Annotated in this window: 53 protein-coding genes and 1 riboswitch (1 of these 54 running past the window's edge); of the genes, 29 read left to right on the top strand and 24 right to left on the bottom strand. The window is 72.3% G+C overall.

What is annotated here, in order from left to right; translation table 11 throughout:
• The first annotated feature begins 42 nt into the window (after nt 1–42).
• From ACWC91_RS02860 to ACWC91_RS02840, 5 genes are all read left to right on the top strand, one after another.
• A complete protein-coding gene (locus ACWC91_RS02860; RefSeq protein ID WP_450643991.1) occupies nt 43–1,569 on the top strand; it encodes an aldehyde dehydrogenase family protein in 1,527 nt (508 codons plus the stop codon).
• 106 nt (nt 1,570–1,675) lie between these two features.
• On the top strand, nt 1,676–3,205 hold the full coding sequence (locus ACWC91_RS02855; protein ID WP_225078998.1) for a GMC family oxidoreductase: 1,530 nt from the start codon (nt 1,676–1,678) through the stop codon (nt 3,203–3,205).
• Complete coding sequence (locus tag ACWC91_RS02850) at nt 3,205–4,341, top strand: quaternary amine ABC transporter ATP-binding protein (protein ID WP_450643992.1); 1,137 nt, start codon at nt 3,205–3,207, stop codon at nt 4,339–4,341. The genes ACWC91_RS02855 and ACWC91_RS02850 overlap by 1 nt, the downstream gene beginning before the upstream one ends.
• Nucleotides 4,341–6,284: an ABC transporter permease gene (locus ACWC91_RS02845; RefSeq protein ID WP_281156139.1), complete on the top strand. Its 1,944-nt coding sequence runs from the start codon at nt 4,341–4,343 to the stop codon at nt 6,282–6,284. The genes ACWC91_RS02850 and ACWC91_RS02845 overlap by 1 nt, the downstream gene beginning before the upstream one ends.
• Nucleotide 6,285: 1 nt before the next feature.
• Nucleotides 6,286–7,239, top strand: coding sequence for an ABC transporter substrate-binding protein (locus ACWC91_RS02840; protein WP_281156140.1), 954 nt, complete (start codon nt 6,286–6,288; stop codon nt 7,237–7,239).
• Between the two features lie 63 nt (nt 7,240–7,302).
• Here the strand turns inward: ACWC91_RS02840 and ACWC91_RS02835 are convergent, their stop codons facing one another.
• On the bottom strand, nt 7,303–7,833 hold the full coding sequence (locus ACWC91_RS02835; protein WP_450643993.1) for a carboxymuconolactone decarboxylase family protein: 531 nt from the start codon (nt 7,831–7,833) through the stop codon (nt 7,303–7,305).
• 47 nt (nt 7,834–7,880) lie between these two features.
• Here ACWC91_RS02835 and pdxR point away from each other — a divergent pair, with 47 nt between their 5' ends.
• Nucleotides 7,881–9,299 carry a MocR-like pyridoxine biosynthesis transcription factor PdxR gene (gene pdxR, locus ACWC91_RS02830; protein WP_450643994.1) on the top strand — a complete coding sequence of 473 codons (1,419 nt, stop codon included), beginning with the start codon at nt 7,881–7,883 and terminating at the stop codon, nt 9,297–9,299.
• Nucleotides 9,300–9,329: 30 nt separating this feature from the next.
• On the opposite strand, the gene ACWC91_RS02825 is transcribed toward pdxR, so the two are convergent.
• Both ACWC91_RS02825 and rocD read right to left on the bottom strand, forming a co-directional pair.
• Nucleotides 9,330–10,184 carry a hypothetical protein gene (locus ACWC91_RS02825; protein ID WP_225079022.1) on the bottom strand — a complete coding sequence of 285 codons (855 nt, stop codon included), beginning with the start codon at nt 10,182–10,184 and terminating at the stop codon, nt 9,330–9,332.
• A gap of 100 nt (nt 10,185–10,284) precedes the next feature.
• Complete coding sequence (rocD, locus tag ACWC91_RS02820; protein ID WP_450643995.1) at nt 10,285–11,490, bottom strand: ornithine--oxo-acid transaminase; 1,206 nt, start codon at nt 11,488–11,490, stop codon at nt 10,285–10,287.
• A gap of 113 nt (nt 11,491–11,603) precedes the next feature.
• A riboswitch (ZMP/ZTP riboswitch) is annotated at nt 11,604–11,692 on the top strand.
• Nucleotides 11,693–11,722: 30 nt separating this feature from the next.
• Here rocD and ACWC91_RS02815 point away from each other — a divergent pair.
• Nucleotides 11,723–13,177 (top strand): glycine hydroxymethyltransferase, encoded by a 1,455-nt coding sequence (locus ACWC91_RS02815; protein ID WP_281156143.1) that lies wholly within the window; start codon nt 11,723–11,725, stop codon nt 13,175–13,177.
• Nucleotides 13,178–13,282: 105 nt separating this feature from the next.
• On the opposite strand, the gene ACWC91_RS02810 is transcribed toward ACWC91_RS02815, so the two are convergent.
• The 4 genes from ACWC91_RS02810 to ACWC91_RS02795 all read right to left on the bottom strand — a co-directional run bounded on the left by ACWC91_RS02810 (nt 13,283) and on the right by ACWC91_RS02795 (nt 16,351).
• Nucleotides 13,283–13,993, bottom strand: a complete 711-nt coding sequence (locus ACWC91_RS02810) for a hypothetical protein (RefSeq protein ID WP_450725766.1) — start codon at nt 13,991–13,993, stop codon at nt 13,283–13,285.
• A gap of 52 nt (nt 13,994–14,045) precedes the next feature.
• Nucleotides 14,046–14,798, bottom strand: coding sequence for a hypothetical protein (locus tag ACWC91_RS02805; protein ID WP_450643112.1), 753 nt, complete (start codon nt 14,796–14,798; stop codon nt 14,046–14,048).
• A 109-nt stretch (nt 14,799–14,907) separates the two neighbouring features.
• Entirely contained in the window at nt 14,908–15,807 is a 900-nt protein-coding gene (locus ACWC91_RS02800) for a hypothetical protein (RefSeq protein ID WP_450643111.1), read from the bottom strand.
• The gene (locus ACWC91_RS02795; protein ID WP_225078988.1) at nt 15,791–16,351 is read right to left on the bottom strand and encodes an RNA polymerase sigma factor; all 561 of its coding nucleotides are present in this window, start codon (nt 16,349–16,351) and stop codon (nt 15,791–15,793) included. Before ACWC91_RS02795 ends, ACWC91_RS02800 begins: the two co-directional genes overlap by 17 nt.
• Nucleotides 16,352–16,482: 131 nt before the next feature.
• On the opposite strand from ACWC91_RS02795, the gene trpS reads away from it, so the two are divergent.
• Together trpS and ACWC91_RS02785 are read left to right on the top strand one after the other, a co-directional pair.
• Nucleotides 16,483–17,496 (top strand): tryptophan--tRNA ligase, encoded by a 1,014-nt coding sequence (trpS, locus tag ACWC91_RS02790; protein ID WP_450643109.1) that lies wholly within the window; start codon nt 16,483–16,485, stop codon nt 17,494–17,496.
• A gap of 163 nt (nt 17,497–17,659) precedes the next feature.
• The gene (locus ACWC91_RS02785) at nt 17,660–18,241 is read left to right on the top strand and encodes a 2'-5' RNA ligase family protein (protein WP_225078986.1); all 582 of its coding nucleotides are present in this window, start codon (nt 17,660–17,662) and stop codon (nt 18,239–18,241) included.
• A 99-nt stretch (nt 18,242–18,340) separates the two neighbouring features.
• Here ACWC91_RS02785 and ACWC91_RS02780 read toward each other — a convergent pair whose 3' ends face one another.
• Nucleotides 18,341–19,105, bottom strand: a complete 765-nt coding sequence (locus tag ACWC91_RS02780) for an SDR family NAD(P)-dependent oxidoreductase (protein WP_225078985.1) — start codon at nt 19,103–19,105, stop codon at nt 18,341–18,343.
• A gap of 85 nt (nt 19,106–19,190) precedes the next feature.
• Between ACWC91_RS02780 and ACWC91_RS02775 the strand changes: the two genes are divergently transcribed.
• Nucleotides 19,191–20,153, top strand: coding sequence for a YihY/virulence factor BrkB family protein (locus ACWC91_RS02775; protein WP_376504194.1), 963 nt, complete (start codon nt 19,191–19,193; stop codon nt 20,151–20,153).
• On the opposite strand, the gene ACWC91_RS02770 is transcribed toward ACWC91_RS02775, so the two are convergent.
• Entirely contained in the window at nt 20,101–21,378 is a 1,278-nt protein-coding gene (locus tag ACWC91_RS02770; protein ID WP_450643107.1) for a D-alanyl-D-alanine carboxypeptidase family protein, read from the bottom strand. The genes ACWC91_RS02775 and ACWC91_RS02770 overlap by 53 nt on opposite strands.
• 91 nt (nt 21,379–21,469) lie before the next feature.
• Here ACWC91_RS02770 and ACWC91_RS02765 point away from each other — a divergent pair, with 91 nt between their 5' ends.
• From ACWC91_RS02765 to ACWC91_RS02755, 3 genes are all read left to right on the top strand, one after another.
• A complete protein-coding gene (locus tag ACWC91_RS02765) occupies nt 21,470–21,709 on the top strand; it encodes an SCO4848 family membrane protein (protein WP_225078982.1) in 240 nt (79 codons plus the stop codon).
• A 75-nt stretch (nt 21,710–21,784) separates the two neighbouring features.
• Nucleotides 21,785–23,266: a metallophosphoesterase gene (locus ACWC91_RS02760; RefSeq protein WP_450643106.1), complete on the top strand. Its 1,482-nt coding sequence runs from the start codon at nt 21,785–21,787 to the stop codon at nt 23,264–23,266.
• A 178-nt stretch (nt 23,267–23,444) separates the two neighbouring features.
• Nucleotides 23,445–25,001 (top strand): ABC transporter substrate-binding protein, encoded by a 1,557-nt coding sequence (locus ACWC91_RS02755; RefSeq protein ID WP_281156151.1) that lies wholly within the window; start codon nt 23,445–23,447, stop codon nt 24,999–25,001.
• A gap of 3 nt (nt 25,002–25,004) precedes the next feature.
• On the opposite strand, the gene ACWC91_RS02750 is transcribed toward ACWC91_RS02755, so the two are convergent.
• Entirely contained in the window at nt 25,005–26,459 is a 1,455-nt protein-coding gene (locus tag ACWC91_RS02750) for a sensor histidine kinase (RefSeq protein WP_450643105.1), read from the bottom strand.
• Nucleotides 26,456–27,160, bottom strand: coding sequence for a response regulator transcription factor (locus tag ACWC91_RS02745; protein WP_225078978.1), 705 nt, complete (start codon nt 27,158–27,160; stop codon nt 26,456–26,458). The genes ACWC91_RS02750 and ACWC91_RS02745 overlap by 4 nt, the downstream gene beginning before the upstream one ends.
• A 157-nt stretch (nt 27,161–27,317) precedes the next feature.
• On the opposite strand from ACWC91_RS02745, the gene ACWC91_RS02740 reads away from it, so the two are divergent.
• Entirely contained in the window at nt 27,318–29,753 is a 2,436-nt protein-coding gene (locus tag ACWC91_RS02740; protein WP_450643115.1) for an MMPL family transporter, read from the top strand.
• Here ACWC91_RS02740 and ACWC91_RS02735 read toward each other — a convergent pair.
• The 5 genes from ACWC91_RS02735 to ACWC91_RS02715 all read right to left on the bottom strand — a co-directional run bounded on the left by ACWC91_RS02735 (nt 29,725) and on the right by ACWC91_RS02715 (nt 32,614).
• Nucleotides 29,725–30,333: a Uma2 family endonuclease gene (locus ACWC91_RS02735; protein WP_450643104.1), complete on the bottom strand. Its 609-nt coding sequence runs from the start codon at nt 30,331–30,333 to the stop codon at nt 29,725–29,727. The two genes, ACWC91_RS02740 and ACWC91_RS02735, sit on opposite strands and share 29 nt — an antisense overlap.
• Nucleotides 30,334–30,423: 90 nt before the next feature.
• The gene (locus tag ACWC91_RS02730) at nt 30,424–31,176 is read right to left on the bottom strand and encodes a TetR family transcriptional regulator (protein ID WP_450643103.1); all 753 of its coding nucleotides are present in this window, start codon (nt 31,174–31,176) and stop codon (nt 30,424–30,426) included.
• A gap of 9 nt (nt 31,177–31,185) precedes the next feature.
• The gene (locus ACWC91_RS02725) at nt 31,186–31,680 is read right to left on the bottom strand and encodes a thiol-disulfide oxidoreductase DCC family protein (RefSeq protein ID WP_225078975.1); all 495 of its coding nucleotides are present in this window, start codon (nt 31,678–31,680) and stop codon (nt 31,186–31,188) included.
• 5 nt (nt 31,681–31,685) lie between these two features.
• Complete coding sequence (locus tag ACWC91_RS02720; RefSeq protein ID WP_225078974.1) at nt 31,686–32,093, bottom strand: hypothetical protein; 408 nt, start codon at nt 32,091–32,093, stop codon at nt 31,686–31,688.
• Nucleotides 32,094–32,206: 113 nt separating this feature from the next.
• Entirely contained in the window at nt 32,207–32,614 is a 408-nt protein-coding gene (locus ACWC91_RS02715; RefSeq protein WP_450643101.1) for a VOC family protein, read from the bottom strand.
• A gap of 178 nt (nt 32,615–32,792) precedes the next feature.
• On the opposite strand from ACWC91_RS02715, the gene ACWC91_RS02710 reads away from it, so the two are divergent.
• From ACWC91_RS02710 to ACWC91_RS02700, 3 genes are all read left to right on the top strand, one after another.
• On the top strand, nt 32,793–33,221 hold the full coding sequence (locus ACWC91_RS02710) for a TM2 domain-containing protein (protein ID WP_225078972.1): 429 nt from the start codon (nt 32,793–32,795) through the stop codon (nt 33,219–33,221).
• The gene (locus ACWC91_RS02705; RefSeq protein ID WP_281156153.1) at nt 33,214–33,627 is read left to right on the top strand and encodes a DUF2752 domain-containing protein; all 414 of its coding nucleotides are present in this window, start codon (nt 33,214–33,216) and stop codon (nt 33,625–33,627) included. The genes ACWC91_RS02710 and ACWC91_RS02705 overlap by 8 nt, the downstream gene beginning before the upstream one ends.
• Before the next feature lie 323 nt (nt 33,628–33,950).
• A complete protein-coding gene (locus ACWC91_RS02700; RefSeq protein ID WP_225078970.1) occupies nt 33,951–34,214 on the top strand; it encodes a TM2 domain-containing protein in 264 nt (87 codons plus the stop codon).
• 95 nt (nt 34,215–34,309) lie between these two features.
• Here ACWC91_RS02700 and ACWC91_RS02695 read toward each other — a convergent pair whose 3' ends face one another.
• The 5 genes from ACWC91_RS02695 to ACWC91_RS02675 form a co-directional block, all read right to left on the bottom strand.
• Entirely contained in the window at nt 34,310–35,071 is a 762-nt protein-coding gene (locus ACWC91_RS02695) for a succinate dehydrogenase iron-sulfur subunit (RefSeq protein WP_141359142.1), read from the bottom strand.
• Entirely contained in the window at nt 35,071–36,825 is a 1,755-nt protein-coding gene (gene sdhA, locus ACWC91_RS02690) for a succinate dehydrogenase flavoprotein subunit (RefSeq protein WP_225078969.1), read from the bottom strand. Before sdhA ends, ACWC91_RS02695 begins: the two co-directional genes overlap by 1 nt.
• Nucleotides 36,826–36,850: 25 nt before the next feature.
• Nucleotides 36,851–37,333 carry a succinate dehydrogenase hydrophobic membrane anchor subunit gene (locus tag ACWC91_RS02685; RefSeq protein ID WP_225078968.1) on the bottom strand — a complete coding sequence of 161 codons (483 nt, stop codon included), beginning with the start codon at nt 37,331–37,333 and terminating at the stop codon, nt 36,851–36,853.
• 5 nt (nt 37,334–37,338) lie between these two features.
• Nucleotides 37,339–37,719, bottom strand: a complete 381-nt coding sequence (sdhC, locus tag ACWC91_RS02680) for a succinate dehydrogenase, cytochrome b556 subunit (protein WP_100569866.1) — start codon at nt 37,717–37,719, stop codon at nt 37,339–37,341.
• 148 nt (nt 37,720–37,867) lie between these two features.
• Nucleotides 37,868–38,467 (bottom strand): 2-oxo-4-hydroxy-4-carboxy-5-ureidoimidazoline decarboxylase, encoded by a 600-nt coding sequence (locus ACWC91_RS02675; protein WP_450643099.1) that lies wholly within the window; start codon nt 38,465–38,467, stop codon nt 37,868–37,870.
• A 97-nt stretch (nt 38,468–38,564) separates the two neighbouring features.
• On the opposite strand from ACWC91_RS02675, the gene ACWC91_RS02670 reads away from it, so the two are divergent.
• The 7 genes from ACWC91_RS02670 (at nt 38,565) to ACWC91_RS02640 (ending at nt 45,384) form a co-directional block, all read left to right on the top strand.
• Entirely contained in the window at nt 38,565–40,184 is a 1,620-nt protein-coding gene (locus ACWC91_RS02670) for a beta-N-acetylhexosaminidase (protein ID WP_450643098.1), read from the top strand.
• Nucleotides 40,185–40,295: 111 nt separating this feature from the next.
• Nucleotides 40,296–41,090 carry a DUF4328 domain-containing protein gene (locus ACWC91_RS02665; RefSeq protein WP_450643097.1) on the top strand — a complete coding sequence of 265 codons (795 nt, stop codon included), beginning with the start codon at nt 40,296–40,298 and terminating at the stop codon, nt 41,088–41,090.
• A gap of 166 nt (nt 41,091–41,256) precedes the next feature.
• A complete protein-coding gene (locus ACWC91_RS02660) occupies nt 41,257–41,874 on the top strand; it encodes a hypothetical protein (RefSeq protein WP_225078965.1) in 618 nt (205 codons plus the stop codon).
• Nucleotides 41,875–42,039: 165 nt separating this feature from the next.
• Nucleotides 42,040–42,435, top strand: coding sequence for a hypothetical protein (locus ACWC91_RS02655; protein ID WP_225078964.1), 396 nt, complete (start codon nt 42,040–42,042; stop codon nt 42,433–42,435).
• Nucleotides 42,436–42,564: 129 nt separating this feature from the next.
• Nucleotides 42,565–43,164 carry an RNA polymerase sigma factor gene (locus ACWC91_RS02650; RefSeq protein WP_225078963.1) on the top strand — a complete coding sequence of 200 codons (600 nt, stop codon included), beginning with the start codon at nt 42,565–42,567 and terminating at the stop codon, nt 43,162–43,164.
• Between the two features lie 328 nt (nt 43,165–43,492).
• On the top strand, nt 43,493–44,155 hold the full coding sequence (locus tag ACWC91_RS02645; RefSeq protein WP_225078962.1) for an RNA polymerase sigma factor: 663 nt from the start codon (nt 43,493–43,495) through the stop codon (nt 44,153–44,155).
• The gene (locus ACWC91_RS02640) at nt 44,155–45,384 is read left to right on the top strand and encodes an extensin (RefSeq protein WP_450725764.1); all 1,230 of its coding nucleotides are present in this window, start codon (nt 44,155–44,157) and stop codon (nt 45,382–45,384) included. The genes ACWC91_RS02645 and ACWC91_RS02640 overlap by 1 nt, the downstream gene beginning before the upstream one ends.
• Before the next feature lie 250 nt (nt 45,385–45,634).
• Here ACWC91_RS02640 and ACWC91_RS02635 read toward each other — a convergent pair whose 3' ends face one another.
• Complete coding sequence (locus ACWC91_RS02635; RefSeq protein ID WP_225078960.1) at nt 45,635–46,477, bottom strand: L,D-transpeptidase family protein; 843 nt, start codon at nt 46,475–46,477, stop codon at nt 45,635–45,637.
• A gap of 239 nt (nt 46,478–46,716) precedes the next feature.
• On the opposite strand from ACWC91_RS02635, the gene ACWC91_RS02630 reads away from it, so the two are divergent.
• Nucleotides 46,717–48,297, top strand: a complete 1,581-nt coding sequence (locus tag ACWC91_RS02630; RefSeq protein ID WP_225078959.1) for an acyl-CoA mutase large subunit family protein — start codon at nt 46,717–46,719, stop codon at nt 48,295–48,297.
• Between the two features lie 99 nt (nt 48,298–48,396).
• Nucleotides 48,397–49,050, top strand: coding sequence for a leucine efflux protein LeuE (gene leuE / locus ACWC91_RS02625; RefSeq protein ID WP_225078958.1), 654 nt, complete (start codon nt 48,397–48,399; stop codon nt 49,048–49,050).
• An 11-nt stretch (nt 49,051–49,061) separates the two neighbouring features.
• Here the strand turns inward: leuE and ACWC91_RS02620 are convergent, their stop codons facing one another.
• Nucleotides 49,062–50,243, bottom strand: coding sequence for an acyltransferase family protein (locus ACWC91_RS02620; RefSeq protein ID WP_450725762.1), 1,182 nt, complete (start codon nt 50,241–50,243; stop codon nt 49,062–49,064).
• A gap of 240 nt (nt 50,244–50,483) precedes the next feature.
• Between ACWC91_RS02620 and ACWC91_RS02615 the strand changes: the two genes are divergently transcribed.
• From ACWC91_RS02615 to ACWC91_RS02605, 3 genes are all read left to right on the top strand, one after another.
• Complete coding sequence (locus tag ACWC91_RS02615) at nt 50,484–51,983, top strand: glycosyltransferase family 29 protein (protein WP_450644551.1); 1,500 nt, start codon at nt 50,484–50,486, stop codon at nt 51,981–51,983.
• Nucleotides 51,980–54,343 (top strand): glycosyltransferase, encoded by a 2,364-nt coding sequence (locus ACWC91_RS02610; protein ID WP_225078955.1) that lies wholly within the window; start codon nt 51,980–51,982, stop codon nt 54,341–54,343. The genes ACWC91_RS02615 and ACWC91_RS02610 overlap by 4 nt, the downstream gene beginning before the upstream one ends.
• Before the next feature lie 93 nt (nt 54,344–54,436).
• The gene (locus tag ACWC91_RS02605; RefSeq protein ID WP_450725760.1) at nt 54,437–56,089 is read left to right on the top strand and encodes a hypothetical protein; all 1,653 of its coding nucleotides are present in this window, start codon (nt 54,437–54,439) and stop codon (nt 56,087–56,089) included.
• Between the two features lie 66 nt (nt 56,090–56,155).
• On the opposite strand, the gene ACWC91_RS02600 is transcribed toward ACWC91_RS02605, so the two are convergent.
• Nucleotides 56,156–56,196 carry the end of an NAD(P)/FAD-dependent oxidoreductase gene (locus ACWC91_RS02600; protein WP_225078953.1) on the bottom strand. 1,228 nt of this gene lie beyond the right edge of the window, so the window shows 41 of its 1,269 coding nt (coding positions 1,229–1,269); its start codon lies beyond the right edge, outside the window; its stop codon occupies nt 56,156–56,158.

The following is a 56,196-nucleotide window of genomic DNA, read 5'->3' as shown; positions in this document are numbered from 1 at the left end:
TGACACAGGGCAACTGAGCAGGAGCGGAAGGCAGTACCGATCATGGCGGACAGTACGGGACGCGGTGCGCGCGGCACCATCCACGCGGGCGGGGAGTGGCGCGAGGCGATCGGCGGCGCGACACGCGAGATCCTCGACCCCGCGGACGCGGCTCCGTTCGCCGTGGTCGCGGAGGGTGACGAGAAGGACGCGGACGTGGCCGTCGAGGCCGCCCGCCGCGCCTTCGACGGCGGCGAGGGCGCGTGGCCGCGCACACCGGTCGCCGAGCGCGCCGCCCTGCTGCGCCGGGTGGCCGACCTCCTGGTGCGCGACCGGGAGGAACTCGGCCTGCTGGAGAGCCGGGACACCGGCAAGACCGTGGAGGAGGGCCGCGTCGACGTCGACTGCGTCGCCGACGCCTTCCGCTACTTCGCCGGACTCGTCGCCGCGGAAGCCCCCGGCCGGGTCGTGGACGCGGGCACGCCCGACGTGCACAGCGTCGTCGTGCACGAGCCGGTCGGCGTCTGCGCACTGATCACGCCCTGGAACTACCCCCTGCTCCAGGCCAGTTGGAAGATCGCCCCGGCGCTCGCCGCCGGAAACACCTTCGTCGTCAAGCCGAGCGAGATCACCCCGCTGACCACCGTCGCACTGATCGACCTGCTCGTCGAGGCGGGCCTGCCCGCGGGCGTGGCCAACATCGTCACCGGCCCCGGCCACACCGTGGGCGCCCGGCTCGCCGAACACCCCGACGTGGGCCTGGTCTCCTTCACCGGCGGCCTGGTCAGCGGGGCGAAGGTGGCCCGGGCCGCGGCCGGCACGGTCAAGAAGGTCGCCCTCGAACTCGGCGGCAAGAACCCCAACATCGTCTTCGCCGACGCCTGCGCGACCGACGAGGGCTTCGACACCGCCGCCGACCAGGCCCTGAACGCGGCCTTCCTGCACAGCGGCCAGGTCTGCTCCGCGGGCGCCCGGCTCATCGTCGAGGAACCGGTCCGGGAACGCTTCGTCACCGAACTCGCCCGCCGCGCCCGGAAGATCCGCCTGGGCCGCGGCACCGCGCCCGGCGTCGAGTGCGGTCCGCTCGTCTCCGAGCAGCAGCGCGCCAGGATCGAGGCGTACGTCGCCTCCGCGCTCGCCGAGGGCGCGGTACCGCGCTGCGGCGGCAAACGGCCCGAGCCCGCGGAGACCCGGCCCGCCACCGGCTACTTCTACGAGCCGACCGTCCTCGACCACTGCACCCGCCAGATGAAGGTCGTCCGGGAGGAGGTCTTCGGCCCCGTCCTCACCGTCGAGACCTTCCGCACCGAGCACGAGGCGGTCGCGCTCGCCAACGACACCGAGTACGGGCTCGCGGGCGCCGTGTGGACCGCCGACGCGGGCCGTGCCCGGCGCGTGGCCGGCCGGCTGCGCCACGGCACCGTCTGGATCAACGACTTCCACCCCTACCTCCCGCAGGCGGAGTGGGGCGGCTTCGGCAAGAGCGGCGTCGGCCGCGAACTCGGCCCCGCCGGGCTCGCCGAGTACCGCGAGACCAAGCACGTCTACCAGAACCTCGCCCCCAGGCCGGTGCGCTGGTTCGCGGGCTGAGCCCCGCCGGCCGCGGGCGCGCACCCCGCCGCCGCGGCCGCATCCGGCACCACCGCAGACCCCGAAGTCCCCGGACCTCCCGACCCCCCACTGGAGTACGAGCCCGATGCCCGAGAGCACCCACGAGTTCGACTACGTCGTCATAGGCGGCGGCACGGCCGGTTCCGTCATCGCCTCCCGCCTCACCGAGAACCCGGACGTCACCGTCGCCGTCATCGAGGGCGGCCCCAGCGACGTGGGCCGCGAGGACGTGCTGACCCTGCGCCGCTGGATGGGCCTGCTCGGCGGCGAACTGGACTACGACTACCCGACCACCGAGCAGCCGCGCGGCAACTCCCACATCCGGCACAGCCGCGCCCGCGTCCTCGGCGGCTGCTCCTCGCACAACACGCTCATCGCGTTCAAGCCGCTGCCGTCCGACTGGGACGAGTGGGAGGCGGCCGGCGCCAAGGGCTGGGGCGCGGTCCCGATGGAGGCGTACTACGCCCGGCTCAAGAACAACATCGTGGCCGTCGACGAGAAGGACCGCAACGCCATCGCCCGCGACTTCGTCGACGCCGCGCAGGCCGCGCTCGCGGTGCCGCGCGTCGAGGGCTTCAACAAGAAGCCGTTCCACGAGGGCGCCGGCTTCTTCGACCTCGCCTACCACCCGGAGGACAACAAGCGCTCCAGCGCCTCCGTGGCCTATCTGCACCCGGTGATGGACGAGCGCGCCAACCTGACGATCCTGCTGGAGACCTGGGCGCACCGGCTCCAGCTCAACGGCGCCCGCGCCGAGGGCGTCCACGTGCGCACCAAGGACGGCGCCGAACTCCTCGTACGGGCCCGCCGCGAGGTCGTTCTCTGCGCGGGCGCCGTCGACTCGCCCCGGCTGCTGCTGCACTCCGGCATCGGCCCGAAGGCGGACCTGGAGAAACTCGGCATCCCCGTCGTCCACGACCTGCCGGGCGTCGGCGAGAACCTGCTCGACCACCCCGAGTCGGTGATCGTGTGGGAGACGAACGGCCCCATCCCGGAGAACTCCGCGATGGACTCCGACGCCGGCCTGTTCGTGCGCCGCGACCCCGCAAGCGCGGGCCCGGACCTGATGTTCCACTTCTACCAGATCCCGTTCACGGACAACCCGGAGCGCCTGGGCTACGAACGTCCGCCGTACGGCGTGTCGATGACCCCGAACATCCCCAAGCCGAGGAGCAGGGGCCGGCTGTACCTCACCAGCGCCGACCCGTCCGTCAAGCCGGCCCTGGACTTCCGCTACTTCACCGACGAGGACGACTACGACGCCCGCACCCTCGTCGACGGCATCCGCATCGCCCGCCGGATCGCGCAGACCGAACCGCTGGCCGGCTGGCTGAAGCGGGAGGTGTGCCCCGGTCCGGAGATCCTCGGCGACGCGGAGCTGAGCGAGTACGCCCGCAAGGTCGCGCACACCGTCTACCACCCGGCGGGCACCTGCCGGATGGGCGCCGCCGACGACGAACTCGCGGTCGTCGACCCCGAGTTGCGTATCCGCGGGCTGGACGGCATCCGGATCGCGGACGCCTCCGTCTTCCCGGCCATGCCCGCCGTGAACCCCATGATCGGTGTGCTCATGGTCGGGGAGAAGGCCGTCGACCTGCTCGGAGGTGAGCGCTGATGGCTCTCGAGGTCCCCACGCGCAAACCGCCCACCGACGACTCCGGGCCCACCCCCGTCTTCTCGGTGGACGGCCTGTGGAAGGTCTTCGGCCCGCGCGCCGACCGGGTCCCCGCCGACCGGGAGCTCGGCGCGCTCGGCCCCGCCGAACTGCGCGAGCGCACCGGCTGCACGGCCGCGGTCCGCGACGTCTCCTTCGACGTGCGCAAGGGCGAGGTCTTCGTCGTCATGGGCCTGTCCGGCTCCGGCAAGTCCACGCTGGTGCGCTGCCTGACCCGGCTGATCGAGCCCACCGCGGGCACCATCGCCATCGACGGCGAGGACGTGCGCGCCATGGACCGGGCCCGGCTGCGCGCCCTGCGCAGGCACCGCGCCGCGATGGTCTTCCAGCACTTCGGCCTGCTGCCGCACCGCACGGTCCTCGACAACGTGGCCTACGGCCTCCAGATCCAGGGCGTCGCCCGGTCCGAGCGGCGCGAGCGGGCCGCCGAGATGGTCGCCAAGGTCGGTCTGCAGGGCATGGAGGAGCGCCGCCCGGCCCAGCTGTCCGGCGGTCAGCGCCAGCGGGTCGGCCTGGCCCGCGCCCTCGCCGTGGACCCCGAAGTGCTGCTGTTCGACGAGCCGTTCAGCGCGCTCGACCCGCTCATCCGGCGGGACATGCAGGAGGAGGTCGTCCGCCTGCACCGCGAGGAGGGCCGGACGATGGTCTTCATCACCCACGACCTCCAGGAGGCACTCCGGCTCGGGGACCGCATCGCCCTGATGCGCGGCGGCCGCATCGTCCAGCTGGGCACCCCCGAGGAGATCGTGGGCTCCCCGGCCGACGACTACGTCCGCGAGTTCGTCCGTGACGTCCCGCGCGAGCAGGTCCTGACGGTCCGCGGGGCCATGCGTCCGGCCTCCGCCGAGGAGGCCGGCAGCGGCCCGGCGATTCCCCCGGAGGCCACGGTCGCGCAGGCCATCGAGGCGGTGGCCCGAGCGGGAGCACCGGCACGCGTGGTCGCCGGAGGCCGCTGCGTCGGCGTCGTCGACTCGGACGCGCTGCTGTCCGTGGTGGCCGGAACCGACGCCACGGCACCGCGCGGGCGCGGGGTGGCGGTCCTGCGCGACGCCGACGCCACCCCGGAGGCCGTCTGATGGCGGCGATCGGCGCCCCGGCCCTCCGTGCCGGCCTGCCCGGCGTACTCAAACGCCCCGCCGGCCACAAGCTCCTGGTCCTCGCGGCCCTGGCCGCCGTCCTCGTCCCGCTGGCCCACGCCCGCTGGGCGAGCGGAACGTGGCCGCACGCACTGACGGTCGACCTGTCCGGGCCGCTCGGCAGCGCCAGCGACTGGATCATCGACAACCGCGACAGCCACCCGCTGTTCCTCTACTTCCTCGGCCACGTCAGCAACGCGGTCGTGATCTCCGTGCGCGCCGTCTACCTGACGCTCCTCGCCGCCGGCTGGGCGGGTGTCACGGCCGCCACCGCCCTCGTGGCATGGCGCGTGGCCGGTGTCCGGCTCGCCCTCGGCACGGCCGCCGCCTTCGTCGCCTGCGGACTGCTCGGCATGTGGGTGCCGACCATGCAGACGCTCGCCCTGATGGTGGTCGCCGTCCTCGCCTCCGTCCTCGTCGGCGCCCTGCTCGGTCTGGCCGCGGGCCTGTCCGACCGCATGGACCGGGTCCTGCGCCCGGTCCTGGACACCATGCAGGTGCTCCCGGCGTTCGCGTACCTGCTCCCCGTCGTCCTGGTCTTCGGCATCGGCGTACCCGCCGCGGTCCTCGCCACGGTCGTCTACGCCGCCCCGCCCATGGCCCGGCTGACCGCGCTCGGCCTGCGCGGCGCGGACCCGGAGGTGCTGGAGGCGGTCGACTCCCTCGGCGCCACCGCACGCCAGCGCCTGCTGACCGCCCGGATCCCGCTGGCCCGCAAGGAACTCCTCCTCGGCGTCAACCAGACGATCATGATGGCGCTGTCCATGGCGGTCATCGCCTCCGTGATCGGCGCCGGCGGCCTCGGCGACCGCGTCTACCAGGCGCTCGCCTCGGTCGACGTGGGCGCGGCCCTCGCGGCCGGCATCCCCATCGTGCTGCTGGCCGTCGTACTGGACCGGGTGACCGCAGCCGCCGGAGAGCGCCTCGGACAGGAGCGGCACGGCGTCCGCCCCTGGGCCTGCGCCGCCGTCGCCGCCGTGGCCGCCGCCCTGACCGCGCGCCTGGCGGGCCGCCCGGACTGGCCCGCGGACTGGACGGTCGGCATCGCCGAGCCCGTCAACCGCGCCGTCGGCTGGATGACCGCCCACCTGTACTCCGGCGTCCCGTACATCGGCGGCACCGCCGACTGGGCGGGCCGCTTCACCACCTGGATCCTGGACCCGCTCCGCTCCGGCCTCCAGTGGCTGCCGTGGTGGTCGGTGCTGCTGATCGTCGCCGCCCTCGCGTGGCTGATCGGCACCTGGCGCACCGCGCTGACCGCCGTCCTCGCCATGGCCGCCATCGGTGTGCTCGGCGTGTGGAAGCCGTCCCTGGACACCCTGTCCCAGGTGCTGGCGGCCGTCGCCGTCACCCTCGTGCTCGGCTTCGCGACCGGCGTCGCCGCCGCCCGCAGCGACCGCTTCGAGAAGCTGCTGCGCCCGGTCCTCGACGTCTTCCAGACGATGCCGCAGTTCGTGTACCTGATCCCGGTGGTCGCGCTGTTCGGCGTGGGCCGCGCCCCGGCCGTCGCCGCGGCCGTCGTCTACGCCCTGCCCGCGGTCGTCCGGATCACCGCGCAAGGTCTGCGCCAGGTCGACCCGGCGGCCCTGGAATCCGCCCGCTCCCTCGGCGCGACCAGCGGCCAGCAGCTCCGCCAGGTGCAACTGCCGCTCGCCCGCCCGGCGCTGCTGCTCGCCGTCAACCAGGGCGTGGTGCTCGTCCTCGCCGTCGTCATCATCGGCGGCCTGGTCGGCGGCGGCGCGCTCGGCTACGACGTGGTCTTCGGCCTCGCCCAGGGCGACCTGGCGACCGGCCTGGTCGCCGGCGCGGCGATCGTCTGCCTCGGCCTGATGCTCGACCGGGTGACGCAGCCGACCGGCCGCCGCACCAGGAAGGGAGCGTGACATGGGACGCCGTACGACTCTCACCGCCGCCGTCGCGGTGCTGGCGCTGACCAGCGGCTGCGGCGCCGCCGACATGACCCGGCAGACCTCGCCGTTCGCGGGCGCGCGGGGCTCGAAGACCGTGACCCTGTCCGTGCAGTCCTGGGTCGGCGCGCAGGCCAACGTGGCCGTCGCCCAGTACCTCCTCGAACACGAGCTGGGCTACCGCGTCGACACCGTCCAGGTCGACGAGGTCCCCGCCTGGGACGCGCTCAGCCAGGGCCGCGTCGACGCGATCCTGGAGGACTGGGGCCACCCCGACCAGGAGAAGCGCTACGTCGACGACAAGAAGACCATCGCGCGGGGCGGCGACCTCGGAGTGACCGGGCACATCGGCTGGTTCGTCCCGACGTACCTCGCCAAGAGGTACCCGGACATCACGGACTGGAGGAACCTCGACAAGTACGCCCCGCTCTTCCGCACCGCGGAGAGCGGCGGCAAGGGCCAGCTGATGGACGGCTCCCCGTCCTACGTCACCAACGACAAGGCGCTGGTGAAGAACCTGAACCTGAACTACCAGGTGGTCTTCGCCGGTTCCGAGGCGGCGCAGATCACCCAGATCAAGCAGTTCGCCAAGGAGAAGAAGGCCTTCCTCACGTACTGGTACGCGCCGCAGTGGCTGTTCGAGAAGGTCCCCATGACGGAGGTGCGCCTGCCGCCGTACGAGGAGGGCTGCGACGCGGACGCGGCCAAGGTCGCCTGCGCCTACCCGCACACGGCGCTGCGCAAGTACCTCAACGCCGACTTCGCCCGGTCCGGCGGCGCGGCGGCCGCCTTCCTGAAGAAGTTCAAGTGGACCACCGAGGACCAGAACGAGGTCTCCCTGATGATCGCCGACCAGAAGCTCACCCCCGCCGAGGCGGCGGCGAAGTGGGTGGACGGCCACCGGTCCACGTGGAAGGCGTGGCTGCCCTGAACGAGGACGGGGCCCGCCGGGCCTCCCGGTCCAGGGGCCCGGCCGGCCCCTGGACCGGGGTCGTCACTTGTACTGCCCCGGCGTGTAGTGGCCCGGGACCGCGCGGGCCGTCACACCGAACCGGTTCCAGGCGTTGATCACCGTGATCGAGGCGATCAAGTGGGCCAGCTCGGCCTCCTCGAAGTGCGCGGCGGCCCTCTCGTACACCTCGTCCGGCACGAAGCCGTCGGTGAGGACCGTGACGGCCTCGGTCAGCTCGATCGCCGCGAGTTCCTTCTCCGTGTAGAAGTGCCGCGACTCCTCCCAGGCGCCGAGCTGCACGATCCGCTCCACGCTCTCGCCGGCCGCGAGCGCGTCCTTGGTGTGCATGTCCAGGCAGAACGCGCAGTGGTTCAGCTGCGAGGCGCGGATCTTGACCAGCTCGCGCAGCCGCGGGTCCAGGCCCTGTCCCGCGGCCGCGTCCAGCCGGACCATCGCCCTGTAGACCTCGGGGGCGTGCTTGGCCCACTGCATACGGGGCTCGTGCTCGGGCGCGTACGCGGGGGCGCCTTCGATGGTGTCCGTGTGTTCGCCGGTGTTCGTCGTCCTAGCCATATGCCCGACCCTATGAGCGAAGCAGCCCAGGAGTATGGTCCATTTCCATGGCGGAATCATGGGCCACTCTCGGCATCGACCTGCATCTGGAACCGGCCGGTCCCGGCGTGCGCCGCGGCCTCACCGACGCCCTGCGCGAGGCGGTCCGCACCGGCCGTCTGGTCCCCGGAACCAGGCTGCCCTCCTCCCGGACCCTCGCCGCCGACCTGGGCATCGCCCGCAACACGGTCGCCGATGCCTACGGCGACCTGGTCGCCGAGGGCTGGCTCACCGCCCGCCAGGGCTCGGGCACGCGTGTGGCCATGGGGGCACCCGCCTCGCCGTTCGGGCCGTCGCCGAGCGCGGACGTCCGGCAGACCGGCGCGGTCCGTCACCCGCGCGAACGCCCCTGCCCCGTCCACGACCTCGTCCCCGGCACCCCGGACCTCGCCTCCTTCCCCCGCACCCAGTGGCTCAAGGCCGCCCGCCGCGCCCTGGCCGCCGCCCCCCACCACGCCCTCGGCTACGGCGACCCGCGCGGCCGGCCCGAACTGCGCACCGCGCTGGCCGGTCATCTCGCCCGGGTCCGGGGCGTCCGCACCGACCCCGACCACCTGCTGGTGTGCGCGGGCTTCTCACACGGGCTGCGGATCCTCGGCACGGTGCTGCGGGCCCGCGGCGTCACCACGGTCGCCGTCGAGTCGTACGGCCTCGACGTGCACTGGGACCTCCTGGCCCGCACGGGCCTGCGCACCCGCCCCCTGCCCTTCGACGAACTCGGCACGGTCACCGGCGAACTGAGCGGCCCCGGAGCGGTCCTGCTCACCCCCGCCCACCAGTTCCCGATGGGCGTGCCCCTGCACCCCGACCGGCGCGCGGCCGTGACGGACTGGGCCCGGCGCACCGGCGGCCTGATCCTGGAGGACGACTACGACGGCGAGTTCCGCTACGACCGCCAGCCCGTCGGCGCGCTCCAGGGACTGGACCCCGACCGCGTGGTCTACCTGGGCACGGCGAGCAAGTCCCTGGCCCCCGGCCTGCGCCTGGCCTGGATGGCGCTGCCCCCGTCCCTCATGGCGGAGGCCACGGCCGCCAAGGGGCCCTCCGACACCTGCGGGGTGCTGGACCAGCTGACGCTCGCGGAGTTCATCACCTCCGGCGCCTACGACCGCCATGTGCGCTCGGCCCGCCTGCGCTACCGCCGCCGCCGCGACACCCTGGTCGAGGCCCTCGCCACCCGCGCGCCCGACGTCCGCCCCACCGGCATCGCCGCCGGACTGCACGCCGTGCTGCGCCTGCCGCCCGGCACCGAAGCCGCGGTGGTCCAGGCGGCCGCCTGGCAGGGCCTCGCCCTCCACGGACTGTCCCGCTTCCGCCACGAGCAGGCCGCCGTGGCACCGCTGGACGCCCTGGTCGTCGGCTACGGCACCCCACCGGACCACGCGTGGGCGGCGGCCCTGGACGCCCTGTGCCGGGTGCTGCCCTGACGACCCGTCGGGCGGCCCGTCGGGCGGTGGTCACCCCTCTTCGGCAGGCACCTTCGCGACCGGTCCTTCCTCGGCCGGCGCCTCCCCGAACCGCGCCAGCGCCAGGGCGCCCGCCACCGCCACCGCGAAGCCGAGCACCGCGAGCCAGGCCAGGCCCTCGCGGGTGCGGTCGCCCAGCCACACCACCCCGATCGCCGCCGGGCCGATCGTCTCGCCGATGACCATGCCCGCGGTGGCCGTGGTCACCGAACCGCGCTGGAGGGCCGAGGTCAGCAGCAGGAAGGCGGCTCCGCCGCCGAGCAGCAGGGCGTAGGCCGCAGGGTTGGTGAACAGCGCCGACGGGGCGAGCGAGTCGATCAGCCGCACCGCCACCTCGACCACGCCGAACCCGAAGCCCGCGCCCAGGCCCAGCAGCAGGGCACGGACGCGTTCGGGCAGGCGGCCGGCGAGCGCTCCGAGCAGCAGCACGGCCAGCGCCGCCCCGAGCATCGCCCACCTCAGCGCCGCCGAGCCGTCCTCGCGGCCCTCCGTGCCCGAGGCCAGCCCCAGCATGGCCAGACCGGCGCAGACGACGCCCACCGCCGACCACTCCACCCCGCTCAGCCGCACCCGCAGCAGCCGGGACGCGGTCACCGCCGTCACCGCGAGGCTGGCGGCGAGGGCCGCGCCGACCACGTAGATCGGCAGTGAGCGCAGGGCCGCGATCTGGAGCAGGAACCCGAGGCCGTCCAGGCCCAGGCCCGCCAGGTACCGCCACTGCCGCACCGCGCGCAGCAGCAGCGCCGCCTCCCCGCCCCCGCCGGTGTCCGCCGCGGCGCGCGCGGCGATGGCCTGGAGAACCGTCGCCGTGCCGAAACACACCGCCGCGCCGAGCGCGCACACCATTCCGAAGAGCACGAAGCGACTTTAGGGGAGCGGTCGATCCGCGCGCCGCCCGATCCGGCCGCACGCACCACCGGCTCCGGCCGGACTCCGCGTCACCCCGCTACGCGCCGAGCACCGCCCGCAGCTGGGCCAGCCCCCAGTCCAGGTCCTCCTTGCCGATCACCAGCGGCGGGGCGATCCGGATCGTCGAGGTGTGGCTGTCCTTCACCAGGACGCCCCGGTCCATCAGCTTCCGGGCGATCTCCCGGCCGGTCCCCAGCGACCGGTCGACGTCCACGCCCGCCCACAGCCCGCGTCCGCGCACCGCCCGCACCCGGCCCGTGCCGGCCAGCCGCTCCAGCTCGCGGTGCAGATGCTCGCCCAGCTCCGCGGCCCGTGCCTGGAACTCGCCCGAGCGCAGCATCGCGATCACCTCCAGCGCCACCGCGCACGCCAGCGGGTTCCCGCCGAACGTCGACCCGTGCTCGCCCGGCCCGAACACGCCGAGCACCTCCCGCGAGGACACCACCGCCGACACCGGCACGATCCCGCCGCCCAGCGCCTTCCCGAGCACGTACACATCCGGCACCACCCCCTCGTGCTCGCACGCGAAGGTACGGCCGGTGCGCCCGAGCCCCGACTGGATCTCGTCGGCGACGAACAGCACGTTGCGCTCCCGTGCCAGCTCCCGCACCGCCGGCAGATAACCGGCCGGCGGCACCAGCACCCCCGCCTCGCCCTGGATCGGCTCGAGCAGCACGGCGACCGTGTTCTCCGTCATCGCCGACCGCATCGCCGTGAGGTCCCCGTACGGCACGATCTCGAAGCCCGGCGTGTACGGCCCGAAGTCCGCCCTGGCCTCCGGGTCGGTGGAGAAGCTGATGATCGTCGTCGTCCGGCCGTGGAAGTTGTTGCCCGCGACCACGATCTTCGCCATCTCCGCGGGCACGCCCTTGACCCGGTAGCCCCACTTCCGGGCCGTCTTCACGGCCGTCTCCACCGCCTCGGTGCCCGTGTTCATCGGGAGCACCGACTCCATTCCGCACAGCTGCGCCAGCTCTTCGCAGAACGCCGCGAACCGGTCGTGGTGGAAGGCCCGCGAGGTCAGTGTCACCCGCTCCAGCTGCGCCTCGGCCGCCTCGATCAGCCGCCGGTTGCGGTGCCCGAAGTTCAGCGCCGAGTAGCCGGCCAGCAGATCGAGGTACCGGCGGCCCTCCACGTCCGTCATCCACGCGCCCTCCGCCGTGGCGATCACCACGGGCAGCGGGTGGTAGATGTGCGCACTGTGGGCGTCGGCGGTGGCGATGAGGTCTTCCGTGGCGGTCACGGCGGCTCCCGAGGACGAGGGTCGCCTCCCGGGGAGGGGAGGTTGTCCTCCTTCCTATCCTCGCTCGCATGGCGGACGCGGGAACTGCGCCGTGGGGTGCGCCCGGTAGGCTGACGACGGGCCGTGACTGGCGCGCTGGGATGGGACCGACCATCGGGGAGCGGCCCGAGCGGAAAGTGTGCCGTGCGCCTGGGCCGTAACGTGAACGCCGACGCCACGTCCGGAGGTCCCGATGCCTGAGAACACCGCGCCCCTGTCCAACGAGTCCACCGCCTTCCGCGCCGCCCTCGACGTGATCCGCGCCGTCGAGCCGCGCGTGGCCGACGCCATCGGCCAGGAGGTCGCCGACCAGCGCGAGATGCTCAAGCTGATCGCCTCCGAGAACTACGCCTCCCCGGCCACCCTGCTGGCCATGGGTAACTGGTTCAGCGACAAGTACGCCGAGGGCACCATCGGCCGCCGCTTCTACGCCGGCTGCCGCAACGTCGACACCGTCGAGTCGCTGGCCGCCGAGCACGCCAAGGAACTCTTCGGCGCCCGCCACGCCTACGTCCAGCCGCACTCCGGCATCGACGCCAACCTCGTCGCCTTCTGGGCCGTCCTCGCCCAGCGCGTGGAGGCCCCCGCCCTGGAGAAGGCCGGGGTCCGCCAGGTCAACGACCTCTCCGAGGCGGACTGGGCCGAACTGCGCCAGGCCTTCGGCAACCAGCGCATGCTCGGCATGTCCCTGGACGCCGGCGGACACCTCACCCACGGCTTCCGCCCGAACATCTCCGGGAAGATGTTCGACCAGCGCTCCTACGGCACCGACCCGGCCACGGGCCTCCTCGACTACGAGGCCCTGCGCGCCTCCGCCCGCGAGTTCGAGCCGCTGATCATCGTCGCGGGCTACTCCGCCTACCCGCGCCTGGTGAACTTCCGCATCATGCGCGAGATCGCCGACGAGGTGGGCGCCACGCTCATGGTCGACATGGCCCACTTCGCGGGCCTGGTCGCCGGCAAGGTCCTCACCGGCGACTTCGACCCGGTCCCGCACGCGCAGATCGTCACCACCACCACCCACAAGTCCCTGCGCGGCCCGCGCGGCGGCATGGTCCTGTGCGACGACTCCCTCAAGGACCAGGTCGACCGGGGCTGCCCGATGGTCCTCGGCGGCCCCCTTCCGCACGTCATGGCCGCCAAGGCGGTCGCCCTGGCCGAGGCCCGGCAGCCCTCCTTCCAGGATTACGCCCAGCGCATCGTCGACAACTCCCGTGCCCTGGCCGAGGGCCTGACGCGCCGGGGGGTCACCCTTGTCACCGGCGGCACCGACAACCACCTCAACCTGATCGACGTCGCCTCCTCCTACGGCCTCACCGGCCGCCAGGCCGAGGCCGCCCTGCTCGAGTCCGGCATCGTCACCAACCGCAACGCGATCCCGGCCGACCCCAACGGCGCCTGGTACACCTCCGGCATCCGCATCGGAACCCCCGCGCTGACCACCCGTGGTCTGGGCACCGCCGAGATGGACGAGGTCGCCGGCCTGATCGACCGCGTCCTGACGGCCACCGAGCCCGGCACCACCGGCAAGGGCACCCCGTCCAAGGCCCAGCACGTCCTCGACCCGAAGATCGCGGACGAGATCTCCCACCGGGCCACGGACCTCGTCGCGGGCTTCCCCCTCTACCCGGAGATCGACCTCGGCTGATCCGTCCCCGCACGGGACTCACAAGTCACAGGGCTCACAGAACACGGGGACTCACAGGGCACAGGGCCCAGGACGCACAGGGCACAGGGCTCACAAGTCACAGGCTCACAGTTCGATCAGCTCCTGTCGTGGTTCCTCCCGCGGCGGCCCGGCACCGCGCCGGGCCGCCGCGCGGCATATCAGCAGCGTGCCGCCGGCCCCGGCGGCCAGCCCGCCGGCCGCCCACCACAATTGATCACCCCGGCCGCCCGGACTGCCGCCCGGAGCATTGCCGGACGGCGCACCGTCCGTGTCACCCAGCAACCCCGTGCGGGCCAGCCGCTCGTACAGGTCCCGCGACGTCCGGTGCCAGCGGATGTCGTCGTCCTCCACGTCCGGGGCCAGGTCCGAGCGCACCCACGGTGTGCCGTCCTCCGCCACGATCAACTGGTCCTGCCGCTCCACGGCCACATCCCCTCCCGGTGGCCTGCTCGTCACCGGCCACCCCCCGACTCCGGTCAGCCCCCACACCACGGTCACCCGCACCCCTGGATGCCGCCCCTGTGCCCAGGCGTCCGGCACCGGCTCCGTCCCCGTGTACGCCGGGCGCAGCAACTCCCGGAGCAGGGCGAAGTCGCGATCGCCCACGCGCAACGCCCTGGTCCGCCCCGAGCCGCCCGCGACGACCAGGGCCACATCGGGCGCCCGCGGCGCACCGCCCCCGTCCGCGGCCGCCGCGACCGGCGACACCCCGCACAGCAGCACCCCCACTCCGACCACCGCCACCGCCAGCACCGGGATCAGCCATGGCGCCGAGCGCCCGCCGCGCAGTGCCATCCGACCGCCCCCTCCGTCCTCCCACGCACGTCTCTCGTCCTCGGCACGCGCCCTACACGTCCCGCAACTCCTGCCGGGGCCCCTGGTCCCGCTCCCGCCGCAGGCGGTCGAGCGGAAGCCTCGAAGCGAAGGGCCGCAGCACCAGCGCGAGCACCGCCCCGCCCGCCGCACCCGGTATCGCCCACCACCAGTCGGCGCCGTCGCCACGCGCGGCCGGCACACTCACCCGCACCGTCTGCGTCCCCTCGTCCGCGTCGGGTCCGGTGGCGTCCGGCGTAGTGGTCTCCGGCGCGGCCGTCTCCGCCTGCCACGGCGCCGGGAAGATACCGGTGTACCCCTGGCTCGAGGCCGGGGCCTTGCCCATCACGCCCAGCTTCGCGAGCAGGGCACGCAGCCGGGCCGGCTGCTCGGCACGGTGCCAGTAGCCGTTCATGGACTCGGGCACGTTCGCCGCCGTGTGGATCCAGACGGCGCTTTCGCCGGTCACCGGGAAGACCCGGTCGAGTCGCCACGGTGATATGTCGTGCGCCAGCCAGGTCACGTTGATCTGCCGGGCATGGACCAGGTCGGCCTCGGGCGGCTTGTCGCGGCTGCCCGAGCCCGCCGGGCCCAGGAGCCTCTCCAACTGCCCGTACTCCTTCGCGGAGTAGTACAGCGCGCCGGCCTCCCCGCTCTGCGGAGAGGTCACCAGCACACTGGTCGGACCGCCCGCCGCCGCGGAGGACGCGCCCCACACCATCACGGCGAGCACCGTCGTCAACGCGCCCATGAGCGCGGTCAGTTCACGAACCCTCCACCTGCCCATCCGAACCCCCACCGGCCGAATCCGGCGCGGCCCGCCCCGGGCCGCGCATCACTTCTGGTACACCGCCCGGCCGGCCCGGGTTCCCACCCCGCGTCACCAACCTGTCCGGTCAGGTTCGCCTAGCCGAAGGCCGCCCGGAAGTCCCGGACTCCAGCACGTCCGACCGGGCGATCCGCGTCGCGCGCGCCTTCGACGCCACTCCCTCCAGCCGGAGCGTCACGGCGTCGTCGCCCCTCCCGCGCATCCACAGCAGGGTCGGACCGGCGGTTCGCTCGCTCCGGGTGAAGCGGTGGCCGTCGGCGTCCATCAGCCAGAAGCCGAGCAGATGCGGCTTCGGGAACCACAGGGCGGTGTCCTGAACGCCATCGGCCGACGTCGTGTCCAGCGGGATCCACTCCGGTGGTTCCCGCAGGCTCTTGACGAAGCTGACGTCCAGCCGCTCCGGGAACTCGTCGAGCCGTATCGTCCGACCCTGTTCGTGCCAGCACAGGGTCACCAGGAACCGCCCCCGCGGCTCGTCGGTCACCGTCACCGCGTCCGGCACGCCGAGCGCGTCCGGCACCAGGGGCTCGAAACCGGCCTGCCGCCGGGCCTGCTCCAGGGACAGCGAGCGGCCGCAGCCGGGAACCTCGGCGCCGGGTGAGGGCATCGCCGACGGGTCGTACCGCACCTCGACGCCGGCGAAGCCGAACCAGTCGAGGACCGCCGCCCGCACCGGGGGAGTGAGCGCGAGGACCGTCAGCAGGCCGCACAGGGCCGCCGTCAGCGAACGCCATCGCGTCCGCGTCCAGCGCCGCACCGCCCGCAGCCGCTCACCGGCGCCCGCCGGCTCGGCCACCGGGACCGGCACCTGATCGGCCAGTATCTGCTGAAGGACCCGCTCCACCATCGACTCGGATCCCGCCGCCGGACCCGCCGCCCCGGGCGCGTCCAGCGACCGCCCGAGCGCGCGCAGCTCCTCCGGCAGCCCGGGGGTCCCCGCCCCCTCCTGTTCACGCACGCTCCTCACCTCCTTCCCGGGACCGGACGTCCGGCAGCAGCCGGCCCAGCTTGCGCAGGGCGCGGTTGAGACGGGACTTCACCGTGCCGCGGGGCCAGCCCAGGGCCTGGGCGGTCTCCGACTCGTCCATCTCCAGCAGATAGCGGTAGGTGACGACCAGACGGTGCTCCTCGCTCAGCTGTTCCAGCGCGGCCAGCAGGGCGGCGCGGCGCTCCGTGCGCAGCGTCGCCATTGCGGGATCCGCCGACTCCGGTATCAGCGGCTCGGCCCCCACGAACGCCGCCTCCCGGCCGGCGAGCGTGCGCCGCCGGGCCGCGGCGCGCACTGTGTTCCTCGTCTCATTGGCGACGATCGACAGCAGCCACGGCTTGAAGGACGAGCCGTCCCTGAACCGGCCCAGGGCGCAGTACGCCTTGACGAAGGCCTGCTGCACCACGTCCTCCGCGTCCGCCCCCGCCCCGAGCGCGGTGGCCGCCCTGAGCGCGATGCCCGTATGGGCCCGCACCAGCTCCGCGTACGCCTCCGGCTCTCCGGCGCGTACGCGTGCGATCACCGCGGCCTCATCGACGATGCGGCCCCCCTCCCGCGTTCTCACACCCTTGTTACACCGCGCGGGACGATTCGGTTCCCACCTGTTTCCAGCCGGTTCCGGATCGGGCCCCCGTACCTGAGAGAATGGTGAGCATGGCGACTGACCGACCCCGCGTGCTCTCCGGAATCCAGCCCACCGCCGGATCGTTCCACCTCGGCAATTACCTCGGCGCCGTCCGTCAGTGGGTGGCCCTTCAGGAGACCCACGACGCCTTCTACATGGTCGTCGACCTGCACGCGATCACGGTCCCGCAGGAACCGGCCGAGCTGCGTGCCAACACCCGGCTCGCCGCCGCCCAGCTCCTGGCCGCGGGGCTGGACCCGGCCCGCTGCACGCTGTTCGTCCAGAGCCACGTCCCCGAGCACGCCCAGCTCGCCTGGGTCATGAACTGCCTCACCGGCTTCGGCGAGGCCGGCCGCATGACCCAGTTCAAGGACAAGTCCCTCAAGCAGGGCGCCGACCGGACCTCTGTCGGCCTGTTCACGTACCCGATCCTCCAGGTCGCCGACATCCTGCTCTACCAGGCCAACGAGGTGCCGGTGGGCGAGGACCAGCGCCAGCACATCGAACTCACCCGCGACCTCGCCGAGCGTTTCAACGGCCGCTTCGGCCGGACCTTCACCGTCCCGGGCGCGTACATCCTCAAGGAGACGGCGAAGATCTACGACCTCCAGGACCCGACGATCAAGATGAGCAAGTCGGCGTCCACGCCGAAGGGCCTCATCAATCTGCTGGACGATCCGAAGGCCACCGCCAAGAAGGTCAAGAGCGCGGTCACGGACACCGACACCGTCGTCCGCTACGACCCGGAGACCAAGGCGGGCGTCAGCAACCTCCTGACGATCTATTCGACGCTGACCGGGGCGGGTATCGGCGAACTGGAGGAGAAGTACGCCGGCAAGGGCTACGGTGCGCTCAAGACGGACCTCGCCGAGGTCATGGTCGAGTTCGTGACGCCGTTCCGGGAGCGGACCCAGCAGTACCTGGACGACCCGGAGACCCTGGACTCGATCCTGGCCAAGGGCGCGGAGAAGGCGCGCGCGGTCGCCGCGGAGACCCTCTCCCAGGCGTACGAGCGGGTGGGTTTCCTGCCCGCCAAGCACTGAGGCGCACCACCGCACACGCGCGCCGTCCGGGCAGAGCGCTGCACATCACTGTGGCTGCGCCTGCCCACAACGGTGCCGTGGTCGTACAGTCATAGCCGGACGGCGGTGACGAAACGGCTGAGAACGAAACAGAAGACCCATCCGGCACGACGAAGGAGACGACGTGGGGACCGTAACGATCGGCGTGTCGATCGCGGTCCCGGAGCCCCACGGCAGCCTGCTCCAGCAGCGGCGCGCGGGCTTCGGCGACGCCGCGGCTCACGGCATCCCCACGCACGTCACCCTGCTGCCGCCGACGGAGGTCGAGTCCGCGGAGCTGCCGGTCGTCGAGGCCCATCTGACGGAGGTGGCCGCGGCCGGGCGCCCCTTCACCATGCGGCTGTCCGGCACGGACACCTTCCGGCCGCTGTCCCCGGTGGTCTACGTACGGGTCGTCGAGGGCGCCGAGGCGTGCGCGTGGCTGCAGAAGCAGGTCCGCGACGCCTCCGGGCCCGTGGCGCGCGAACTCCAGTTCCCCTACCACCCGCATGTGACGGTGGCGCACGGCATCGACGACGCGGCGATGGACCTCGCCTTCGAGGAGCTCGCCGAGTACGAGGCCGAGTGGCCGTGCACCGGGTTCGCCCTGCACGAACAGGGCGCCGACGGGGTGTGGCGCAAACTGCGGGAGTTCGGCTTCGGCGGCAGTGCGGTGGTGCCCCCGCAGGCGGCTCCCGCGGACCGCGGCACGCTGCCCGCCAGGTAGGCACGCCGCCCCCCGGTGGGCGTGCCGCCTCCGTAGGCACGCCGCCCGCCCGGCAGGGACGGGCCCGCTCCGTGGCGAACAGAGCCGCCGAAGCCGCGGTTACAGCGGCAGCCGCCGGAAGACCGCGCGCGGCAGATGCCGCACTACGGACGTCACCACCCGGAGCACACCGGGCACCCACACCGTCTCCGAGCGTCTGCGCAGGCCGAGTTCGACGGCGGTGGCGACCTGCTCCGGGGTGACGGTGAAGGGTTCGGCCTCGCGGCCGGCGGTCGCCCTCGAACGTACGAACCCGGGGCGTACGACCATGACGTGCACCCCGGTGCCGTACAGCGCGTCGCCCAGGCCCTGGGTGAAGGTGTCCAGACCGGCCTTGCTGGAGCCGTAGATGAAGTCCGCGCGGCGGGCGCGTTCACCGGCGGCCGAGGAGAGCACCACCAGCGAGCCGTGCGCCTGGTTCTGCAGGGCCATCCCGGCCACCAGCCCCGCGGACACCGCCCCCGTGTAGTTGGTCTGCGCGACCCGGACCGCGTTCAGCGGCGCCCGTTCGTCGTACGCCTGGTCGCCGAGGACGCCGAAGGCCAGCAGCACCAGGTCGATACGGGCTTCGGCGAAGACCTTGCCGAGGACGGTCTCGTGGGACGCGCAGTCGAGCGCGTCGAAGGGGGCGGTGCGCACCTCCACTCCCAGGCCGCGCAGATGCGCGGCCGCCTCCTCCAGGGCCGGTGACGGGCGGCCCGCCAGCCACACGGTGCGGGTGCGGCGCGCGATCAGACGGCGCACGGTGGCCAGGGCGATCTCGGAGGTGCCGCCGAGGACGAGCAGGGACCGGGGGAGACGAGAGAGACCGGAGGCATCCTTCACGGCTGACGACTGTATCGTCCGGTTATGCGTGTTTTGACGCAGAAACGCGGTGTTCACGTGGCCGCCGAGCGGGCACAGTCCGATCATGGACTGGCTGAAGAAGCTCCCCGTCGTCGGGCCATGGGTGGCCCGCCTGATGACCACGCACGCGTGGCGGTCGTACGAGCGTCTGGACCGGGTCAAGTGGTCGCGACTGGCCGCCGCCATGACGTTCATCAGCTTCATCGCGCTGTTCCCGCTGCTGACGGTGGCCGCCGCCATCGGCGCCGCCACGCTCAGTCCGCAGCGGCAGCACACGCTCCAGGACAAGATCGTCCAGCAGTTCCCGGGCCTGGGCAGGCAGCTGGACATCAGCGCCCTGGTGCAGAACGCCGGGACGGTCGGGCTCATCGCCGGTGCCGTCCTGCTGCTGACCGGCATCAACTGGGTCGGCCAGATGCGGGACTGCCTGCGCGCGGTCTGGGAACTGCCCGACCCGGAGGAGAACCCGCTGATGAGCAGGGTGAAGGACGCGGGTGTCCTGATCGGCCTCGGTGGCGCGATGCTGGTCACGCTCGCCGTGTCCACCGTCGCCTCGGCCGCCGTCGGCTATCTCTCCCGGCAGATCGGGCTCGCCGAACAGGGCTGGGGCAGCGTCCTGTTGCGGATCATCGCGTTCGCGGTCGCCGTACTGGCCGACTTCCTGGTGCTGCTGTACGTCCTCACCCTGCTGCCCGGCGTCGAGCCGCCACGCCACCGGCTGCTGGTCGCCGCGCTGCTCGGCGCGGTCGGCTTCGAACTGCTGAAGCTGCTGCTGAGCGGCTACATCCAGGGGGTGGCGGCGAAGAGCATGTACGGCGCCTTCGGGGTCCCCGTCGCCCTGCTGCTGTGGATCAACTTCACGTCCAAGCTGGTCCTGTACTGCGCCGCCTGGACGGCGACGCAGAGCGGTACGGGCGAGGGGAACGGCGCGTCCGGCGAGGACGGGGGCGGCGACGACGGCCGGGCCGTCGATCTCAGGGGCGGGTCCGGCGGCGCATCAGGTCCGGCAGCGGCCAGCGGCGGTTGACCAGGAAGACGCCGGCCGCGAGCAGCGCCAGCGCGCCACCGGCGACCCCGAGGGCGATCCCCACCCCGCTGGAGCCGTTCCCGTCGGACGCGCTCGCCTCGGCCGCGGGGGACGAGCCGCCGTCGGTCCGGCCCGCGGAGGGCCCGGTGGCCGGCCGGCTCTTCGCCTGGGCGGCGCTCCTGGGCGGCACCAGCTCACCCACCGGGCGCGCCTTGTCCAGGGAGGCGAAGCCCCAGTCGAAGAGCTTGGCGCTCTCCTTGTAGACCTCGTTGTGGTCCTTCTTCTCCGGGTTCATCACGGTCACGAGCAGCACCCTGCCGTCGCGCTCGGCGACTCCGGTGAAGGTGGCTCCCGCGTGGGTGGTGTTGCCGTTCTTCACGCCCGCGATGCCCTGGTAGACCGAGACGTCGTAGTCGCCGCTCAGCAGCCGGTTGGTGTTCTGGATCTCGAAGGAGCCGCGGGAGGTCTTGCCCTTCTTGTTCTTCTTCGTCTCGCCCGGGAACGACGCCCGCACGGTCGAGCAGTACTCGCGGAAGTCCTTCTTCTGCATCCCCGAGCGGGCGAACAGCGTGAGGTCGTACGCCGACGAGACCTGGTCCTTGGCGTCGTAGCCGTCCGGGCTCACCACGTGCGTGTCGAGCGCCTGGAGTTCCTGCGCGTGCGCGTTCATGTCCTCCACGGTCGGCCCTACCCCGCCGTTCATCGCGGAGAGCACGTGCACGGCGTCGTTGCCGGAGCGCAGGAAGACGCCCAGCCACAGGTCGTGGACCGTGTAGGTCTCCTTCTCCTTGATGCCGACCAGGCTGGACCCGGCGCCCACGTCGGCCAGATCGGCCGGGGCGACCTTGTGCGTCTGCGTCCGGGGGAACTTCGGCAGCACGGTGTCGGCGAACAGCATCTTCAGCGTGCTGGCCGGAGGCAGCCGCCAGTGCGCGTTGTGCGCGGCGAGCACCGCGCCGGACTCGGCGTCGGCCACGATCCAGGAGCGCGCGGAGAGGTCCTTGGGCAGCACGGGCGCGCCGTCGCCCAGGTCGACCTGTGTGCCGGGCAGTCCCAGGCGGGCGCCGCCCACGGTGGACATCCGGGCCGGGGGCGCGGCCGACGGGACCGGCGCTGCGAGAGCGGGGGGCGCGGCCAGCGGAACGGACAACACGGACAGCGCGGACAGCAGGGTGGCGGAAGTGACCACCGGCGATCGCCTGATGATCTTATTGGGTGCGGGCACGGTCGGAAACGTACAGGGCGCGGGCAGTGACGTCCCTCCCGGCCTCCCACCCCGGACGCGGAGCCGGGCCCCGGACAGCGATACTGAACGTATGAAGCTCAGCCGCCCCGTCTCCTGGTTCCTGCTCGCCTTCGGGGTGTGGAGCTGGGTCATCTGGGTCACTTTCGTCAAGAATCTCGTCAAGGACGGCAGCGGTCTCGCGTTCGACCACGGGCAGCCGACGGCGTACTTCTGGGTGCACCTGGCGCTCGCCGTCGTCTCCTTCGTATTGGGGACGGTCATCGGGGTCATCGGGTTGCGCGGACTGCGCGCACTGCGCCGGACGTCGTAGCGTTCCGGACAGCTCCACGGGGCCTTTGGCAGGGGCAGGGGCCGGCACAGGCAACAGGCGGAAGGAACAGGCGGCATGGTGGTCGTCCTCGTGCTCGTGGCGCTGCTCGTGGTCACCGGGGTGGTGGCGGCCAACTGGTACCTGTGGCGCCGCCTGTTCCGTGACACCACCCGCGGTCCCGGTCGGGCGCGCCGCGCGGGCGCGGTCCTGATCGCGGGCGGCTGGCTCCTGGCCGTCGGGGCCCTCGTCGCCGAACGCGCCGGGGCCCCCTTCTGGCTCCAGCGCACCCTGGCCTGGCCCGGCTTCCTCTGGCTCGCCCTGGTGCTGTACCTGTTGCTGGCCACCCTGGCGACCGAGCCCCTCCGACCGGTCCTGCGCCGTTTCCTGCCCGCTCGGCCCAGGGAACCCGCCCCCGATCCGGGTGGCCCGCTCTCCGCCGCGCAGGCGCCCGCGCGCGAGACGCGGACCGCTGAGGCGCGGTCCGCCGACGAGTCACCCTCCGTCGTGGAGCCGTCGTTCGCCGCGGAGCCGTCGTCCGCGGCCGAGCCGGTGCTCAGCCGTGTGCCGCTCCCCGCCGTCGAGACGCAGTCCGGTTCCGGTCGTCTGGCGGTGGACGAGGCGAAGACGGCGGCCGCCGGTCCTGCCGAACCCGAGCCCGGGCTCAAGGCCGCACCGGCCCCCGGCCGTCCGGTCCCGTCCGCGGAGGCCGCGCCGCCGTCCCCGCGCGACCTCCCCAGCCGGCGGCTGTTCGTGTCCCGGGTGGTCGCCGGAGGCGCCGCCGCGGTCGCCCTGGGGACTGTGGGACACGGGACCTACGGGGTGCTGCGCGGGCCGCGGGTGAAGCGGGTCACCGTGCCGCTGGCGAAACTGCCGCGGGCGGCGCACGGGTTCCGGATCGCCGTCGTCAGTGACGTCCACCTCGGTCCCGTCCTCGGACGCGGCTTCGCGCAGAAGGTCGTCGACACGGTCAACGCGACCCAGCCGGACCTCATCGCCGTCGTCGGGGACCTGGTGGACGGCAGCGTGAAGGACCTCGGGCCCGCGGCGGCACCGCTGGCCGGGCTCCGGGCGCGGCACGGGGCGTACTTCGTCACGGGCAACCACGAGTACTTCTCCGGTGCCGAGCAGTGGGTGGAGGAGGTGCGGCGTCTCGGCCTGCACCCCCTGGAGAACGCGCGCACCGAGATGCCCGCCTTCGACCTGGCCGGCGTCAACGACGTACGGGGCGAGAGCGAGGGGCAGGGCCCCGACTTCGAGCGGGCGCTCGGCGACCGCGACACGGCACGCGCGTGCGTGCTGCTCGCCCACCAGCCGGTACAGATCCACGAGGCCGTCCGGCACGGTGTGGACCTCCAGCTCTCCGGCCACACCCACGGTGGCCAGCTCTGGCCCGGCAGCCTCCTCGCGGCCGCCGCCAACCCGACCGTCGCGGGCCTGGAGCGCTACGGGGACACCCAGTTGTACGTCAGCCGCGGCGCGGGCGCGTGGGGCCCGCCGACACGGGTCGGCGCCCCCTCCGACATCACCGTCGTCCAGCTCGCCTCGAAGCAGGCCTAGAGTCCTTCCGGAGTCCCGGAACCACCCTCGAAACACTCGAACAACAAGTCTTCGTAACTTCTTCGCATTCTCCCCAGACCCGGTTTCCCTCTGGCGAAAAGTGTGTGATTAGGTAACGGCGCCACTCAGGTGTGTGGCATATGCAGAAGGGCCCAAAAGGGGCCTGGGGAGGGTACGGATGCGATCGGTTCGCATGCGGATCCTCACGACGCTGCTCGTGCTGGCGGTCGTGGGGGTGGGCGGCTGGCAGTTGCTGCCGTCGAAGGACGACAATGGCAAGACGATCGTCGTGGGCACGACGGACGCCGTCACGTCGCTGGATCCGGCGGGAGCGTACGACGCGGGCTCCTGGGCACTGTTCAGCAACGTGTTCCAGTCCCTGCTGACCTTCGAGCCGGGCGGTGTCCAGCCCGTGCCGGACGCGGCCAAGAGCTGCGGCTTCGTCGGCAGCGGACTGCGCACCTACCGCTGCGAACTGCGCGAGGGCATCAAGTTCCCCAGCGGACGCGCGATGGACGCCGAGGACGTGAAGTTCTCGTTCGACCGCATCAAGAAGGTCAACTCCGACGTCGGCCCCGCCTCGCTGCTGTCGACCCTCGGTTCGGTGGAGGCCGGCGGCATGACCGTCACCTTCCACCTGTCGGCCGCGGACGCCACCTTCCCGCTGAAGGTGGCCACGGGCGCCGGCTCCATCGTCGACCACACCCGCTACCCCGCCAACGGGCTGCGCACCGGCACCGCGGTCGACGGCACCGGGCCGTACGGGCTCAAGGGATACGCCAAGGACAAGAGCGCGCAGCTGACGCCGAACGGCTCCTACAAGGGCGCCATCAGCAGCACCGGGCGACCGGTCGAACTGCGCTACTTCGACAGCCCGGCCGAGCTCGAGAAGGCCTGGGGCGGCAAGCAGGTCGACGTCGCCACGCGCAACCTGCCCCCGAAGCTCCTCGCCGGACTCAACCCGAGCGACCCCAGGATGCGCGTGTCCGTGTCCGACAGCGCCGAGACCCGCAACCTGTACCTCAACACCCGTGCCTCCTCGCCGCTGCACGACACCCGCGTCCGGCAGGCCATCGCCTGGCTGATCAACCGGGAGCAGCTGGCCAGCACCGTGTACGACGGGACCGTGGACGCGCTGTACTCGCTGATCCCGGCCGGCATCACGGGCCACAACACGGCGTTCTTCGACGCCTACCCGGCGCAGAGCACCGAGAAGGCCCGCGAGTTGCTGACCGAGGCCGGCGTGTCGATCCCGGTGCGGTTCACCTACGGCTACGGCAAGGGGCGCGGCGCCGCAGGCGAGGAGGCCGAAGAGCTCAAGCGGCAGCTGGAGGCCAGCGGCCTGTTCAAGGTCGACGCCAAGGGCTACGAGTGGTCCGACTTCCAGAAGCGCTGGGCGGGCGGCAAGCTCGACGCGTACGCGGTCGGCTGGGTCGCCGACTACCCGGACCCCGACACCTTCGGCTCCGCCCTCGTCGGCACCGACAGCACCATGAACACCGGCTACAGCAGCAAGACCGTCGACGGCCTCATCCGGGACACCCGGCAGTTGGCCGACCGGGGCCGGATCGCCACGGACTTCCGCAGCCTCCAGACGAACGTCGCCACCGATGTGCCGCTGATCCCGCTGTGGCAGCGCAAGGAGTACGTGGTCAGCAGCGAGGACGTCGGCGGCGGCCAGTACCTGTCGGACGGCACGGGCATCTTCCGGCTCTGGAAGCTCGGCTGGATCTGATCGCTACGACCGGGCCTGCGCGGGCAGCGTGACCGTCACCGCGAACCCCTCACCGGGGCGCGTGCGGACGGCCACCTGCCCGCCGTGCGCTTCCGCCACCCCCTGGACGATGGCCATGCCGAGGCCGCTGCCCGCGCCGCCGCCCGCGCGGAAGAAGCGGTCGAAGACACGCGCCGCGTCCTCCTCGGTCAGCCCCGGCCCCTTGTCCCGCACACACAGCCGTACGGCACCGTCGGCGCGCTCCGCGGTGAGCCGCACCGGAACGCCGGCGGGTGTGTGGACGCGCACGTTGGCCACCAGGTTGCCGAGCACCTGCCGCAGCCCCGACTCGTCTGCGTGCACGAGGAGGACGCCCTCGGCGCCGACCGTCACGGGCCGCTCCGGCTGCTGTGCGCGCAGGTCCTCGGCGGCGTCCCGCACCAGCCGGACGACGTCGACGTTCCGCAGCCGCAGCCGCGGCCGCTGGTCCAGGCGGGCCAGGGTGAGCAGTTCGTCGACGAGCCGACCCATGCGGTCCACCTCGGCGTTCATCCGGTCCCAGGCGCGTGCGCGCTCGTCCGGTTCGGTCAGCATCCCCTTCTCGTACAGCTGGAGGTAGCCGCGTATCGCCGACAGCGGGGTGCGCAGCTCGTGCGAGGCGTCGGCGACGAAGCGGCGCAGCTGGGCCGCGCTGCGCTCGCGCGTGCGGTACGCCGACTCCACCTGGTGCAGCATGGAGTTCAGCGCGACGCGCAGCTGCTCCACCTCCTGGGTGGGATGGTGACTGGAGGGCACACGCCGCGTCAGGTCGCCCTCGGCGATGGCCGAGGAGGTCTCCACCATGTCCTCCAGCGGCCGCATCCGGCGGCGCACGCTGAACATCGTCAGGCAGGCGAGCAGCGCCAGCAGCAGGGTGCCGACGCCCAGGTCCAGTCTGAGGGCCTTGGCGATGCCCTGGTGCAGCGCGTCGGTGGAGGTGGCGAACACCAGGTAGTTGCCGTCCGTCAGACGGGCGGAGGTCGCCCGGTAGGTGGCGCCGTGCAGCGTCACCTCGTGAGGTGCCGGGTCGGCGGCGAGCGCGTGCGGGTCGCCGATCGCGGCGGCCAGGGCCCGCTGGGCATCGGTCGGCGCGAAGCCGGCGATGGGCACGGCCTCGCCGCCGCTGCCGACCGCGGTGAAGACGGATTCCGGCCGGGGCGTGTTGACGGTGGGCTGTACGAAGTGGTCCCGGATGAGGGTCAGCGCGGCCAGCGAGTCGATCTGCCGCATGGTGAGCCGGGAGTCCGCCACGGAATCACGGGTCTTGATCAGCTGGGTGTCGATCTGGCCGAGCAGGTAGTGCCGCATGCCCATCAGACTCGCGGCGGTCGCCACCACGACGCCCACGGCGAGCAGTCCGACGTTCGCCAGGGTCAGCTTGCCGCGCAGGGAGTGGATCCCGTGCCGGCGGCGCCGCGGACGCGGCCCGCGCGGCCTCATGCCAGCCCGTATCCCACGCCCCGCCGGGTCGTGATCAGCGGCGGTCCGAGCGTGTCCAGCTTGCGGCGCAGATAGCTGATGTAGGTCTCGACGACGGTCGACTCGGGCGGTGTGTGCTCGTACTGCCAGACGTGCCTGAGGAGTTGCTCCTTGGGCACGACCCGGCCGCCGTTGCGCACCAGGAAGCGCAGCAGCGCGTACTCGGTGGGGGTGAGCTCGACCGCACGGCCCGCGCGGTGCGCCGAGTACGTCGTCTCGTCCAGCTCCAGGTCGCCGTAGCGCAGCGGCGGGCGCTGCGGGAGGACGTCGGCGGGGCGGGTGCGGCGCAGCACGGCCCGTACACGGGCGACGACCTCGTCGATGTTGAACGGCTTGGTGATGTAGTCGTCGCCGAAGCCGAGCGCCCCGACGATCTCCGCGGGCGCGTCCCGCGCGGTGACGAAGACCAGCGCCAGGTCCGGGCAGCGGGTGCGCAGCTCACGGCCCAGCGCCCGGCCGTCCCCGTCCGGCAGCATCACGTCGAGCAGGGCCACGTCGGGCCGGGTGCGCTCGGCGAGCGCGCACGCCTCGCGGACCGTGCCCGCGGTCATCACCTGGAAGCGGTGGTAGCGCAGGGCGATGGCGAGGACGTCCGCGATGGACTCCTCGTCCTCGACGACGAGGACCGTCGCCCCTTCGTGCGCTGCCTCGTTGACGGTCATGTCCCCAGTATCCGCGGTGGGACCGGCGGCGGGGCCGCGGATGCTTTGGAGTTCCTTGAGAGTCGCGGCGGCACGCGCCCGTCCGCGCCCGCCGCTGCGGATGCTGGTGTCCCAGGACCCGGGGGACCCGGATGAAGGAGCGTAGAGCGTGACGACATTGGCGCGGTGGTGCTACCGGCACCGGCTGCTGGTCCTGTTGCTGTGGGTGGTGGCTCTGCTCGGGGCGGGCGTGGGGGCGTCCGCCGGGGGCACGGCCTACGCGAACGTCTTCTCCCTGCCGGACACGGACTCCAAGGCCGCGTACGACCTGATGGAGAAGGCGTTCCCGAAGGCCGCGGGCGACACCGACACGGTGGTGTGGAAGGTCGACGAGGGTTCGGTCCGGGACGCGTCGGTGCGCGCCCGGATCGAGCCCGCCCTGGCGGAGATCGGCCGGATGCCGGGGGTGGGCGCGGTCAGCAGCCCGTACACGGGTGCCCGGGGCGCGGCGCAGATCAGCCGGGACGGGACGATCGCGTACGCGCAGCTCACCTTCACCGAGCGGGCGAACGCGGTGCCCAAGCAGCTCGTGCAGGATGTCGTCGACACCGCGCGGGCGGCCGAACGCAGCGGCCTGCGAGTGGAGTTGGGCGGCCAGGCGATCACCCGGATCCAGCAGCCGCCCACGGGTCTGTCCGAGCTGGTCGGCCTCGCGGCGGCGGCGGTCGTGCTGTTCCTCGCCTTCGGCTCGCTCTTCGCGATGCTCCTGCCGATCGCCGTGGCGGTCTTCGGCGTCGGCATTGGCCTGTTCTCCACCCAGATGATCAGCCATGTCACGGACGTGCCCGACATCGCCCCGCTGCTCGCCTCCCTGATCGGTCTCGGCGTGGGCATCGACTACGCGCTGTTCATCGTCACCCGGCACCGGCGCGGGCTGCTGCGCGGCCTGGAACCGGAGGAGTCGGCGGTCGTCGCCCTCAACACCTCGGGCCGGGCGGTGCTGTTCGCGGGCGGCACGGTGTGCATCGCGCTCGCCGGGATGCTGGTGACGGGCCTGCGCTTCCTGGACGGCGTGGTCATCGGTACCTCGCTCACCGTGGTGCTGAGCGTGCTCGCGGCCGTCACCCTGCTGCCGGCGCTGCTCGGATTCCTCGGGCCGCGCGTGCTCAGCCGGCGCCAGCGGCGGCGGCTCGCGGCCGGGGGGCCCTCCCGGGACGAGCGGGCGAGCACGCTCGCGGCGCGCTGGTCGGGCACGGTGCAGAGGCGTCCCGCCTGGATCGCGGGCCTCGCGCTGGTCGTCATGGTCCTGCTCGCGCTGCCGGTGCTGTCACTGCGGCTGGGCGCCACCGACCAGGGCAACGACGACGCCTCGACGACGACCCGCAGGGCGTACGACCTGCTGGCCGAGGGCTTCGGACCCGGCTTCAACGGGCCGCTCCAGGTGGTCTCCACCGACGGTGACACCACTGCGCTGGTCAAGGGCATCGCCGAGACCCGCGGGGTGGCCCGGGTGGCCGCGCTGCCGCCCGCGCACGGCGTCACCGTCATCCAGGTCGTCCCGACCACCTCGCCGCAGTCGGAGCGGACGGACCGGCTCATCGACACCCTGCGCGACGAGGTGATCCCCGGGGCGGGGGCGCGGGCGCACGTCGGCGGTGTCACGGCGGTCTCGAAGGACTTCGCCTCCGTCACGGGCGACCGTCTGCCGTACTTCGTCGCGACCATCGTCGGCCTCGGTTTCCTGCTGCTGCTGGTCGCCTTCCGCTCGCTGCTGGTGCCGCTGACGGCGGCGGTGATGAACCTGGTCGCCGCCGCCGCGTCCTTCGGCGTCCTCGTGGCGATCTACCAGTGGGGCTGGGGCCTGGACCTGCTGGGCCTCGGCAAGGAGGGACCGATCCAGGCGTTCCTGCCGGTCATCATGCTGTCCCTGCTCTTCGGCCTGTCGATGGACTACCAGGTCTTCCTGGTGAGCCGGATGCACGAGGAGTGGGTGCACACCCGGGACAACGCCCGTGCGGTCCGCGTGGGCCTCGCCGAGACCAGCCGGGTCATCAACTCCGCGGCCCTGATCATGGTCTGCGTCTTCCTCGCCTTCGTCCTCAGCGGAAACCAGGGCGCGGCGATGGCGGGCGTCGGCCTGGCGGCGGCGGTCGCGCTGGACGCGTTCGTGCTGCGGACGGCACTGGTGCCGGCGGCGATGCATCTGTTCGGCAGGGCCAACTGGTGGCTGCCGGCGTGGCTGGAGCGCCGTCTGCCGCATCTGGCGGTGGAGGCGAAGGAGGAGCCCGAGGAGGTACCGGTCCCGCGGCAGCCGGGTCCCGCTTCGGTGATCCACGGCTTCATCCGCACCGAGGAGGGCTCGCCCGTCCACGGCGCGGCCGTGACCCTGCTGTCCAAGGGCGGCCGGCAACTGGACCGGGTGGCGTCCCTGGCCGACGGCTCGTACATCCTCGCGGTGCCGGGGCCGGGCACCTATCTGCTCGCCGCCACGGCCTCCCCCCGCGGGTCCCGCGCCCACCATGTCGTCGTGACCGACGGCCCCCTGGTCCACGATGTGGAACTGAGGGAGGACGAGGTGGACGCGGTCAACCAGTCCGCACTTGGCCGGCCTTGAGGATCTCATCGACGCTCAGGGTGACCTCGGCGCCGATGGCAGCGGGCAGGGGGACGACTTCGCCGGGGGAGTACGGGCGGTGGTTCTCGTAGTCGTCGCCGGCGGGGTCGGTCAGAACGTGGACGCGCTGGTGTTTGCGGTCGACGATCACATAGACCGGGATCTTGGCGCCCGCATAGGCCTTGACCTTGTTCCGCAGGTCGGTCTTCCAGTTGCTGGAGGTGACTTCGAGGACCAGACGGAAGCAGACGGGGGCGTAGCAGTTGTTCTCGACGAGGTGGTCGTCGATATCGGCATCGACGACCACCAGGTCGGGGATCGCGTAGTCCTCGGCTCCCGTGGGAAGCCAGAGCCCGATGCCTTCGAGGACCTCGGTCTCCCCGTCGGCCAGACCGGAGGTGGTGAAGAGCGTCCTCAACCTCGACAGAGCACGGGCATGAGCGGCGTTGGGCGGCGGGGACACGAGGATCTGGCCTCCGATGATCTCGACGCGATACCCCGGATTGCGGTCCATGAGCCGGTTGGCTTCCGCGATCAACGGACGGTCGCCATGGGACTGCTCGACGGCTGCAGCGGACATCACGTGCCTCCCGTGGGCTGGTGTCGAGAGCATCATCGTAGGCAGGCCGCCCACCGGGTGTCCCGTTCGCGCCCGGTCACCCGGAAGTGATCACTCGGCCGCAGTGCCCTTACCCCTGCCCGCCGGGTCCGGCAGCATTCGGGTCATCCCCGGGAGGAAGTCCGTGAACAGGTCGTGCACCTCGTGCACCAGGGGGCGCAGGACCCGGAAGCGGGCCAGGGACACCCCGCGGGCGGTGAGCCGGGCGCCCCGCTCGGCCAGCCGGTAGCTGCGTTCGCGGCCCTCCGTGCGGTCGAAGATCCAGTACAGGACGAGCCCCATCTGGGAGAGCCACATCAGCTCGGGCAGCACCTCCCGCAGGTCCGCCGGGACCTTGGTTTTGGCGCCGTACAGCACCTCCTTGTGGACGCCGATGGCCTCCACGCGCGCGTGTTCCGACTCGGGGGAGAAGGGGCTGAGCGGACTGTCGGGGTCGGCGGCGTTCTTGAAGAACTGCACCGCGAACTCGTGGTACGGCGTGGCGGTGTCCAGCCACGCCCTCAGCACGCCCGCCAGCCGTGCCTCCAGGTCGGTCTCCCGGGCCAGGACCTCCCGGACCGCCTCCCGGTGCTCGGCGGCGATCCGGTCGTAAAAGCCCTGGATCAGGTGTTCCTTGCCCTCGAAGTAGTAGTACGCGTTGCCGACGGAGACCCCGGCCTCCTTGGCGATGGCCCGCATGGTCGTCTTGTCGTAGCCGCGCTCCTGGAACAGCCGCATGGCCGTCTCCAGGATGAGCGCGCGGGTCTGCTCGGACTTGCTGGCGGGCACGCCCTCACCGGGGCCGTCGTCATTCTTCGCGGGCACGGACAGAGCCTAGCCAGTGGCGCAGGCGCCGCTGTCACAGCCGGGCGGGTCGTAGGTCCAGCCGTGCTGCGGGTCGTAGGACCACCCGTCCCCGCGCCGGTACGCGCCCCCGCCCCACCGCCCGCCGCGCCACTTGGCGGCGGCCAGCACCGCGCCCCTGGCGAGCCGCGCGCCCGCCGGGGTGCTGAGCCGGTGGGAGAGCGGCCGGTGCTCGCGCAGCGCCCACAGGACGACGATCCAGGCGGCGGAGCCCCGGTAGACCTGTCCCGAGTCGCCGACGACCGTGACCTCGTCCAGGGTGGCGCGGTGGTCGAGGCCCGGGAAACGCCGCCCGGCCTGCTCGGAGCCGGCCGGGAGGAGTTCCAGGGGCACCAGCTGCGGCTGCCTGGCGAGCCAGTCGCGCACGAACGAACACAGCGCGCACTCGGCGTCGTACAGGACGGTCAACCCGCGGACCGGGACGCGCGCGGAGGCGTCCCGGTCCCGGCCGGCGGTGGCCGGCATCGCGCTCACGCCCCGGCCGCGGGGGCGGCCCAGTCCTGCGGCGGGACCGGCGGGACCTGCTCGCGCTCCAGCACCCCGCGGCGGCGGATCCGGTTCAGCACGTACACGTTGGCCAGATGCATCACGCCGAGCACCAGCAGCACCACGCCGAGCTTCGTCGACAGGGCCTCGAAGATGCCGCGTGTGTCGTCGATGCTCTGGTCGCCGCTCAGGTACAGCGTGACGAAGCCGAGGTTGACGAGGTAGAAGCCGACCACCAGCAGGTGGTTCACGGCGTCGGCGAGCTTCTCGTTGCCGTGCAGTACGTCGGCGAGGAAGATCCGCCCGTTCCTGCTGAGCGTGCGGGCCACCCAGACGGTCAGGGCGATGCTGACGAGCAGATAGATGACGTAGGCGATGACCGTGCGGTCCATGCCCCCCCACCCCTTCTTTTGAACGCGTTCAAAACGCTGACAGGGGTGACTCTAGACCTGTTTTTGAACGTGTTCAATACGGGGGTGGGGGAGTCCGGTGGTGAAGGGACGCCTCAGGGCCTGCGCCCCAGCTTCGGCCGTTTGCCGTAGTCCGTGAAGCCCAGGACGTTGCCCCACGGGTCGGCGATCTCGACGGTCCAGCCGGTCGCCACGGCGAAGGGCTCGTCGAGCAGGTCGATCCCGGCCTTCGTCAGCTCGCGCGCCGCCGCCCGCGCGTCCGGCACCTCCAGCCACACCCGCGGCGAGGGCCACGGCGGCGGACGGTGCCCGAACTCCTCCTCGCGCAGCAGGATCCCCGGTGTCTCGCCCCCGGCCTTCAGCAGTGCGATGCCGGCCTCGTCCAGACGGAACGCCACCGCGAACCCGGCCAGCCCGTAGAACCCCACGGCCTCGCCCAGATTCCCCACCGGCAGCAGGACGTTGTCGAACCCGAGCAGCTCGTACGACTCGTCATCTGACATGCCTGCCATCAGATGAGGTGGGGGACCCGCCGGGTCCGGGAGGCCGAGCGTGCTGCGGTCGCCGGGTCACTCGTTCGGGCCGGACGGCCGGGCGCCGAGCGGGACCCCGATGTTTCGCTTCGGCCGCTCTTCCTGCAATATGACCGTCAGTTCGTCGGCAGTCGAAGAGTGGAGCCACGTGTCCGAGCAGCCGCAGCAGCCCAACCAGGCCCCGGGGTACGGGTATCCCAACCAGCAGCCCGGCGGCTACCCGCCGCCCCCGGGTGGTTACCCGCCGCCCGGCGCGTACCCGCCGCCGCCCGGTGGCTACCCGCCTCCCGGTGGTGGCTACCCGCCGCCCCCGGGGATGCAGTACGACCCCAACGCCCCCTACGGCTACGACCCCTACGGCCGCCCCTACTCCGACAAGTCGAAGATCGTCGCCGGTGTCCTCCAGCTCAGCCTGGGCACCCTCGGCATCGGCCGCTTCTACATGGGCCACGTCGGGATCGGCATCGCCCAGCTCTTCACCTGCGGAGGGTTCGGCATCTGGTCCCTGATCGACGGCATCATGCTGCTGACCGGCAACGACAACACCGACGCGCAGGGCCGGATCCTGCGTGGCTGACGCGGTGTCCGGCGCGGTGCGCGGCCGGCTGCTGCGGCATCCGGCCGCCGCCCCGCTCGCGGTGCTGTGCGCCGGGGTGGCGGGCGCCGGGTACCTCTACGTCACCGACCCGCACCAGCCCGGCCACGTCCTGCCCCAGTGCCCCTTCCGGTACGTCACCGGGTTGCTCTGCCCGGCCTGCGGCGGCACGCGCATGGTGTACGACCTGATGCACGGCCGCCTCACCCAGGCCTGGCTGGACAACAGGATGCTCCTGCTCGCCGCGCCGTTCGCGCTGGCGCTGCTCGGCAAGTGGGCCCTGGAGGGGCTGCGCGGGCGCCGCTGGCACCCCCGGCTCAGCCCCCGGGCGCAGGCGGCGGTGCTGCTGGTGGCCGTGGCGTGGACCGTGGTCCGCAACATCGTGTAGAGGCGGTCGGTACGGCGCCGGGGAAGGCGTACGGCGCCGGCGAGCGCGTACGGCATCGGCGAGGGTGCGTGGACGGCTCTGGAACGGGGCGCGGCGTCAAATGCCGCCAATGTGGCCGAATTTGATCACGGAACGGGAACGTTCCTTCGAACCCCCTCCCGCGCCGCCCTCCCGGATCTTTATGCTCCCAACGCGCAGGGGGCGGCCGCATCCGGTCGACGCGCGTGGAATCACGTACGGATGCCGTGTGACCGGGCAGTCGGCTCCCTGGACCCGGAGGTTCCCACTCCGGGTGTTCTCACCACTCCCCAGGAGCACCAGCCATGACTGTCCCCACCCCTGACGCCCCCTACGGCTACGACCCGCAGGGCCGCCCGTACTCCGACAAGTCGAAGATCGTCGCGGGCATCCTCCAGCTCTTCCTCGGAAGCCTGGGCATCGGCCGCTTCTACGTCGGTTCCGTGGGTGTGGGCATCGCCCAGCTGCTGACCTGCGGCGGTCTGGGCATCTGGGCCCTGATCGACGCCATCCTCTTCCTCACGAGCAACGACCGCACGGACTCGCAGGGCCGCGTCCTGCGCGGCTGACCCGTCCGCGCACCCGGCGACGACAGCCGGGCACAGCACGCCGAGGGCCCCGTTCCGGATGGAACGGGGCCCTCGGCGTCGCGTACCGCGGAACCTCAGAAGCGGCGCGTGATCAGCGCCCGCTTCACCTCCGCGATCGCCTTCGTCACCTCGATGCCGCGCGGGCAGGCGTCGGTGCAGTTGAAGGTGGTGCGGCAGCGCCAGACGCCGTCCTTGTCGTTGAGGATCTCCAGGCGCTGCTCACCGGCCTCGTCACGGCTGTCGAAGATGAACCGGTGGGCGTTGACGATGGCCGCCGGGCCGAAGTACTGGCCGTCGTTCCAGAAGACCGGGCAGGACGAGGTGCAGGCCGCGCACAGGATGCACTTCGTCGTGTCGTCGAAGCGGGCGCGGTCCTCGGCGGACTGCAGGCGCTCCCGCGTCGGCTCGTTGGTCTCCTTGGTGACCAGGAACGGCATGACGTCCCGGTACGCCTGGAAGAACGGCTCCATGTCCACGACCAGGTCCTTCAGGACCGTGAGGCCCTTGATGGGCTCGACCGTGATCGGCTTCTCGGGGTTGATGTCCTTGATCAGCGTCTTGCAGGCCAGACGGTTCTTGCCGTTGATCCGCATGGCGTCCGAGCCGCAGATGCCGTGCGCGCAGGAACGACGGAAGGTCAGCGTGCCGTCGAGGTCCCACTTGATCTTGTGCAGGCCGTCGAGGACGCGCTCCTTGGGGTCGATCTCCAGCTGGAAGTCTTCCCAGGTCGCCTCGGCCGAGACCTCCGGGTTGAACCGGCGGACGCGGAAGGTGACGGTGATGTAGGGGGAAGCGGCGGACTCCGCCTCCACCTTGTCCAGAACGGGGGTTGCCATCAGTACTTACGCTCCATCGGCTGGTAGCGGGTCTGGACGACCGGCTTGTAGTCGAGACGGACGGTTTCGGACCCGTCGGCGCCGACCTCGCGGTACGCCATGGTGTGGCGCATGAAGTTGACGTCGTCGCGGTTGGGGTAGTCCTCGCGGTAGTGACCGCCGCGGGACTCCTTGCGGGCCAGGGCGGAGATCGCCATGACCTCGGCCAGGTCCAGCAGGTTGCCCAGCTCGACGGCCTCCAGGAGGTCCGTGTTGAACCGCTTGCCCTTGTCCTGGATCGCCACGTTCTTGTAGCGCTCCCGGAGCTCGGCGATCTTCTCGACCGCCGTCTTGATCGTCTGCTCGGTGCGGAACACCATGACGTTGGCGTCCATGGTCTCCTGCAGCTCCCGGCGGATGTTCGCCACCCGCTCGGTGCCGGTGGAGGTCCGCAGCCGCTCGATCTGCTCGACCACGAGGGACTCGGGGTCCTCCGGCAGCTCCACGAAGTCGGCCTTCGCGGCGTACTCCGCGGCGGCGATGCCGGCCCGCTTGCCGAAGACGTTGATGTCCAGCAGCGAGTTGGTGCCCAGGCGGTTGGCGCCGTGCACGGACACGCAGGCGACCTCGCCGGCCGCGTACAGGCCCGGCACGACCGTGCTGTTGTCCGCGAGCACCTCGCCCTGGACGTTGGTCGGGATGCCGCCCATGGCGTAGTGCGCGGTCGGCTGGATCGGGATCGGGTCGGTGTACGGCTCGATGCCCAGGTAGGTCCGCGCGAACTCGGTGATGTCCGGCAGCTTGGCGTCGAGCTGCTCCGGCGGCAGGTGGGTCAGGTCCAGGTAGACGTGGTCGCCCTCGGGACCGCAGCCGCGGCCCTCGCGGATCTCCGTGTAGATGGAGCGGGAGACGACGTCGCGGGAGGCGAGGTCCTTCATGACCGGCGCGTACTTCTCCATGAAGCGCTCGCCGTCCTTGTTGCGCAGGATGCCGCCCTCACCGCGGGCGCCCTCCGTGAGCAGGATGCCCATGCGCCAGATGCCGGTCGGGTGGAACTGGAAGAACTCCATGTCCTCCAGCGGCAGCCCGCGCCGGTAGACGGCGGCCTGGCCGTCGCCGGTCAGGGTGTGCGCGTTCGACGTCACCTTGAAGAACTTGCCGGTGCCGCCGGAGGCGTAGATCACGGACTTCGCCTGGAAGACGTGGATCTCGCCGGTCGCCAGCTCGTAGGCCACCACGCCGGCCGACTTCTTGACGCCGTCGACCTCGATGAGCAGCTGGTCCAGGACGTAGAACTCGTTGAAGAACTCCACGCCCTCCTTGACGCAGTTCTGGTACAGCGTCTGGAGGATCATGTGGCCGGTGCGGTCGGCCGCGTAGCAGGAGCGGCGGACCGGGGCCTCGCCGTGGTTGCGGGAGTGCCCGCCGAAGCGCCGCTGGTCGATCGTCCCGTTGGGCGTCCGGTTGAACGGCAGGCCCATCTTCTCCAGGTCGAGGACGGAGTCGATGGCCTCCTTCGCCAGGATCTCGGCGGCGTCCTGGTCGACCAGGTAGTCACCGCCCTTGACCGTGTCGAAGGTGTGCCACTCCCAGTTGTCCTCCTCCACGTTCGCCAGCGCGGCGGCCATGCCGCCCTGCGCGGCGCCCGTGTGGGAGCGGGTCGGGTAGAGCTTGGTCAGGACCGCGGTGCGGCTGCGCTTGGTCGCCTCGATGGCGGCCCGCATACCGGCGCCACCGGCGCCGACGATGACGGTGTCGTACTTGTGGATCTTCATCAGGAAAATACCTCGGTCCCGGGGCCTAGCGGATGTTCGGGTCGAAGGTGAAGATCACCAGCGTGCCCAGCAGGATGGTCCACACCGTGGCGGTGTACAGCAGACCCTTCAGCCACAGGCGCGTGTTCGCGCGCTCCGCGTAGTCGTTGATGACCGTGCGCAGGCCGTTGCAGCCGTGCAGCATCGCCAGCCACAGCATGAGCAGGTCCCAGACCTGCCACCAGGGGGAGGCCCAGCGGCCCGCCACGAAGGCGAAGCCGATCTTGGAGACGCCGCCGTCCAGGACGAGCTGGATGAGCAGGTGGCCGATGACGAGGACGACCAGGACGATGCCGGACAGCCGCATGAACAGCCAGCCGTACATCTCGAAGTTGCCGCGGGTCGACTTCGGGGTCTTCCGGGTGCGCTGACGCGGGGCCTCGATGAGGGGGGCGGGGTTGTCCACGCCGTAGACGGAGCCGCCCTCGACCGGGCCGATGCCGGAAGCGGTGGTTTCAGTGGTGGACATGTGCGTCAGCTCCCGAATACTGCACGAGCGGCGTGGCCGAGGACGGGGTAGATCGCCCCGATCATGAGCAGGACCCATACGCCGACCACGGTCCACAGCATCTGCTTCTGGTACCGGGCGCCCTTGGCCCAGAAGTCGACGGCGATGACACGCAGGCCGTTGAGAGCGTGGAAGAGGATGGCGGCGACCAGCCCGTATTCGAGCAGGGCGACGATCGGCGTCTTGTAGGTGGCCACGACCTTGTCGTAGGCCTCCGGAGACACACGCACGAGTGCGGTGTCCAGCACATGGACGAACAGGAAGAAGAAGATGAGGACGCCGGTGACTCGGTGAGCCACCCAGGACCACATTCCTTCCCGGCCGCGGTACAGCGTTCCAGCCGGCACGGAAGAACCCTCCGGGAGCGGGGACTAGGGCCGCGCCGGCTTCACTGTCGGTCGGGCCCGGCCGGGTACGGTCCACCGGCCCCCAGTATCGTACCGAGGTGCTGGCAGGGGCCTTACGGGGGGTCCGCCCGTGTGATCGAAGTCGCCCTCAAAGGTGCACGGACGGCGCAGTGGCGGCGCCCAGAAGGCCCCGAAGCCGCCCGTTCGCCAGCCTCCGCAGCTCCTCCCGGGCCACGCCGCGCTCGTCCTCCGGATCGTTGGTCAGACGTGACCGGATCGCCGGCAGGACCCGGTCCAGGGTCTCGTCCGGGGCGGTGCCGTCCAGACAGATGACGAAGGTGTGGCCGAATCTGGCCTCGTAGGCGGCGTAGCCGGCGCTCAGGGCCGTGGAGGCGGCCGCGTACGTGTGGGCGGGCAGCTTCGGCAGTGGCTCTTCCGCCAGGGCCCCGGCGAGTTCCTCGGGGTCCAGGTCGTACGTCGCCTCGTCCGCCGCCGCCAGGAGGGACGGTACGTCCGGATAGGGGCGGTGGGCGGCGACGCGGTGCGCCCAGCGGGGGCTGTGCAGGCAGGTCAGGAGGGTCCGGTGGACCTCGGGGGCGGGGGCGGTGTTGAAGCGCTCCAGGTTCTGCGCGGGCAGCGTGGGTCCTAGGTCGGCAGGGATGTCGGCAGGAGGCCGGCAGCGTGTCGGCAGGGGGGTCGGCAGGGGAATCCGTGAGAGATGCGCCGCTACGTTATCGGGTGTGCTCATGACGTGTTCGACGGGTGCTTGAATTTCACTCGGACGGGAGAGTTTGAGAGCGTGCGGTGGACACGGACGGTCGTCATGGGCCGTTAGGTTTGGCCGGGTGAGCAAGCACAGGCGCCGGGCTCCGGCACGCAAGCCGCCGCGCACGCGGGCTGTCGTCGTGGGCGGGTTCGTCACCGCTGTCGGACTGGGCATCGGACTGGCCGTGTGGTCCTTCGGGGGCGACGGGTCCCCTGCGGACGCGGCGCCGGGCGGGCCGTCCGGCTCGGGGAGCCCCGGCCCCACCCGCAGCTACCCGCTGTCGCAGGCGCCGCGGACCATCCCCGCCGTGCGCTCCCACACCGCCGCCCGCGGCCCCGGCTGGCGCCCGGAGCCGGGCGCCCGGGTCGTGGTGGACGACGCCTCCCTCACCGACGAGGGGAAGCTGATCGCGAGTGAACTCGGTCTCACCTACTCCGGCCGGCGCGGCGACGTGCGTCCGGGGGACGTCCGGCTGGTGCTGGACAAGGGCGCGGGCCGCAACCCCGAGTCGTACACCATGACCGTGCGCGACGGCAGGGTGACCATCAGCGGGCCGGCCGACGCGGGGGTCTTCTACGGCACCCGCACCCTGAAGCAGGAAGTGCACGACGGCGGCACGGCCCCCGAGGGGGTCGTGGAGGACGCGCCGGACAAGCCGCGGCGCGGTTTCATGCTGGACATCGCCCGCAAGCCGTACACGGCCGACTGGCTGGAGGACCGCATCCGGGAACTCGGGGACCTGAAGTTCAACGAGTTCGGCCTGCACCTCTCCGACGACCAGGGCTTCCGCATCGAGTCCGACACGCACCCGGAGGTCGTCTCCGCGGACCACCTGACCAAGGCCCAGGTCAAGCGGATCGTCGACCTGGCCGCCGGCCGGCACATCACCGTCGTCCCCGAGATCGACTCGCCCGGCCACCTCGGCGCCGTGACGGCCGCCCACCCCGAGTTGCAGCTGCGCAACGCGCAGGGCGTGGTGACACGCGGCGCCATCGACATCTCCGAGCTCCGGTCGGCCGCGATCGTCGACGACCTGCTCGACGAGTACGCGGACCTCTTCCCCGGCGGCCACTGGCACCTCGGCGGCGACGAGTACCAGGCGCTCACCGTGCGCGACCCCGAGGCGTCCTACCCGCAGCTGGCCGCCGCCGCGCGCAAGGCCTACGGCGCCGGCGGCAACGTGGCCGACCTGACGACGGGCTGGCTCAACGACCGCGCCGCCACCGTCCGCGGGCACGACCGCACCCCCCGCGCCTGGAACGACGGCTTCTTCCGGAGCTCGTCGGTGCCGCCCGCCCGGGACATCGAGGTCGCCTACTGGACGGGCAAGGAGTACGGCGCCCGGCAGCCGCTCGAGTACCTCGACGCCGGCCGCAAGGTGCTCAACTACAACGACGAGTTCCTGTACTACGTCCTCGGCGAGCCGCAGACCTTCGTCTACCCGACCGGCCGGCGGATCTACGAGCAGTGGACCCCGCGCGTGCTGCGCGGCACCGAGGCGGTGCCCGGCAAGTACGACGCGCAGATACTGGGCGGCTCGTTCGCCGTGTGGTGCGACCTGGCGAACTCCCAGACCCAGGACCAGGTGGCGGCCGGTATCCGGATGCCGCTGCGAGCCACCGTCCAGAAGCTGTGGGACGCGCGCGAACCCGCGATGTCCTGGGCGGAGTTCAACGGGCTCGCCGACAAGCTGGGTTGACGCCGAATCGAGTGGACGTACGAAGGGCGGGCCCCGTAGGTTCCGGGTGCCGCGCCCGCGCTCCGGGGGGAGCCGGGACGGCTCCACTACGACACCTCGGGGGGACCCACCATGATCTGCGCACGCTGTCACCACCTGGCGGCGGCACCCGGCGGCACTCTCTGCACCAGCTGTGCGGCCCTTCCGGCGCCGGCCGTCCCGCCGCCGGCCGTCCTGCCGCCGGCCGTCCCGCCGTACACGGGGCGGCCGCAGGCCTGGCTGCGCTCGCCGGTCGCACTCGGCCGGGCCGCCGCCGCGACGCTTCTCCTCGCCGCCGCCGCCGACCTGTTCGCCGTCTGGACGGACATCGTGATGTACGACGTCTCGGGCGACCTCGTGAACGGCTCGGTCGGCGCGGACGTGATGCGGCGGGCCGACGACGCCGACCGGCTCTACGCCGTCGCGGGCGTCACCCAGTTGGTCACGCTGCTCGCCAGTTGTGTCGTCTTCCTGTGCTGGTTCTACCGGGTGCGGGTCAACGCCGAGGTGTTCGAACCCTCCGGGCACAGCATGAAGCGCGGCTGGGCGATCGGCGCGTGGTTCACCCCGGTCGTCAACCTGTGGTTCCCGCGCAGGATCGCCGTGGACATCTGGGAGGCCAGCAGGCCGGCGGACGGGCCCAGGTCGAACTGGTTGGTGCATACCTGGTGGACGCTGTGGATCATCGGGCTGATGGCCGGCCGGCTGGCGGACACCCACTACAACCAGGCGGTCGCGGCCAAGGAACTGCATCAGGCCGCCGGGGAGATGATGTTCAGCGACGCCCTCGACGTCATCGCCGCCGTGTTCGCCGTTCTCGTGGTGCTCCGGCTGACCCGTATGCAGCACGAGAAGGCGTTGCGAGGTCCGGCGCCGGCCGTGGCCTGACCTCGCTTCCCCGGCGCCGACAGCCGACCTCGGTCGTTGGCCGAAACCTTCTCTTATGCCAACTTGCTCGACTCTGCGTGCAACCCGTGTGAAACTACCGGCCGATCGCACGCAGTAAGGGCAAGTGCGGGCTCCGTAGAGGTCGGCGCCCTTTGAGGAGGCGTGGATGAGCCTGGTGGAACTGATCGCGCAGGCCGACGAGCGGGGACTGGCCGCCAGCGGGCTGGCTTGTTTGGATCGGTGCGTGCCGCTGCTCGGCGGCGACGACGAGGTCCTGCGGCCGCTGTGGGGGAGCCTCGCCGAGGACTCCGCCCACTCCTCGGACGGCGACTGGGCGGAGCGGCTGGAGCAGGCACGCGGCGCGCTGGGCGCGCTGGGCGAGGGAGACGCCGAGGACGCCGGGGACGAGGCCGCGCTGCTGGCCCGCCGGATGCTGATCGCCGCGCCGGCCGCCCGGTCCGCGGCCGAGGTGCGGCAGTGGGCCGACGCCTGCTCGGTCGCCTCGCTCCAGATCCACCGGCTCCTCGACCCGGCCGAGGACGCCGCCCCCGACGGCTCCCTCCCCGAGGCGCTCGACTCCGTCCGCGCCGGGGCGAACCCCGTTCCGGGCCCCGTCGAGGGCATGTCGCCGCTGGTCGCCGGCGAGCTGCGCCGGCAGATCACCGTCCTGGAGCTGGTCGCCGGACACGGGCGGGCCGGACTCCGCCAGGCCCTGGAGGTCTCCACGGAGGGGCGCCGCGTCCTGCGGGCGGTGGTGTCCCGCCGGGCCCGCGGCCGGGTGTGAGCCGGGGGCTCCCAACGGGCCGGGCGCGCGGCGGAGATCTGTGAGCGTCCTGCGGGTGCGGTGCGGTGGTCCTGCGTCGGTCGTGCGCCGGTTGTGGGCGAGATCGCGGCCGCGGGTGACGAACCACGGGCGGATCGCGCTCTTCCCTATGTGACAGCCCAGCATGTGACGACTCATCAGCAGAACAGGCCCCAGGCCGCCACCAAACCGGTGCGGTGGGCGGCGGACACCGTGACGGCGATGCGCGAGGGCGCCCGGCTGCGCCTGGACTACTCGGCGCAGAGCCTGTGGCGAGTCGACCGGACGATCGAGGAGATACGCCGCGAGGGCACTCCGCACGCCGCCGTGCGGAGCGTGCTGCGCGGCTTCGGCGCCTACGCCGGCGAGGTGATCGTCCGCCATGGCGGCGGGGCCGAGTGGTGGGCGAGCGGCGGCGAGCACTGGGTGCGCACCGCGGACGGACGGCTGTGGGACCCCATCGAGGAGGCCGGGCGGTGCTTCACGGGTCAGGGGTCGCTGCGGCTGCTGTGCCGGGACGCGATGGGGACCGAGCGGATCTGAGCCGTGGCCGTGGGGCCGCTGACTAGCTGTGACACTTCTGTGGGAGCGGACGCTGATGACCGTGGGGGCGTGGACACGGCCGGTCGGTGGTGCGCACGTCTGGGGACTCGCTACGGACGAGGACAGTTCTTGGGCCAGGGAGGGGAACCCCGCCGCGCGCAGGCGTACGACGGGGAGTTGGGTGCGGCCGTCGCGCGGGCCCAGGAAGGCGACGAGGAAGCCTTCGCCGTCGCGTACCGGTTGGTGCAGCCCGGACTGCTCGGGTACGTGCGCGGTCTCGTCGGCGACGACGCCGAGGACGTGGCGTCCGAGGCCTGGCTGGAGATCGCGCGGGACCTCGGCCGGTTCCGGGGCGACGGGGCGGGCTTTCGCGGCTGGACGGCGACCATCGCGCGGCACCGGGCGCTCGACCATCTGCGTCGGCGGCGGGTGCGGCCCCAGGCCGCCACGCTGGAACAGGACGTCCTGGAACTGCCCGGCCCGTACAGCACCCATGACCAGGCCCTGGAGTCCATGACCACCGAGCGCGCTCTCGACCTCGTCCGCCGGCTGCCCCGCGACCAGGCGGAGGCGGTACTGCTGCGGGTCGTCGTCGGCCTCGACGGCCCCGCCGCCGCGCGCGTCCTCGGCAAACGGCCGGGCGCGGTGCGCACCGCGGCCTACCGGGGGTTGAAACGGCTGGCGCGGCAGCTCGACGAGGAGGCCCGGGGCGGGGCGGCGGAGCGATGAGTACCGAGGCAACGGCCGGGGCCGCCACCCCCCACAGGAGAGGCCCCGGCCGTCGCGCGGCACGGGCCGCGCGGCCCGTATTCCTTACAGCGCCGAGGGTGCGGTTTCTGTCACACCTCACCCCGGCTCCGGTTGGTTGCACGTTGTACGGTCATGGACGGAAGGCGGTTTCAGGCCGTAACGTGCCTTTCGCGCCGAGGCGCGGCGGGCATGGCCATCGCAACGATCTGACGCCTCGAACACCGCAGCCATCAACTGAGGAACCACGACGGCCAGAGCCCGGTCCGCGACAGCGGTGCCGGTTCAGTCGCAAGGAAGGGCACCACGGGTGCTGGGGGACGACGCGGAGCTGACCGCCGCGGTGCTCGCGGCGCAGGACGGGGACGAGACCGCGTTCCGGACTGTGTACCGTGCCGTGCACCCGCGGCTGCTGGGATACATACGCACGCTGGTCGGCGAGCCGGACGCCGAGGACGTGGCGTCCGAGGCCTGGCTCCAGATCGCCCGCGATCTGGAACGGTTCAGCGGGGACGCCGACCGGTTCCGCGGCTGGGCCGCCAGGATCGCCCGCAACCGCGCTCTGGACCACATACGCATGCGCGGCCGCCGCCCCGCGATCGGCGGCGACGAGACGGAACTGGCCGGCCGGGCCGCGGAGTCCGACACCGCGGGCGAGGCCATGGAGGCCCTGGCCACCGGCAGCACCCTCTCGCTCATCGCCCAACTCCCGCAGGACCAGGCCGAGGCCGTGGTGCTGCGCGTGGTCGTGGGCCTCGACGCGAAGACCGCGGCGGAGACGCTCGGCAAGCGCCCCGGTGCCGTGCGCACCGCCGCGCACCGCGGTCTGAAACGGCTCGCGGAACTCCTCGGCGACGATCCGGAATCCCCCCACGCGCTCGACGCGCTGCCGCCTCCGCGCGAACCGCGGGGCCACGCGGTGACGTCCGCCGGTGTGACGCATATGCGTGCCCGGACGCAGAAGGACATGTGATGGCCGAGGAGCAGCACAGGTGGCTGGACCGCGACACCGCGGAGCGTCTGCTGCGCGGGGAGCCACTGGACACCGTCGACATCACCGTCCGTCACCAGGCCGAACGGCTCGCCAAGGCGCTCGGCGCCCTGTCCGCCGAGTCGTATCCGCCTCCTCAGGCCGCCCGGGCCTTCCCGGACCCGGCCGCTTCTCCCGCCTCCTCGACCGCCTCCGCGTACCCGGACGACTCCGCGGACGCCGCGCTGCCCGGTGAGGCCGCCGCGCTGGCCGCCTTCCGCAAGGCGCGCGCTCAACGCGCCGACGAGCGCGCCGCGGCCCTCGGAGCACACTCCCGTCCGCGTTCCGCGCGCTCCGACGAGGTCGGCCTCGTCCGGATCGGCACGCACGCGCGTGGCGGTACGGGAGGGCGTGCCCGGCGTGCCGGGGCGCGGCGCGGGGGCCGGCGGGTACGTCTCGCGGTGTCGGCCGCGCTCGCCGCGGGCGCGGCCGGCGGGGTCGCGGCGGCGGCCACCACCGGCGTGCTGCCGACGCCGTTCCGCGGCGACGAGCCCGTCCCCGGCACCTCCGTCTCCGTCCCGGCGGCACCGGAACACCCGCTGGTGTCGCCCTCGCCCGGCGGCACCACGGGCAGCGGCCCGGGCACTCCGACGTCCGGCGGCGCCACGACCGGCGCCACCGACGGCGACGCCGGAAGCGCCCCGCGCGAGGGCAGCGCCGCCCCCGGTCGTGGCGCCGCCACCGGCTCCGGTGACGAACAGGGCAATTCCGGCGACCGCTGGAACCGGCTGGTCTCGTCCTGCCGCGACCTGCGCGACGGCAGGACCCTGGACTCCGACCGCCGGCGCGACCTGGAGGCAGCGGCCGGCGGCTCCGTGCGCGTGTGGTCGTACTGCCAGGGCGTCCTGAAGGCGGTCGACGGCCGCTCCGGTGACACGGGCGGCGACGACCAGGGCCAGAACGAAGGCGGCCAGAACGGCAAGAGCGGCGGGAAGGGCAAGGGCGGCGGGAAGGGCCAAGGCGACAAGGGCGCCGAGGGCGAACAGGGCGACGACCAAGGCGGCGACCAGGGCGGCGACGGTGACGGCGGCGGCGGTGACGGCCGCGGCCTCCGCAAGGGCCTCGCACCCTCGGTCCTCGCCCCGCAGCTCCCGGACTCCGCCCCGTCGGTCCCGAAAGAGCCGGTCTCGCCCTCGGTGTCGCCGCCGGAGCCCACCTACAGCGCCCTGTGATCCCGCGCCTGCCGCTGCTCTGACCTGCGAGTTCGTTCCTCGGGGAAAATTGTCCCGGCGGGGTGTGACGTTTTCCGCGGCGGTGGCGCAGTAGTGAGTGAGCCGACTGGTCATCGGCCACCGCACAGAGCCGGGGTTCCCCCCGTACCCACGGCTCGTGCATTTCGGCGCGGGCGGGACACGTTCCCCCGGTCCCGCCCGCGCCCCCGTCCCCCCTCCCTCTTCCTCCCGCCTCGCCATGCCTCGCGCGTCACCAGTGCACGACGACCCTGTCGCCGACCCGCACCTGCGCGAACAGCCGCGAGACCGCCGCCTCGTCCCGTACGTTGACGCACCCGTGCGAGCCGCCCGCGTAGCCGCGCGCCGCGAAGTCGTAGGAGTAGTGCACGGCCTGGCCGCCGCTGAAGAACAGCGCGTAGGGCATGGGGGAGTCGTAGAGCGTCGACACATGGTGTCGCGACTTCCAGTAGACCTTGAACACACCTTCGCGGGTGGGTGTGTACTCCGTCCCGAACCGCACCGCCATCGTCGAGAGCGTCCGCCCGTCCACCATCCAGCGCAGCGTCCGGCTGGTCTTGTCGATGCACAGCACCCGGCCGGTCAGGCAGCGCCCGTCCGGCGGGCCGGCCGGCTGCCCGCCCATCAGATACAGCTCCCACCGGCCCGGCTCGTGCGTCATCCGCAGCAGGCGCTGCCAGGTGACCGTGTCGGTCCGCCCCGTCCGCGGCAGTCCGCGCTTTCCCTGGAAGCCCTTGACGGCCTGTTCGGTCAGGTCGTCGTAGGACCCGGTGGGCCCGTCGAACAGCCAGCCGATCTGGCGCAGCCGGGCCTGGAGCTCCCGGACGTCACGGCCGCTGTCGCCGCGGGACCACAGGACCCGGGCGGTGGTGCGGACCGGGGTCCGGGCCGGCCCCGTGCCGCCGGGGGCGCTGGTGCGGGCGCCGGGCGGCCCGGTGTCCGGGACCTCGATGTGCACCGGCGAGCGCGGCCGGCCGTCCGGGCCCGGGGACTGCACCGTGCAGCCGCACACGGCGGCCAGTGCCGTGGCCGCGGCCACGGCGGCGATCGCTCTCCTCGTTGCCCCGGTACGCATGGCGCCCCCCGCTGTCCCGCCGGTGTCCGTCGCCGGCCGTACACCGGAATGTCTCCCCAGACGTGACGGGCGGCGAACCAGGGGGCAAGGTGGGGAGACAGAGTGACCACTCGGGCTGTGAGATAGCTCCCAGCGTGGGGCACTCCACCCGGCGCACGGCCGCCGCTACAGTCCGTGGCGAGAGTCGGCCGTACTGGCGAGTAACTGGCGAGTAACAAGGAAACGCGGAGGCACACACCATGGCGCGCGAGTCGGAGTCGGGGCTGCCCATCGAGCCGGTCTACGGGCCGGACGCCCTGAAGGGCTGGGACCCGGCCGAGAAGCTGGGCGAGCCGGGGGCCTACCCCTTCACCCGCGGTGTGTACCCCACCATGTACACGGGCCGTCCCTGGACCATGCGCCAGTACGCCGGCTTCGGCACGGCGGTGGAGTCCAACGCCCGCTACAAGCAGCTGATCGCCAACGGCACGATGGGCCTGTCCGTCGCCTTCGACCTGCCCACCCAGATGGGCCACGACTCCGACGCGCCGATCGCGCACGGCGAGGTCGGCAAGGTGGGCGTGGCCATCGACTCGATCGACGACATGCGGGTGCTGTTCGGCGGGATCCCGCTGGACAAGGTGTCGACGTCGATGACGATCAACGCCCCGGCGGCGCTCCTGCTCCTGCTGTACCAACTGGTGGCGGAGGAGCAGGGGGTCGGCGCCGACAAGCTGACGGGCACGATCCAGAACGACGTGCTGAAGGAGTACATCGCGCGCGGGACGTACATCTTCCCGCCCAAGCCGTCCCTGCGGCTGATCGCGGACATCTTCAAGTACTGCAAGGCCGAGATCCCCAAGTGGAACACCATCTCCATCTCGGGCTACCACATGGCCGAGGCGGGCGCGTCCCCCGCGCAGGAGATCGCGTTCACCCTCGCCGACGGCATCGAGTACGTCCGCACGGCGGTCGCGGCCGGCATGGACGTCGACGACTTCGCCCCGCGCCTGTCGTTCTTCTTCGTCGCCCGTACGACGATCCTGGAGGAGGTCGCCAAGTTCCGCGCGGCCCGCCGGATCTGGGCGCGTGTGATGAAGGAGGAGTTCGGCGCGAAGAACCCCAAGTCGCTGATGCTGCGCTTCCACACGCAGACGGCGGGCGTCCAGCTGACGGCGCAGCAGCCCGAGGTGAACCTGGTCCGGGTCGCCGTCCAGGGCCTGGCGGCGGTTCTGGGCGGCACCCAGTCGCTGCACACGAACTCCTTCGACGAGGCGATCGCGCTGCCCACCGACAAGAGCGCGCGCCTGGCCCTGCGCACCCAGCAGGTCCTGGCGTACGAGACGGACGTGACCGCGACGGTGGACCCGTTCGCCGGCTCCTACGTCATCGAGAAGATGACGGACGACGTCGAGGCGGCCACCGTCGCGCTGATGCGGAAGGTCGAGGACCTCGGGGGCGCGGTCTCGGCGATCGAGCACGGCTTCCAGAAGCAGGAGATCGAGCGCAGCGCCTACCGCATCGCCCAGGAGACCGACTCGGGCGAGCGGGTCGTCGTCGGCGTCAACCGCTTCGAACTCGACGAGGAGGAGCCGTACGAGCCGCTCCGCGTCGACCCCGCCATCGAGGCCCAGCAGGCCGAACGCCTGGCCAAGCTGCGCGCCGAGCGCGACCAGACGGCCGTGGACACGGCCCTGTCCGCCCTGAAGAAGGCCGCGAAGGGCGAGGACAACGTCCTGTACCCGATGAAGGAGGCGCTGAAGGCCCGCGCGACGGTGGGCGAGGTGTGCAACGCGCTGCGGGAGGTGTGGGGCAACTACGTGCCGAGCGACGCGTTCTGAGCGACGGCCGCCCCCGCGCCGAGGGGGCGGCCGGCCCGCCCGTCTCGTCCCCCGGAACCCGGCACCGCGGCGCCGCACCCCCGTGCGACACTCCTTGCCATGTTCGGAGTCATCCATCTCCCCACCTACTTGGCAGGGCTCGTCCTCATCGTCCTGCTTCCCGGGCCCAACTCGCTGTACGTGCTCTCCGTCGCCGCCCGGCGCGGGATACGCGCCGGGTACACCGCCGCGGCGGGCGTCTGGTGCGGGGACACCGTGCTCATGACGCTCGGTGCGGCCGGGGCCGCCTCCCTGCTGAAGGCGAACCCCGTGCTGTTCGGGATCGTGAAGTACGCCGGCGCCGGATATCTGACCTGGATCGCGATCGGCATGCTGCGGACCGGCTGGGGCATGTGGCGGACCCGGCGCGAGAAGGCGGCGCTGGAGGAGGACTCCGCTCCGGCGGCCGCCGCCGAGCGGCCGTTCCGCCGCGCTCTGGTCGTCAGCCTCGTCAACCCCAAGGCGATCCTGTTCGTCATCGCCTTCTTCGTGCAGTTCGTCGACCCGGCCTACGCCTATCCTGCGCTCTCCTTCGTCATTCTCGGCGCCTTCCTCCAGTTCGCCAGCGTCCTCTACCTCAGCGCGCTGATTTTCGGCGGCACCAAGCTGGCCGCCGCCTTCCGCCGCCGCAAGCGCCTGTCGGCGTCGGCGACCTCCGCGGCGGGCGTCCTGTTCCTGGGCTTCGCGGTGAAGCTGTCGCTGGCGAGCGCCTAGTGCAGCACTGGTCAGCGACTGGGCTGCGCACGTGGCCGCGACAGCGCCGTGCGCAGCCTCGGTGTCAGCCACCGCTCCACGTACCGGTGCAGCAGCCAGGCCAGCAGCAGCATCACGGCGACCGTCAGTAGGAAGGTGCCGTACGACGGGATGCCGAGGCGCTGGTGGAGCACCTCGATGACGACCCAGCCCAGGTGCTCGTGGACCAGGTAGAACGGGTAGGTGAGGGCGCCCGCGACCGTCAGCCAGCGCCAGTCCACCCGGCTCAGCAGGCCGAGCGCGATGGCGGCGACGGCGAGGAAACCGAAGGTGACGACGAGGACGATGCCGTAGGAGCTGCGGTACGAGAAGGCGTGCACGCTCGGCGAGTGCCACAGCTCCCGCACCGCGTAGTGCTGGCCGATCAGCCAGCTCACGGCCACGATGCCCCAGGCGTAGGCGTCACGCCGGTCCCGGTGCACCAGGTAGAGGCCCACGCCGCCGATGAAGAACGGGGCGTACTCCGGCATCAGCACGATGTCGAGCAGGGGCTGCTTCGCGCCCTGCGCGACGGCCGCCGCCAGCGTCCAGCCCGCACAGAACAGGATCACGCGCCGGCGGTTCGCGCCGGGCAGCACGACGCACAGCGCGAACAGGGCGTAGAAGCGTATCTCCGCCCACAGCGTCCAGCACACGCCCAGCACCCGGTCGACCCCCAGCGGCATCTGGAGCATCGTCAGGTTCACCAGGGTGTCGCTCGGCGAGAGCGCCTCGTAGGCGACCACCGGCAGCGCGAACACCGCCGTGACCAGGATGACCGCCGCCCAGTACGCGGGCAGCAGCCGGGAGGCGCGGGAGGCGAAGAACGAGCGCAGCGGCCGGCCCCAGCCGCTCATGCAGATGACGAAGCCACTGATCACGAAGAACACCTGCACGCCGAGGCAGCCGTAGGCGAACCACGAGTGCAGCGTGGGGAACTGGTGCGCCGGTGACGCCCCCCAGGCCCGGGTGACCTCGCCGCCCCGGCCGCCGTAGTGGTAGGCCGCCACCATCAGCGCGGCCACCAGCCGCAGCCCGTCGAGGGCGCGCAGCCGGCCTCCCGGGACCTTCGCCCGCGGCGGACCGGCCGGAGCGCGCCGGTCCAGGACGGCGGCCTCGGCAGGCCGCGCATTCGATGTGCCCACGACCGTTCCGGTCACGCTTTCACCCCTCATGGTGTGTCGAGGGCTCTTTCCGCGCGCTTTCGAATCGTGTGCGCCGATACCGGAGAAGAACCGTCCGACGAGAACCCTAAGACGCCCCTGTGAGCGCTTTTGTTCGGCGAGGTCGGTGTTTGGCTGCTGGCCTCAATCGGTTCACCGGGACGTCGCATTGCTTTCTTAACGTTTTTCAACCTTCCTCCCAGGCCCTTGGCAATTCCATGCCGTTTTCCCACCTTTCAGAGCAGGAGCACCATGACGAGGGTTCGCAGCAGATGGTCACGTTCCCGGCCCGGGGGACCGGCGTCCGCGGAACCCGGTCTGCCCGGCGCCGAGGTCACCCCGACCGAGCTGGAGGACTGCCTGCGCGCGTGTGCCGTCCACAGCGGCAAGGTCGTCGGCAGCCTTGACAACCGCCGCGCGGCGCTGGCCGAACAACTGCGTCAGCTGCTCGCCCTGTGGGCCGGACAGCAGCAGTCCGCGCCGGCGGCGTCCACGGCGGGCGGCCTGCTGCGGCGCGGCACCAAGGCGGTCGGCGGCGGCATCGGCAACGACCTGCTCGACGCCTTCCTCGCGGTCGGCAACAAGGCACTGGACTGCGGCTACGACGACGAGCTGAACCTGGCGCTGCTCGTCAGCGACACCGTCCTGACCCAGCGCAAGAACTCCCGGGCCGGCTGGCGGCTGCGCGGCCGGCTGCTCGAGGCCATGGGGCTGCCCGTCGCGGCGGTCGAGGCCTACGAGCGCTACCTGGCCCTGACGAAGGAGGACGGGTTCGGCACCTCGGCCCGGATCGCGGGCATCCGCACCGCGCAGGACCGGCGCGCGGAACTGCTCGCGCTGCTGGAGCGCGACGTCCCGGCCGCCGCCACCTTCGCCGAGCGGCCCCCGACCGACGTGTGGGCCGAGGGACTTCAGGCGCACACCGAAGGCGACTGGGACGGCGCGCAGGCCCGCCTGGTGGGCGCCCTGCTCGCCATGGACCGCACCGGCTCCCCGGAGCAGGACTTCCTGGAAGCGCTCAGCCAGTACCTCGACCTGGTCACCCGCGTCCACGTCCGGCCCACGGCCGAACTGACCGAGGCCATCGGCCTCTTCGCCGAGCAGCGCCGCAACCGCCTGCGCGGACCGGTGGGAGACCCGCTCTTCGGCGGACTGGAGTGGATCACCCTCGGCGAGTTCCGCAACCAGATCGCCGGCAAGTCGATCTGCCTGATCGCCAACTCCGGCAAGGTGGGCCAGAGTTCCCTGGGCTCCGAGATCGACGCCTACGACCTCGTCGTGCGCTTCAACTCGTACCGGATCGACCCCGTCCACACCGGCCGGCGCACGGACATCCACGTCACCATCCACAAGCACGGCTTCAACTGGGACCAGCCCGTGACCACCCGCCTCGTCTTCGGCGGGAACTCCAGCGACTGGAAGTACTCCCTGCGCCACCGGCTGGTGCCGGGCGTCCAGCGGTATCTCGGTGACGAGTCGCTGCGCTGGCCCGCGCGCAACATCGGGAACCTCGGCACGGACGTGTTCCCCGGGATCCCCACCAGCGGCTTCAACATGCTCTGGCTGCTCGACTTCCTCGACGTCAGCCCCACCCTGGACCTGATCGGCTTCGACTTCTACGAGAGCGGCGCGTACCGCGTCGACGCCGCGATGAAGCTGCCCATCACGTCCGTCCACGAATACACCACTGAGAAGGCGTGGGTCATGGAACGGGCCCAGAGCGTCTCCGGCATGAGGATCTCCCTGCGATGACCGCGACCCACACCTCCGCCTCCGGCCCCGTCGTCACCGCGGCCGGAACCCCGGCACCGGCCTTCGCCGAGGGCTCCGCCCGCGCGCTGACCGGCAAGCGCCGCATCGCCTTCGCCAGCTTCGTGGACGAGAACTACCTGCCCGGGTTCCTCGCCCTGCTGCGCTCGCTCGCCCTGTCCAACCCGGACGTGTGCGAGGACTTCGTCGTCCTCCACGACGACCTGCGCCCCTCCTCCATAGCCCGGATACGCGCCCTGCACCCGCGGATCGTGCTGCGCCGCGTCGACGCCGACCACTACGACTCGTACGTCAAGGGCGACCAGGACAACTACCTGGTGCGCAAGGCGTACTTCATCCTCGACGTCTTCCGCATCCGCGACTACGACACCGTGATCACCCTCGACACGGACATGGTGGTCCTCGACTCGCTGGGCGAACTCCTCACGCTGCGCGAGGGGTTCGCGGCCGTACCGCAGTTCTTCTACGGGGAGTCCAAGCTCAACAGCGGCCTGCTGGTGATCCAGAAGGAGCAGCTGAGCGACGAGTTCTGCGCGCGGATCGACGAGATCGGCCGCGCCGGCACCTACGAGCTCGACAAGCACGACCAGGGCATCCTGAACGCCCTGCTCGACGGCGACTTCGTCCGCCTCGACCCGAAGTACAACTTCGTCAAGCGCCGCCTGTCCGGCGACCTGCCGGTGCCCGAGGACACGGCCGTCCTGCACTTCACCGGCCGGCACAAGCCGTGGCAGGGCGGCGAGGCGGGCTACGAGCAGGCGCAGGAGCGCTGGCGCGAGTTCGACATGGACGACGCCGAGCTGCACGCCGCCTTCCTCGCCCTTCCCGAGCCCCTGCACCGCGACCTGCTCGTGCACTACGGCACACCGCATGTGGAGCGCACCGGCGACGTCGACACCGCCCGCCGGGTCGCCCTCGCGCACATCGGCGCCGGCGACTACCAGTCCGCCGTCGACATCATGGAGCGGGTGCACATCCCGATCGACGAGGCCTGGCCGCACGAGGTCTACGGGCACGCCCTGATGAGCGTCTCCCGGTACGACGAGGCCAGGACCCAGCTGCTGCTCGCCACCGCCGCGCCCAACCGCGCCGCCACCGCCTTCGCCCGGCTCGCCCAGATCGCCTGGGTCCACGGCGACGACGCCACCGCCCAGCGGTACGCCCTGGCCGGGGTCGGCGTCGACCCCACCCACCGGGCCGCCCGGCTCTGGCAGCGCCGCACCCTCGGCGGCGTGCCCACCCAGCAGCAGGGCAGCCCCGAGGACCAGCTGGCGCACGTCGCCTTCTACATGGACCGCCAGGGCAACGCGGGCGACAAGCTCCTCCCGGAGAGCGTCCGCCTCGCCTTCGGGCCCGACACCACCTCCCGCCGCTGGCACCCGGTGCACGCCCACCGGCTGTTCGACGAGGCGGCCCTGGAGCGGGTCAACGCCCGCCGCGGCCTGGTCATCGGCGGCGGCGGACTGTTCATCCCGGACACCATGCCCAACGGCAACAGCGCCTGGCAGTGGAACGTCCCCGACGCCCTGCTGAACCGCATCGACGTGCCCATCGCGGTCTACGCCGTCGGGTTCAACGCCTTCGACGGCCAGTCCTACCGCGCCGAGCGGTTCCGCACCTCGCTGCGCCTCCTCGTGGAGCGGGCGGCCTTCTTCGGGCTGCGCAACCACGGCTCGATCGAGAAGGTGCGGGCCATGCTCCCGTCCCACCTGCACGACAAGGTGCGCTTCCAGCCCTGCCCGACCACGGTCACCCGCCAGCTCGTCGCCGACTGGCAGGACCCGGCCGGGCGGGACGACACCATCCTGATCAACGCCGCCTACGACCGGGCCGGGCTGCGCTTCGGCCACGACTACGCCTACTTCCTGGGGCAGATGGCCGAGGCGGTCAAGGGCCTGCGCGGGCTGGCCGAGGTCAAGTGCGTGGCGCACTCCCTGGACGACGAGAAGATCGTCTTCGATCTGCGCCGCGAGTACGGCATCTCGATGCCCGTCATCCCGATGTACGACTTCGAGAACGACGCGATCCGCGACCTGTACGCCCGCACCAAGCTGGTGATCGGCATGCGCGGGCACGCCGGCATGATCCCGTTCGGCTGCGGCACTCCGGTCATCAGCCTGATCTCGCACCCGAAGATGGCGTACTTCCTGAACGACATCGAACGGCCCGAGTGGGGCGTGTCGGTGCACGACCGCCACCTCGGCGCACGGCTCGTGGAACTCGCCCGGGACCTGCTCGCCGACCACGACGCGACCGTCGCCGACGTGCACGGCCGGCAGCAGGAGCTGTGGAAGGTCACCGAGGCGAACGCCGCGGACCTGCGCGTCCTCCTGGGCGGCTGATCCGTGCCGACCGCACCGGCCGAGGGGGACGGCGGCACGGACGCCGCCCCCGGGCCCTCCGAGGGCGTACGCCGGTCACCGCTGTGGTGGCCGGTGTTAGCCCTGCCCGCCGTGGCGGCCGTGGTGTACACCGTGGCCACCCGGCGGCTCACCGGCGACATCCACTACGTCCTCGGCGCGCTGCGCACCGGCGGGGAGGCCGGCTACTCGCCGTCCGAGGTGTTCACGCACCGGCCGTTCTTCTACCGGTGGTTCATCGCCGGCCTCGACCGGATCGCCTTCGGCGGCACGGGGCTGCGCGAGACGCTGCTGGAGGCGGCCGGAGCGCTGCTCGCGGCCGCGGCCGCCGCGGCCCTGTACGCGGCGCTGCTGCGCCGGGTCACCGCGCGGGAGGCGGCCCTCACGGCGGGCGCCGCCGGCCTGGCCCTGGCACTGGCCCCCCGCACCGACTTCCTCCAGCCCGAGTGGGCCGCGGTGGTGCTGACCGTGTTCGGCGTCGCCGCGGCGATCGGCCCGGCCCGGCCGTGGCCCGCGGCCCTGCTCGCGGGCCTGCCGCTGGGGCTGGCGGTGATGATGAAGTACTCCACCGCCGCCACGGCGGCCATCGGGGTGCTGCTCGTCTACGCCGTCGACCGGGGGCGGGCCCTGCGGCTCGCCCTGGTCGCCGTGCCCACGGCGGTGGCCCTGTTCGGGCTGAGCGTGCTCGCCGGGTCCCACGAGTGGCAGTGGACGCGGGACATGCCGCAGATCAACCAGTCGGCCCTGAGCCGCACCGGGATCCACCCGTCGTTCGTCCTCACCCGCTCCGTGGACTACCTGGCCGACCGGGCCGTGCTCAGTCCCGTACTGCTGCTCCTGCCCGGAGCGCTGCTGCTGGTCCTGGGCCGGGTGCGCGGGCGGCTGCGGCGTGCCGAACTGCTGGCGGTCGCCGCGGCCACCGGCCTCGGCGCCCTGGCCGTCGTGGTCGTGCAGGGCAACTGGTTCCTGTACCACGCGGCGCAGTTGCCCGTGCTCGCCGCCGCCCTGTGGGGCCTGGCCGTGGGGGGCGCGCGCCGCACACCGCCCCGGCTGTTCTGCGCCGTGTCAGTGGTCTGCGGGGCGCTGCCCGTGCTGTACGCCCGGGCCCCCGAGGGGGTGCAGCGGCCCGGGGTCGTGTGGGCGGCCGGCGCCCTCGCGCTGCTCGCGGCCCTCGGGGACGCGCTGCTGGAGGCCCGGGGACCCCGGAGAACGCAAGGAATCCGTCCGGCGTACGGGGTGTGGCACGCCTCGGCGGCCCTGGCCGCTGTGGTGTGCCTGGCCGCGAGCATCTGGCCCGGCTCCCCGCATCTTGCGATGAACGGCAGGGTCACGGTGACCAGCGCCGCCTATCTGCGCGGGATGCGGCACATCGAGGACGAGGCCGACCGCGTGCGGGCCGGGATGCCGGCCGGTGCCCCGGTGCTCTACCTCGCCTTCGGCGACACGACGTACTACGTCGGCCACCCGGCCCGGTGCCGCTATCCGATCGCCACGTTCCTCCAGCGCAGCCGCTTCCTGCCGGACGTCGCCGGGCTGGCGTCGTTCCGGGAGAACGCCGACTGCGTCGACCACGATCCGGCCCCGTACGCGGTGCTGGAGCGGGGCTGGTTCCGGCCCGGCAAGGTCGATGCGGACCTCGCGCGGCGCATCGCCGCCGTGTACGACTGCCCGCCCGCGAGCGCCGGGGGCAATCTGGTCCTGTGCGTCCGCAGGAGCGGGGTGCGATAGGGCCTCCGAGCGGGCCCCGGCAGGACGGACGCGCCGCCGGGGCCCCGCGAGCCGCCGCCCGTCCGCTCAGCGCAGCCCGAGCGAGGCGGTGACCTCGCGGGCCAGGG

The sequence above is a fragment of the Streptomyces sp. NPDC001204 genome, assembly GCF_053598035.1.
Note: the sequence above shows the minus strand (reverse complement) of the source record. Positions and strands in the feature narration are given on the sequence as shown.

Coding starts and splice junctions, on each gene's coding strand:
- ACWC91_RS02860 (WP_450643991.1), top strand. CDS start 43: ATGGCGGACAGTACGGGACGCGGTGCGCGCGGCACCATCCACGCGGGC.
- ACWC91_RS02855 (WP_225078998.1), top strand. CDS start 1,676: ATGCCCGAGAGCACCCACGAGTTCGACTACGTCGTCATAGGCGGCGGC.
- ACWC91_RS02850 (WP_450643992.1), top strand. CDS start 3,205: ATGGCTCTCGAGGTCCCCACGCGCAAACCGCCCACCGACGACTCCGGG.
- ACWC91_RS02845 (WP_281156139.1), top strand. CDS start 4,341: ATGGCGGCGATCGGCGCCCCGGCCCTCCGTGCCGGCCTGCCCGGCGTA.
- ACWC91_RS02840 (WP_281156140.1), top strand. CDS start 6,286: ATGGGACGCCGTACGACTCTCACCGCCGCCGTCGCGGTGCTGGCGCTG.
- ACWC91_RS02835 (WP_450643993.1), bottom strand. CDS start 7,833: ATGGCTAGGACGACGAACACCGGCGAACACACGGACACCATCGAAGGC.
- pdxR (WP_450643994.1), top strand. CDS start 7,881: ATGGCGGAATCATGGGCCACTCTCGGCATCGACCTGCATCTGGAACCG.
- ACWC91_RS02825 (WP_225079022.1), bottom strand. CDS start 10,184: ATGGTGTGCGCGCTCGGCGCGGCGGTGTGTTTCGGCACGGCGACGGTT.
- ACWC91_RS02815 (WP_281156143.1), top strand. CDS start 11,723: ATGCCTGAGAACACCGCGCCCCTGTCCAACGAGTCCACCGCCTTCCGC.
- ACWC91_RS02810 (WP_450725766.1), bottom strand. CDS start 13,993: ATGGCACTGCGCGGCGGGCGCTCGGCGCCATGGCTGATCCCGGTGCTG.
- ACWC91_RS02805 (WP_450643112.1), bottom strand. CDS start 14,798: ATGGGCAGGTGGAGGGTTCGTGAACTGACCGCGCTCATGGGCGCGTTG.
- trpS (WP_450643109.1), top strand. CDS start 16,483: ATGGCGACTGACCGACCCCGCGTGCTCTCCGGAATCCAGCCCACCGCC.
- ACWC91_RS02775 (WP_376504194.1), top strand. CDS start 19,191: ATGGACTGGCTGAAGAAGCTCCCCGTCGTCGGGCCATGGGTGGCCCGC.
- ACWC91_RS02765 (WP_225078982.1), top strand. CDS start 21,470: ATGAAGCTCAGCCGCCCCGTCTCCTGGTTCCTGCTCGCCTTCGGGGTG.
- ACWC91_RS02760 (WP_450643106.1), top strand. CDS start 21,785: ATGGTGGTCGTCCTCGTGCTCGTGGCGCTGCTCGTGGTCACCGGGGTG.
- ACWC91_RS02755 (WP_281156151.1), top strand. CDS start 23,445: ATGCGATCGGTTCGCATGCGGATCCTCACGACGCTGCTCGTGCTGGCG.
- ACWC91_RS02750 (WP_450643105.1), bottom strand. CDS start 26,459: ATGAGGCCGCGCGGGCCGCGTCCGCGGCGCCGCCGGCACGGGATCCAC.
- ACWC91_RS02745 (WP_225078978.1), bottom strand. CDS start 27,160: ATGACCGTCAACGAGGCAGCGCACGAAGGGGCGACGGTCCTCGTCGTC.
- ACWC91_RS02735 (WP_450643104.1), bottom strand. CDS start 30,333: ATGTCCGCTGCAGCCGTCGAGCAGTCCCATGGCGACCGTCCGTTGATC.
- ACWC91_RS02725 (WP_225078975.1), bottom strand. CDS start 31,680: ATGCCGGCCACCGCCGGCCGGGACCGGGACGCCTCCGCGCGCGTCCCG.
- ACWC91_RS02720 (WP_225078974.1), bottom strand. CDS start 32,093: ATGGACCGCACGGTCATCGCCTACGTCATCTATCTGCTCGTCAGCATC.
- ACWC91_RS02715 (WP_450643101.1), bottom strand. CDS start 32,614: ATGTCAGATGACGAGTCGTACGAGCTGCTCGGGTTCGACAACGTCCTG.
- ACWC91_RS02700 (WP_225078970.1), top strand. CDS start 33,951: ATGACTGTCCCCACCCCTGACGCCCCCTACGGCTACGACCCGCAGGGC.
- ACWC91_RS02695 (WP_141359142.1), bottom strand. CDS start 35,071: ATGGCAACCCCCGTTCTGGACAAGGTGGAGGCGGAGTCCGCCGCTTCC.
- sdhA (WP_225078969.1), bottom strand. CDS start 36,825: ATGAAGATCCACAAGTACGACACCGTCATCGTCGGCGCCGGTGGCGCC.
- ACWC91_RS02685 (WP_225078968.1), bottom strand. CDS start 37,333: ATGTCCACCACTGAAACCACCGCTTCCGGCATCGGCCCGGTCGAGGGC.
- ACWC91_RS02675 (WP_450643099.1), bottom strand. CDS start 38,467: ATGAGCACACCCGATAACGTAGCGGCGCATCTCTCACGGATTCCCCTG.
- ACWC91_RS02665 (WP_450643097.1), top strand. CDS start 40,296: ATGATCTGCGCACGCTGTCACCACCTGGCGGCGGCACCCGGCGGCACT.
- ACWC91_RS02660 (WP_225078965.1), top strand. CDS start 41,257: ATGAGCCTGGTGGAACTGATCGCGCAGGCCGACGAGCGGGGACTGGCC.
- ACWC91_RS02640 (WP_450725764.1), top strand. CDS start 44,155: ATGGCCGAGGAGCAGCACAGGTGGCTGGACCGCGACACCGCGGAGCGT.
- ACWC91_RS02635 (WP_225078960.1), bottom strand. CDS start 46,477: ATGCGTACCGGGGCAACGAGGAGAGCGATCGCCGCCGTGGCCGCGGCC.
- ACWC91_RS02630 (WP_225078959.1), top strand. CDS start 46,717: ATGGCGCGCGAGTCGGAGTCGGGGCTGCCCATCGAGCCGGTCTACGGG.
- leuE (WP_225078958.1), top strand. CDS start 48,397: ATGTTCGGAGTCATCCATCTCCCCACCTACTTGGCAGGGCTCGTCCTC.
- ACWC91_RS02620 (WP_450725762.1), bottom strand. CDS start 50,243: ATGAGGGGTGAAAGCGTGACCGGAACGGTCGTGGGCACATCGAATGCG.
- ACWC91_RS02615 (WP_450644551.1), top strand. CDS start 50,484: ATGACGAGGGTTCGCAGCAGATGGTCACGTTCCCGGCCCGGGGGACCG.
- ACWC91_RS02610 (WP_225078955.1), top strand. CDS start 51,980: ATGACCGCGACCCACACCTCCGCCTCCGGCCCCGTCGTCACCGCGGCC.